This is a genomic window from Lysinibacillus sphaericus, assembly GCF_006864135.1.
Taxonomy (GTDB): Bacteria; Bacillota; Bacilli; order Bacillales_A; family Planococcaceae; genus Lysinibacillus.
Window position 1 is genome coordinate 1 of record NZ_SADV01000023.1, and the last position, 57,671, is coordinate 57,671.

The following is a 57,671-nucleotide window of genomic DNA, read 5'->3' on the forward strand; positions in this document are numbered from 1 at the left end:
CGAACACGGAAGTTAAGCTCTTTAGCGCCGATGGTAGTTGGGGGCTTCCCCCTGTGAGAGTAGGACGTCGCTAGGCATAATACCCAGGAGGATTAGCTCAGCTGGGAGAGCACCTGCCTTACAAGCAGGGGGTCGGCGGTTCGAGCCCGTCATCCTCCACCATTTTTAAAATAAATCACTTTATTATCGCGGGGTGGAGCAGTGGTAGCTCGTCGGGCTCATAACCCGAAGGTCGTTGGTTCAAATCCAGCCCCCGCAACCAAAATGGTCCCGTGGTGTAGCGGTTAACATGCCTGCCTGTCACGCAGGAGATCGCCGGTTCGATCCCGGTCGGGACCGCCATTATAAACGATAATATAGTTCTTATGATGCTTTTAAATCATAAGAACTTTTTTTATTGTTAATATAAGGAAATTAGTGGATATCGATAAAATTGGTTCAATAATATTTGTTGGGGTATCCATAGATTTTTAGAATAATTATGCCTAGGCATAATTGCGTTTAGAATTGGCTTTGTGCTTGCACAAAGAACCCCCTTTCCGATTCCGTGAAGCCCCCAACACTCATATCGAAAAACTCGTTAGCAAAGGTCGTTGTATGTGTCAACAAACTGACCGCTATTATAGGGTGACTATTTTTTATCGATTCCTCTCGTGATGGAATTTGGAGGTGTTTAGCATGCGAAATTATTTTTACATAAAACGTTTGAATATAAGCTTACTCATAGGTGCTATTGTAATACTAGCAGGCTGTGGAGATCCTATTTTAGACATAGAGGAGTCCAATGCGTACCACTGGCAGAAAAATATGAATGAAGCCGAATTTGAAAAATTAAAAGAAGGCATGTCATATATGGAAGTAGTAAAAATTGCAGGGGGAGCAGGGGACGTGATAAAAAATGATCAATACCGCTGGAATGATGAAATACTTATGACAAAAACGTATATAGTACGATTTAAAGATGATAAATTGGTTGATAAAAAGGTTAGTGAGGTAAAGGAGCATAAAAAATAAGCACGTTTTTTATAAGCGTGTTTTATTTTTATTTAGCACATAAATTAGTATCGTCAGCGATAATTAAGCCTAGGCATAATTGTTTCAGGCTAATGACGAATGCTAATTTGCATAAGTTTTAGGACTCACCTCATGATGAGCATCAGCTTGGAGTGAAAATCTCCTTTATTTATTTGATACAAAATTTATAATTTTTTGTCGACAAGCTGCAACAATTACACCAAGGTGTAATTGTTTTTTTTGAAATCCATTGGATGTTTTGAACATTTACGCTTGTTTCGGTAAACTAGAAGTAATGGAGCTAGGAGAGGAAAAAGAGATGATGTATGAAAAAATAATGAATTCACTTGATGATACTGAGAATTTTGCGTTGAAACTAGCAAGCTTACTAGAAGCCCAAGATACAATTACATTAGAGGGTGATTTGGGCGCTGGTAAGACGACATTTACGAAAGCATTAGCGAAGGGACTTGGTGTGACGAGAACGGTCAATAGCCCGACATTTACGATTGTTAAGCAATATGAGGGGCGTTTACCATTTAATCATTTAGATGTTTATCGTTTAGCAGAAAGCGATGAGGATCTTGGATGGGACGAACTATTTTATGGTGATGCGGTGTCAGTTATCGAGTGGGCTCATTTGATTGCACAGGATTTACCACAGGAGCGTCTTGGAATAGAAATTTACCGGATCGGAGAAAATCAACGACGATTTGTATTAACACCACTTGGAAAGCGATATGAGGCATTATGTGAGGAGCTAATGAAATGATTTGGTTAGGGATTGAAACAGCGAATGCACCACTTTCTATTGCTGTAATAAAAGATGGGAAAGTGATCGCGGAGATTGTACAAAATATTAAATTAACGCATTCAGCAGGTGCTATGCCAGCTATTGAAGAAGTGCTAGCAAAGGCTGGCATAAAGCCAAGCGAGTTGGATGCGATTGCTGTATCAGAAGGACCTGGTTCTTATACCGGTGTACGAATAGGTGTGACGCTTGCTAAAACATTAGCATGGACATTGAAAAAGCCTTTAGTTGGAATATCTAGCTTAAAGTCATTGGCCGCAAATGCAGCACTATATGATGGGTTTATTTGTCCTATTTTTGATGCGCGAAGAGGCAATGTCTATACGGCCGTTTATAAAGGTTGTGGGCTTGAAACAATTATAGAAGATTATCACGATCATATAGATGGCTTGTTAGAGCGTTTACAGGCTTTAGAGGCACCGGTTTTATTTGTTGGAGCCGATGTAGATGTTTTTTGGCATAAAATCGTAGAGGTAATGGGTGAGCGAGCTCAGCGTACGCAATTTAGCAATGATTTACCACGAGCAAGTGAAACGATTAGACTAGCTACTAAAATGGAGCTACCAAGTGTGGATGCAGTTCATCATTTTATTCCGCAATATAAACGCATTGCAGAGGCGGAGGCAAACTGGCTAAAGGAACAAAAGGAGAAGGCTCATGAGTAGTGATGTAACGTATCGTAAAATGGGATCTGATGATGTACCAGCAGTATATGAAATTGAGCTTGCTACATTTCCTACACCATGGACGTTAGATTCCTTTTACTATGAAGTGCACGAAAACCAGTATGCATATTACTTGCTAGCTGTGGATGAAGATGATCGTATTATCGGTTTTTGCGGAATGTGGATGGTTATAGACGCTGTTCAAATTACGAATGTAGCCGTTATAGAGGCTGCTCGAGGTCGCGGCATTGGTGAAGGATTAATGCGAGAGGCTATGCGTATTGCTAGAGAGCATACTATGGAAGTCATGAGTTTAGAGGTACGAGTAACAAATACAGTTGCTCAAAATCTTTATCGAAAGCTTGATTTCCAAGATGGCGGTATACGTAAAGGCTATTATACAGATAACGGGGAGGATGCCCTTGTCATGTGGGTGAATTTATGATGGAAGATCGAATGATATTAGCAATAGAATCGAGCTGTGATGAAACAGCAGCGGCGATTATTCGAAATGGTTCTGAAATTGTTTCAAATGTAGTTGCATCTCAAATAGAAAGTCATAAACGATTTGGTGGGGTTGTGCCTGAAATTGCATCTCGTCATCATGTTGAGCAAATTACAGTAGTTATAGAAGAAGCATTAGCACAGGCAAATATGAAGCCAGCTGATTTAGATGCTGTGGCAGTTACAGAGGGCCCTGGTCTTGTAGGTGCACTGTTAATTGGGATTAATGCCGCGAAGGCCTTTGCGTTTGCTAATAATTTACCGATTGTAGGTGTGCATCATATAGCTGGACATATATATGCTAATGCACTCGTGCAACCAATGGATTTCCCATTGTTAGCACTTGTTGTATCAGGAGGCCATACAGAGCTAGTTTATATGAAAGAACATGGCTCTTTTGAAGTCATCGGTGAGACGAGAGATGATGCAGCTGGTGAAGCTTATGATAAGGTTGCGCGTGTTTTAGACTTACCATATCCAGGTGGTCCGCGAATTGATAAATTAGCACATGAGGGAGATGAGGCTGTATCCTTCCCAAGAGTGTGGTTAGAGGAAGATTCTTATGATTTTAGTTTTAGTGGCTTGAAATCAGCGGTTATTAATTATAAGCATAATATGGACCAACGCGGTGAAGAAATTTGTCCGACTGCCGTTGCCAGAGGGTTTCAGGATAGCGTAGTTGAAGTATTAACGGCGAAAACATTACGGGCAGCTCGCGAATATAACGTGAAGCAGGTTATTGCAGCGGGTGGTGTAGCGGCAAATAAGGGTTTGCGTACATCACTTGAGATGGTATTTGCAGAAGAAAACATACCATTTTTCGTGCCACCATTAAAGCTGTGTACAGATAATGCCGCTATGATAGGGGCTGCAGCGACACCTATGTTTGAAGCCGGTATTCGAGGCAATTTATCAATGAACGGTCGCCCTGGAATGGAGTTAAAATCCTGGGTATAACTTTTTCTGGGTGTCACGAAATCGGAAAGGAGTTAATAAAGGATGTTTGCCTAAAATCATCGCATCCTTGCGATAACGGCTAACTACCTGCATTAACATCTGCAGGCCTAAGCACAAAGCCGATTTCGGACTGAGGCATAATTGATTATAGAAAAAGAGGCGTTTTAGATTTGATTCTAAAATACCTCTTTTTGCTTTTGTGAAAAAATTGTTGAGAAAATAGTATCTATAAGAAAATTTGAATCTGATCAGTTGACAAATTTTTCAGAAAATTATCCACAGGCAGGGTAGAAATAAAACAGCGAACATCCGTACTTATGCACAAAATGTTGATAACTTGTGTATAACTTGTGATTATTCAATATATAGTAGCCTATTTTGCACAAAATAATGTGAATAAAATATTTTTGAGTTGTGGACAATGTGGAAAAGTCTGTTGATATGTTGGTATTACTAGATTTATAGTGTGTATAAAGTTGTGGGCATTTTTTGTCGAAAAATAGCACTTGACCAATATATATGAAAAATCAACGCGAGTAAAGTAAAAAGCCATGTGACAAGGCACATGGCTTTATAAGTTTTATCCCACCTCAAGAGAGATGTTATAAAATAATATTTTCAAGTTCTTCACTTAGCTCGAGCCATTCCATTTCGAATAACTCATACTGTTCCTTAGCAGTTGATAATTCCTCTTGAAGTTGTGTAATTTTTTCGTGGTCTGTGAATATCTCAGGATCGCAAAGAGCTTCTTCTAAGCGAGCTATTTCAAGATTTACTTGCTGCATTTTCCCCTCTAGTTCCTCAAGCGTGCGTCTAATTTGGCGCTCCCGTTTTTTAGCCTCTTTATCAATTTTAGAGGTAGAGATCTTCTCAGATACAACAGCTTGTACTTGCGGTTGAGCGGCAGCCTTCATTTGTGCAATTTCCAATAGTTCTTGTTTCTTTTCAAGATAATAATCATAGTCACCTAAGTACTCAAAGGAACCGTCGCCGGATAGTTCGATTACTTTAGTAGTGATTCGATTGATGAAATATCGGTCATGCGATACAAATAAGAGCGTTCCAGGATAATCGATCAGTGCGTTTTCCAGTATCTCTTTACTATCTAAGTCTAAGTGATTGGTAGGCTCATCAAGAATTAAGAAATTTGCCTTTTGCATCATCAACTTAGCTAATGCAAGTCTAGCCTTTTCTCCACCAGATAAAGATGACACGATTTTATCTACATCATCGCCACTGAATAAGAAACGGCCTAGCACCGTGCGAATATCTTTTTCATTCATTAAAGGCCATTCATCCCATAGCTCTTTTAGCACACTTTTATTGCTCGATAGCTTGGCCTGCTCTTGATCGTAATAACCAATTTGAACATTTGTACCATAGCGAATCTCTCCAGAGAGTGGTAGTAAATCTTTGACGATGGTTTTTAATAAAGTTGATTTACCAACACCATTGGGTCCAACAAGTGCAATACGGTCTTCTCGGAAAGTGCGCAATGTGATGCCGCTTGATATTTTCTTATCACGATAACCTATAGCTAAGTCATCAATAGATAATACATCGTTTCCACTTTGACGCTCAATTGTAAAGCCGAAGCTTGCTGATTTTTCATCACCATCAGGGGATTCCATCCATTCTGTTCGTTCAAGCATTTTACGACGACTTTGTGCCATTTTAGTAGTAGAAGCACGAGCAATGTTTTTTTGAATAAATTCCTCAAGCTTGGCCTTTTCATCTTGCTGACGTTCATAAAGCTTCAAATCACGCTCATAATTTTCCGCTTTTTCATCTAAATAGGCACTATAATTGCCTGTATATTTTGTGACGCGATGACGAGAGACTTCGTAGACAATGGAAACAACCTGGTCTAAGAAGTAGCGGTCATGGGAAACAATTAGAATAGCCCCTTCATAGCCTTTTAAATATGATTCCAACCAAGAGAGGGTATCAATATCTAAATGGTTAGTAGGCTCATCGAGTATTAATAGATCAGGTTTACTTAACAGAAGCTTAGCAAGCGCTAACCGAGTCCGTTGTCCCCCTGAGAGTGAGCTAATTGGCTTTTCGTAATCATTAGGATAGAACTGCATGCCATGAAGCACAGAACGTGTATCAGATTCATATTGATAGCCACCTGCATCTTTAAAATTATGCTGCAAATGATCGTATTCAGACATTATTTTTGCATATAAAGTAGGGTTTTCATAAACAGCAGGGTCGGCCATTTGTTGCTCTAATGATCGGATTGCCTGTTCTTGGGTAATAAGCGGCTCAAAAATTGTCATCATTTCATCCCAAATCGACAATGTTGAGTTTAATCCAGCATGCTGCTCTAAATACCCAATTTGTATACCTTTAGGGATAATAATATCGCCAGAGTCATAGGACATTTGACCAGCAATTATTTTAAGTAAAGTGGACTTACCAGCACCGTTACGACCTACTAATGCAACGCGGTCACGATGTTGAACCTCTAATTTTACGCCACTTAAAATTTCATCTGCAATAAAGGATTTATATAGTTGATTGACCTGTAAAACAATCATTCTTGACACCTCAATTCTACCTTAGTGTAATGGATGTGCGATTGCCTTGCAATGTCGATGCTTTACTTATTCCAAGCTGTCATGTAAGATTGAAACGATTTCTCTTTAGTTAGTGGCGTAAAAGCGCCATTAACTAAAGGGAAATCCTCCAGTGAATAGTATAAACTTAGAAATATTAAGCATGTATCATAAATGGTTCATCACCAAAAGTTGTGGATGACTTTTGTTAAAACGTCTACTATGTAAATAGTTGATTGGAGTGGAGACTGGGCGACTCCTCGGGGATCAGCGTCACAGATGAGACCCCTGCAACGCAGTGAAGCGGCTCATCGGACGCCCCCAGGAAGCTTTGCTCTGTAGCGAAAGCGAAGCGACAGCAACAAATGTTTTCTGTAGCGAAAGCGAAGCGTCAGCTACAAAGCGCCCAGTCGGAACGGAAATCAACCACACGTTTTGGTGATGATCCTTATAAATAGAATTTGATACATTATAAGGAGGAAAAAGTTTGAAACAAGAATTAAAAATTCCACAAGCCACTACGAAAAGACTTCCTCTTTACTATCGATTTATCCAAAACTTTGCACAAGAAGGCATGGAACGTATTTCATCGAAGGAACTGAGTGAAGCGATGAAAATTGATTCTGCAACTATTCGCCGTGATTTTTCTTATTTTGGTGCTCTTGGCAAAAAGGGATATGGCTATGATGTGCAGCATCTCTTGAAATTCTTTAGTCAAACGCTCGATCAACATGAAGCCACAAAAGTAGCATTAATTGGTGTAGGGAACTTAGGTAGTGCTTTATTAAAATACAATTTCCAAAAAAATCATAATACCCATATCGTTGTGGCATTTGACTCAAAGGCCCCGAAGGAAGGGAAGATGATTAGCAATATTCCTGTTTTTCATCCTGATTTATTGGAAGAAAAGTATGCAGAATATGGAGCGGAGCTTGCAATTTTAACAGTTTCACCACGCTCTGCACAGAAAATGGCTGATAGATTAGCGGTGATGAACGCAAAAGGAATTTTAAACTTTACGCCAGAGCGTATTACTGTACCAGATAAAATGCAACTTTTAACAATCGATTTGTCGGTAGAATTGCAGGCACTCATTTATTTAATTCGTAATCAGGAAGAGTGATAATTGTACATAATTTTTTTGTACCGAATATGAGATAAAATGAGAGAATGACGAAAAACTTTCACATATTATTAGTTAGCAAAATGGCGAAATATGCGTTAAAATGATGGATATAAAGAGGAGGTGGCTGTAATGGGTCCAATAGGTCCAATGAGCCTCATTATTATCGGAATTGTCGCATTACTAATTTTTGGTCCTAAGAAGTTACCAGAGCTTGGTAAAGCATTTGGTTCAACATTACGTGAATTCAAAAATGCTACAAAAGGATTAGCCGACGAAGATGATGATGACAAGAAGAAGAAAGAACTAGATAAGTAAAGTTAGGATGTTTGAGGAATGAATCCAAAAGATCTAACTGTCATTGAACATATAGAAGAATTAAGAAAACGGCTTTTCATTGTTGCCGTTTTCTTTGTTCTCGCTATGATTGCTGGCTTTTTTGTTGCGAAGCCGCTTGTTAAATATCTTCAAATTACTGGAGAGTCTTACAATATAGAACTTCATGCGTTTGATGTAGTAACACCACTGGCAATTTATATCCAAGTTATTTTTTTAGTATCATTTATCCTATCTTCGCCGGTATTGATGTACCAATTATGGGCTTTTATTAGCCCGGGACTTAGGGACGTAGAACGAAAAGCAACCTTAAGCTATATACCGTATTCATTTTTATTATTTTTAGCAGGGTTATCCTTTTCATATTTTTTACTATTCCCTTATGTCATAAAGTTTATGATGAATTTATCTAACGAATTGGAGATTCAACAAACGATTGGCATACATGAATATTTTTCGTTTTTATTTAAGCTTACAATACCCTTTGGTTTCCTTTTCCAATTACCGATAGTAGTCTTGTTCTTTTCACGCATTGGGATTTTATCTCCTGAGTTACTAATCCGTATTCGTAAGTATTCATACTTTGGTTTATTTGTATGTGCTGCTTTAATCGCACCACCTGAATTAGCTTCACACTTAATGGTTTCAGTACCGTTATTCATTCTTTATGAAATTAGTATTATGATTTCCCGTGTTGGCTATAAGAAATACTTAAAATCAGAAGAAATGCGAATGAAGGAAGAGCAAGAAGCTGAGCAAAAACGCCAGGTCGAAGAGGCACTTGAACAGCAACGACGTCAAATCGAAGAATTAAATCAATAATAATAGAAGCTCGATGCCAATTAGCAGCATCGAGCTTTTTCGTCGTTATAAATAGCTAGGTTCAACTAGAAATCAGCGGTTTGCAAAAATTTCACTAATTTTTATTGCATTTTTTCTAGTTGTTCAAGAAACTTTTGCAGTGGTTCAGCATACAATTGTACAAGCGTCACAAAACCATTCAGCATGACGTGGGCGATAATGGACGTCCAAATGCGTTTTGTTTTGTGGTATAAGAAGGCAAAAATCAATCCGCAAATTGTATAAAGCAAGATGTGTGAGAAGTCCATATGAATAAGAGCAAAGAAAATGGCGCTTACTATACCGGCAATCCAGAAATTAGTTGTTTGGACAAGCGATCCGAAAATAACACGACGGAAGACAAACTCTTCTAATATTGGTCCAAAAACAACAATCGCTAATATTGCAATAGGGGCACCTTTTGCAATAGCTACAATATCAGCTGTATTTTGCGAGCCACCTTGGATACCGAATATAGCCATTTCGATAGCTGCGCCAATCATTTGGCCGAAGAAAACTAAGAAGAAACCGATAATTCCCCACATAATTGACAGTGGTATAGTCTCTTTCTTCCCTTTATAAATATCCCAAAACGCTTTATCGCGGGATGTAAGGATTAAGCTTAAAATTAACGCAATGGCAAAGCTAAGTGCAATATACCAGCCTTGAGTAAGGGGAGCAGCTTGCCCACTAGGTAAACCAGTTGTACTCATAACAAGCTTGTGAAACGGTTTTGCCAGTAAGATCCCCGATATTTGCATGAGGATATAGATCAGTAAAACATAAAGAGCTGTTTTTTTATGTTTATTTATTTTTTGAGAATTGTTCACAGTCAAAATCCTTTCCATTCATTATGCTACCTTTCTATTGTAGAGGAATATGGAAAGAAAACAAAATTTTTCGAAGTTCTGACTTGCAAAAAAAAGTGTGATTGATTATCATAATAATTGTATTAGCACTCGACTAGATAGAGTGCTAATAAACTTTCAAGTATATAATTAATTATAGGAGGTTGTTTCACTTGTTAAGACCACTAGGAGATCGTATTGTAATCGAACTAATCGAGGTAGAAGAAAAATCTGCATTCGGTATTGTACTGCCAGACTCTGCAAAAGAAAAACCGCAAGAAGGTAAAGTTGTAGCAGTTGGGACGGGTCGCATTTTAGAGAACGGGCAACGTGTAGAGCTTGACGTAAAAGTTGACGACCGCATTATTTTCTCTAAATACTCTGGTACAGAAGTTAAATATGAAGGTAATGAATACCTAATTTTACGCGAAAGTGATATTCTTGCAATTATTGAATAAATTAATACTTTTAAAGATTCATTACCAAAAGTTGTGGATGGCATTTTTTAAAACGTCTACTATGTAAATAAGTTGATTGGAGTGAAGGCTGGGCGACTCCTTAAAGCGCCCAGTAGGAACGGAAATCAACCACACACATTTTGGTGATAATTCCTTTTAAAGTAAATGCCTAGTAATTGTCACATATAGATGGCAATGACTGTATGGCGAAATTTCTATAAATATATTGATGAAGCTTAACGAATATTCCATTTCAGGAGGGTAAATTCAAATGGCAAAAGATATTAAATTCTCAGAAGACGCTCGTTCATTAATGCTACAAGGTGTAGATAAATTAGCAAACGCAGTAAAAATTACATTAGGGCCTAAAGGTCGTAACGTAGTTTTAGAAAAAAAATTCGGTTCACCACTTATTACAAATGATGGTGTAACAATTGCAAAAGAAATCGAGCTAGAAAACCCATTCGAAAACATGGGGGCAAAATTAGTAGCAGAAGTTGCTTCTAAAACAAACGAAATCGCTGGTGACGGTACAACAACTGCAACAGTATTAGCACAAGCAATTATTCGTGAAGGTTTGAAAAACGTTACAGCTGGTGCAAACCCTGTAGGCATTCGTAAAGGGATCGATAAAGCAGTTGCAGCAGCCCTTACAGAATTACACGCTATTTCTCGTCCAGTTAGCAACAAAGACGAAATCGCACAAGTTGCGGCTATCTCTGCTGCTGATGATGAAGTAGGGCAATTAATCGCAGAAGCAATGGAACGTGTGGGTAACGATGGTGTTATCACAATTGAAGAATCTAAAGGCTTCACAACTGAGCTTGATGTAGTTGAAGGTATGCAATTCGACCGTGGTTATGCATCACACTACATGGTAACAGATACAGATAAAATGGAAGCGGTATTAGATAACCCATACATTTTAATTACTGATAAAAAAATTACAAACATTCAAGAAGTATTACCATTATTAGAACAAGTGGTACAACAAGGTCGTCCACTATTAATCATCGCTGAAGATGTTGAAGGTGAAGCTCTTGCAACACTTGTAGTGAACAAACTTCGTGGTACATTCAATGCTGTAGCGGTTAAAGCGCCAGGGTTTGGTGACCGTCGTAAAGCAATGCTTGAAGATATCGCAATTTTAACAGGTGGTCAAGTAATTACAGAAGAATTAGGCTTAGACCTTAAATCAGCTGATATTACATCACTTGGTCGCGCTGCGAAAGTTGTTGTTACAAAAGACAATACAACAATTGTAGAAGGTGTTGGCGGTGCAGATGCAATCGAAGGCCGTATTGGTCAAATCCGTGCTCAGCTTGCTGAAACAACTTCAGAATTCGATAAAGAAAAATTACAAGAACGCCTTGCAAAATTAGCAGGTGGTGTAGCAGTAATCAAAGTTGGTGCTGCAACAGAAACAGAACTAAAAGAACGCAAACTACGCATTGAAGATGCTCTGAACTCAACTCGCGCAGCAGTTGAAGAAGGTATCGTTTCAGGTGGTGGTACGGCACTTCTTAACGTATATGCAGCAGTTGAAAAAGTTGCAGATGCAGAAGAAGGCGACGTAGCAACTGGTGTAAAAATTGTTCTACGTGCTTTAGAAGAGCCAGTCCGTCAAATCGCAAACAACGCTGGTCTTGAAGGCTCAATTATCGTGGATCGCCTAAAACGCGAAGAAATCGGTGTAGGCTTCAACGCTGCAACAGGTGAATGGGTAAACATGATTGAAGCGGGCGTAGTAGACCCAGCGAAAGTAACTCGCTCAGCACTACAAAACGCAGCATCTGTAGCAGCTCTATTCTTAACAACAGAAGCAGTTGTAGCAGACATCCCAGAAGCAGCTCCAGCAATGCCAGATATGTCTGGTATGGGCGGCATGCCAGGAATGATGTAATCTACGGCTCCAGCCAAATAAAAATCACTTCTCCATTTGAGAAGTGATTTTTTATGTTTAGCGAATATTTATTAGTGAATCGCTGATAAAATATGGGTAATCGCTGATAAAAACAACAAAAACGCTGATAAACCTCCGACAATTGCTGATAATAAGCTTGTTAGCAGCGAAACTTTATGGTTTAGCGGCGTTCTTTGCGTGGTTGGCGGCGAAACTCAAAGTTTTAGCGGCGAATTCCAACTTAAGCCGTAAAATTTAGGAAAACTAAAATCAGGGTTGAAAAACTTTGTATAGAATTTTACACAATATTAAGGGCTTGACTATAAAAACAGCACAATCGCTGATAAACCTTCAACAATCGCTGATAAAGATACAAACCTGCTAATAAAAAACTCCGAAAAGTAGCTTAGAGTTATTCTTTTTGCTTCAACCTAAAATCAGGGGAAATATAAGAGATTAGAGTATAATCCATTTCTTCTCCTGCTTGAGTTGATAATTGCACAAGTAAAGATTCTTCAGTATTTGAGGGATGTATAGCGCTTGTTTTTATAGTAATCACTTGAACACCGGTTCTTCTCGGTTTTCCAACAACGACCACCTGATTCCCCAATGTATAAACTGCTGTAATATCAGTTTGGAACACGACAATATATAAATCTAAATCCGTTTTATTGTGAAACATTGGAATTGTGAATCCCATATTTTGTTCAAAGTCGTACCATTCAGAGAGAGCAATATCGTAATTCGTAAATAGTCGATGCAGTGCATAATGAATTCTAGTTGGAACATAGCTCCACCGACCGATTGAGCTATGCCAATATTTTTCATAAGCCGGTCTCTTGTAGCCAGGATTATTGACGATCACTTCATACGGAATTGTATTGCCATTCTCTATCACCTGTGAAAGTGTAACAAATTTTGATGGGGGAGATAATTCTGGAAAAGGAGGATCAGCAATTGTTTGGGGTTTTATCGGCTCAAGGCTTTTTAAACGATTTTCTAGACCTTTTATTTGTGCTTTAAGTCCATTTAATCTACTCAATTCTTTTGCATCAAAAGAAGATACAATGCTCAAATTAATTAATATTAAGCTAATCATACATAAAGTTATTTTTTTTACGTTACACATAGATGCACCTCTCCTATACTGTGCTCATTAAATGAGCGAATATGTAGGATGGCTAAAAAACTTTCTAGACATGTTTTCACTTCCTGTCCTACTAAACAATAAAAAGGCAATCCATTAGTTCGTATTTGAACTTCTGGATAGCCTTTTTTGCTATAGTCATTTTTCTTGGACTTCCAATATGTTAGGTGACCAATCTACATGCCTGGTAGGTTAAAGCCTGGTAAACCTGGTAAGCCAGGATATTGTCCGCCTGGGAATGGCATCGGACGTGGTGGATATGGTTGTGGCGGATATGGTTGCGGAGGACGTGGTGGATATGGTTGTGGCGGATATGGTTGCGGAGGACGTGGTGGATATGGTTGTGGCGGATATGGCTGCGGAGGACGTGGTGGATATGGTTGTGGCGGATATGGTTGCGGAGGACGTGGTGGATATGGTTGTGGCGGACGTGGTTGCGGAGGACGTGGTGGATATGGTTGTGGCGGACGTGGTTGCGGAGGTCGTGTCGGATACGGTGATGGGTTTAAAGATGGATATGGGCTACCAGAAGGCATAGTAGGGTGAAACGGAATGTTAACATCAAGATCTTCGGGATTAAATCCAGGATTGACCAATGAAACACACCTTTCTTCGGTTTTTCTTTTCTAACATATGCCTACTATTAGGATTGTCATAGGCATTAAACTAGAAGAATGATCGATAAGCGTATATTTAATTAAAGTAAAAAATGTTATAAAATATATCAAATTTAATTATAATAGAAGAAAATATCATTAAAGGATGATTTAAATAAATGACTATTATAAAAATCAAGAAAATAAAAGTTCAAAATTTACGAAATGTACGTCATGGTGAAATTGTGTTAGCGGTAAATTTCGAGACATTCCTTAAGCCAAATGTTGTAGGTTTATACGGACAGAACGGTTCTGGAAAAACAACTATTGTTGATGCATTCGGCTTGTTAAAGGCACTTATCTCCGGTTGGGTAGCTGAAATTAAATTACCATCTGAGGAAAAGAAATTAATTATGGCAGGGGAGGATACGGCAAGTATTGAGTTCGAGTTTCTAGTAGAAAATCAATTTGGCACATTTTTTCTCAATTATTATGTAGAGTTACAAGAAGATGATAACAGACTGTACACTACGGTTGAACGTGTAGCTTACAGAGAAAACGAGAAAGGGAAGCGTTCAAAGATTTTAATTGATGTTACAGAGGAAGACATACAACTACGTAAAGCAAATCTTTCTGATATGAATGAAAAAATGCGTATCCAATTACTAGTCATTCACCAATTGTCTAAAAAACAATATATGTCCTTTGTCTTTCACAAAGATTTAAAGCCGTTATTACAGGATAGGTTGTCAGAGTTAGAAATGCAATTGCTTCATAATTTAGCAATAGATTTTAATCGTGATTTACATGTTGTTAACAATCAAAATATCGCACCATTATTTGAAGAGCGCAGTATGCCTTTTAGCATCCATCTCGAAAAAACTCGTGGTTCTATCCCTTACAATTTGAAGGGGCCAGCATTATTGCCAGAGGACGCATTTTACGTGTTATGTGAAGTAATAGAGCAAAGTAATCAAGTATTATCAGCGATTATTCCAGGTCTCTCTATAAAGATTAATGTACTTACAAAACAAACTATGGATAATGGGGAAAAAGGAATTCGTTTTGAATTTTTATCGCAACGAGGGGAGCGCGAATTACCGTTAAGGACAGAGTCAGAAGGGATTTTGAAAATTATATCGGTACTCAGTGTGCTCATTGCGGTTTATAATAACCCAAATGCTTGTGTAGTAATAGATGAGTTAGATTCTGGTGTTTTTGAATATTTGTTAGGCGAGTTGTTAACAGTGATTGATGAGGGCGGAAAAGGTCAACTTATTTTTACGTCTCATAATTTACGTGTGTTAGAGGTGCTAGCTATTAAAAACTTATGGTTTTCGACAACGAATGAGGATCGTCGTTATATACAGCTAAAGGGTATTAAAGAGGTAAATAATGCTCGAGATGTTTATTTACGTGCAATTCAGTTGGGCGGACAGGATGAAGATGTTTATAAAGAAACGAAGACATTTAAAATTAAGCGTGCCTTTAGAAAAGCGGGTGTTCAGCGTGACTAAAAAAGTTCTTTTAATTATTGTAGAAGGGCATACGGAGCAAATTGTTTTAGAGGATTTTCTAGATGAACATTTTGCAAATTCAACGATTCGCTTCGATGTACAACGGGAAGATATTTTAACGAAATGGGATGCTAATAAACGGATACCTAATATTAAAAATAGTGTTACACGAGTGATTCAGAACTATTTGGAGAAGTATAAGTTTTTAGCGAAGGATTTAACCGCTGTCGTTCATATTACTGATGCAGACGGTTGTTTCATAGCCCCTGAATTTGTCAAGGTGAAGGGAGATATTGAGCAAAGTTTATTCTATACAGAAGATGCAATATTAGTGAAATCAGAGAAGCGTAAGGAACAAATCGAACAACGAAATGACATGAAGGCGAATAATGCTAAAATCCTTATGGCAAATGATCATTTTAGCATTCATCGATTAAGAATACCGTATCAGCTATTCTATTTTTCTACAAACTTAGAGCATGTACTATGGAATGAGCGTAATGAAGTAGCGACGGAAAAGGTGCAAAAGGCTGATGAATTTATGGAAAGTTTATCGAGCTCCATAGAAGAATTTTTAAAAGAATATCTCCCAGTTAACCCAGAGCTTCCGTATAAAGAAAAAATGAAAATGAGTTGGTCATTTTTAATGAAGGGCTGTAATTCGTTACAACGCGGAACAAATGTACCGTTATTATTTGAAATGATTAAGTCGGATATACAATAAAGTGAGAGTTAATCAGTAGTGAAAAATGAAGCGTCAGCAACGACAAATATAGAGGAAGCGGTTAGACGCTTGCTCACTAAAAAAGGTCCTTTCGTTAGAATAAGCGATGGCTCTTTTTTCGTTTTAGGGAAGCTATTCTTACTGAGTAATGACATCTTTTCATTTCCTAATTCATAAGCTTTACAGGTGTGATTTTATCAAGCAAGAAGGAGGCATTGACATTCAAATACATGTTGTACGGGCAGGGGAGTCCTTATGGGGTATTGCGAAGGCATATGGGACAACAGTTCAAAATATTGTAGATGCCAATCAAGTTCCTGAACCAAATCGATTAGTTATAGGGCAAGCTCTTGTGGTACCGATTGTCGGAAATTTCTATTATGTGCAGGCAGGAGATAGTCTATATTCAATCGGCCAACGTTTTGGCATTAATTATTTAACACTTGCTCAGGTGAACAATATTAGTCCGAGTCAACCTTTATCGATTGGTATGCGACTTTATATTCCACCTCAACCAAAAACAAGAGCTGAAACATTGGCATATTTAGAGCCGAGAGGGACATTCGTTAGTGAGGCATTACTAAGTCAAGCAAGAGAAGCGGGTCCATTTTTAACTTATCTAGCTTTATTTAGCTATGAGGCAAGACGAGATGGAACGTTTAAGGTGCCACCGAGTCAAGGTGTGGCGCAAATTGCAAATGATACAGGTGCTTCTCTAGCAATGGTTGTCTCGAATTTGGAGAATTTTAGTTTTAGTGGTGATTTAGCGAGAGATATTTTTCAAAGTACAGCTGTACAGGATTTGCTCTTTAATAATATTCTTGAAGAGGCAAAGCGTTTAGGAACCGTTAAAGATATTCATTTTGATTTTGAGAATTTGCCGGGCGATCAACGACAGGCGTATAACAATTTTTTAAGGAGAGCGGTGAGTCGATTCCATCCTCAGGGATATACCGTATCGACAGCGTTAGCTCCGAAAACAAGTGCTAGTGAGCGGGGTCCGTGGACGGAGGGGCATGATTATAAAGCACATGGAGAAATAGTGGATTTTGTTATGTTAATGACCTATGAATGGGGCTATTCTGCAGGGCCCCCTATGGCAGTATCGCCACTTCCAGAGGTAGAAGCGGTTGTTAAATATGCAGTAAGTGAGATACCTCGGAACAAAATTATACTTGGACAGAATTTATATGGGTATAACTGGACATTGCCTTTTGTGCAGGGGGGGCCTAATGCAGAAGCAGTTAGTCCACAAAGAGCAATCGAGATTGCTAAGAAATATAATGCTGCTATTCAATTTGATTTGAGATCTCAAGCACCGTTCTTTGAATACTACGATGAGCAAGGTAAAGCACATGTGGTATGGTTCGAAGATGCCAGATCCATTCAAGCGAAGTTCGATTTAATCAAACGGTACAGACTCCGAGGAGTAGGCTATTGGAAGTTGGGTCTACCATTCCCTCAAAATTGGCTATTAATTGGGTCCAATTTTGATGTAGTCAAGAAATGAGAATTTTTAGGGAGCAACCAAGCAATTTCGCCTTGGCTTAATTGTAGCTGTCGCTTTGCGCTTTCGCTACAGAAAACATTTGCGGCTGACGCATCGCTTTCGCGCAGACAAACATTGCGGCTGGCGCTTCGCTTTCGTGCAGAAAAGATATGTTGCTGGCGTTTCGCTTTCGTACAGAAAAGATATGCTGAATGAAGATAAAATAGCTCTATGTCTATTCTATTTTCCAATAAAAATGAATAATCTGAAAATGTCATATCTATTTATGGTGATCTATACTATAATTATGGTAAATGATAATCTAGGAGGGATATTTTGGGTAAATTTAAAAAGTTAGGTATTATACTAACGTCTACTGCATTTTCTGTTAGTGTACTTTCGCCAATGGCACAAGCTTCGGCAAATGTAAAAGAACCACAAGAGAGAGTTGCAATTCAAGTTTCTTCAACAGAAACAAAAGTAACAAAAAGTATGCTTATTAAGCAATTGAATACAATATTCCCAGACAAATTCAATTTTGTAACAGAGAAAGATTTCTCAATGGGGGAAGCGCATTACTTTAATGATGACAAAACGATACGCTATGAATTGAACTTTAATAAAACAATCAATGGCAAAGACGTTTATGGTGATTTTACTTTTAAAGGCGAAGATTTGGAATTAGAAAATTTCTCCTATCAGCCTGTCAATATAGCGGAAGCATTGTACCCAGTGAAATATTCAGAGGGTGAAGCAAAGAAAGTTGCTCAAGACTTCCTAAAGAAATTGCCGAGCACTGCGAATTACAAGCTTCGTGAGGACAATAGATTTGGTGACTTTGGTTTTATTTTTAGTAGACCTTTATCCGAACCAATTTCGTATTCATTTATGTACTCACCTACACACAATGGTGTGTCACTTAGTAATGAGTTTATCCATATTACAGTTCTAGCAAATGGTGAAGTTACAAATATGTATCGTAATGCTGGGCCAACTAGCAAGGCAACTTTTGATAGCTTAGATCAGAAAAAGAATGAGTCAGAAATCCTTGCACAGGTTCGTGAAAAACTGTCAGTTGACTTACGTTATATAGTTGACTATAACTACCAAACAGGCGAAGCGATTGCTAAGCTTGTGTATATGCCACCAACAAGCTTTAATGGTGTACATGCAATAAATGGGCAATGGCAAACAATGAATGGTTTCACTTCTCAAGTACCGAAGACAAAAGGTGTAGAAAAACTTGCAGCGCAACCACTTGCTCCTAAGAAAAATGGTATTACATTAGCAGAAGTTGAAGAGTTAGCTAAGTCTATTTTAAAAGTTGATACAGACAAAGCAAAGCTACAAATTCATTCGGTTAATGAAAGAGAAAATGAAAATGGCGAAACAATCTATTATGTGAATTATATGTATGATCTCGGTAATTACGGCACAGGTAGTTCACTTGAAATCAACAAAGCAACAGGTGAAATTATAAACTACTGGAATACAAGTAGAGAATTCATGCAGACAGATGATAAAGTAGAACCAATTTCAAAAGATGCTGCGTTAGCAAAAGCGATAGACTACTTAAAAGAGTGGTCTCCGTCATATATTCATAATTATTCAAAACCACTAGAAGATGCAATATATGATAAAGACAACAAACAGTATTACTTCTCTTTCCCACGTATTGTCAATGGCATTGCCGTAGCAGGGGATGAAATTTCCGTAGGTATCAGTGCTGATGGGAAATTAAGTTCTTTAAATGTTAATTATCGCAAGATTGATAATTGGCCGTCTGTAAACAAAGCTATTCCTGCTGATAAAGCAAAAGCAACATTCAATGAGGGGCTGAAATTGGAGCTACAGTATGCAAAACAGGATGGCGAGGATAATCACCACTATGATTTAGTATACACTCCGGTTTATAATGGAATTTTGTACAATAGTATTGATGCAACAACGGGTGAATGGCTTCAAAAAGTTGGTGATACGAAAGAAAAACCTGCCATTTCGCATCCAACAGCTGGAGGAGAATTAACTTATTTATTACACCAAAATGTGTTAGAGGTTAAAGACCCAGCAAACTTTAATGCTGATACAGCCGTAACAAGAGGAGAAGCTTTGAAAATTTTAGTTAAATCATTATCATACGGATATGATTTCAATCCGTATGGAGGAGACAACGTTAAGCAATCCTTCAAAAATATTGACAAAAAGCATCCATTATACGGAATCGTTGAACAAGCTGTAAGAATGGGCATTTTACAACCGGCGGATCAATTTGCAGTAGATACAGCATTGACTCGTCAAGAGCTTGCCGAATGGTTAGTTCGTGTACTAAATTTAGAGAGTGCTGCTAAGCATAGTGACATTTACAAATTAAACTTTACTGATGCAAGCTCAATTGATCCAGCGTATGCAGGTTATGTTGCTTTAGCGAGTGCAATGGGACTAATTGATGGACAGCAAAATAAATTCAATGCTACTGAGAAAGTGACGTATGCAGATTTGGCTGTATCTACAGTTCGTCTAGCAAAGGCTGCCTTTGAACAGAACGGCAACGGTCGTCATTACTATTAATAGTCGATAATTTATACATGAAAGGGCATCCCCTGATTTTAGGGGGATGCTTTTTTTGTGATTACAGTAAAAAGGATTGCTGATTAGCATCTTATATGTTATTATTATCTCGAATTAAAGATAATTGAATTCGAAGTAAATAGAAAGAGGGAGTCGTATGAAGGAAGACAATCGTAATTTAAAAGCTTTTACGGTCTTGTTCCGAGCATATCAAACGATTCAAGATGCAACTAAGAGAGATTTACTTCAATACGATTTAAATCAAACTGAATTTTCGGTACTTGAGTTTTTATATCATCATGGTGAGCAACCAATCCAAGTAATTGGCAAGAAAATTTTAATTGCAAGTAGTAGTATTACGTATGTTATTGATAAGCTCGAACAAAAAGATTTTGTGTATCGACGTGCTTGTCCAAGGGATCGTCGTGTCACATATGTTTTATTAACATGCGAAGGACAAGCGTTGATGGAAAATATATTTCCGAAGCATGAACAAAAAATTAACGAGATTTTTGAAGTATTAGATCAACAGGAGATGGACACAATGACCCTGTTTTTGAAAAAGGTTGGTTTGAACGCAGTTAATAAATAAAAAATTTTAGGTAATATCTCGAAATCGAGATAAATAGGAGGGACATAAAATGAATCATTTAAAAGGAATTCACCACGTTACCGCTATTACAAGTAGTGCGGAAGAGAATTATAAATTTTTTACTTATGTATTAGGGATGCGATTAGTGAAAAAAACGGTTAATCAGGATGATATCCAAACATATCATTTATTTTTTGCAGATGATAAAGGTAGCGCAGGCACGGATATGACATTTTTTGATTTTCCAAACATTCCAAAAGGTGTGCATGGAACAAATGAAATTTCTAAAACTTCATTCCGCGTGCCAACAGATGCGGCATTGAACTATTGGGTAAAACGTTTCGATCGATTAAATGTTAAACATGCAGGTATTAAAGAGCAATTTGGCAAGAAAACTTTATCATTCGTCGATTTTGACGATCAGCAATATCAACTTATTTCTGATGAAAACAATACAGGTGTTTCATCAGGCACTCCATGGCAAGATGGACCGATTCCTCTTGAATATGCAATTACAGGCTTAGGTCCGGTATTTGTAAGAGTTGCTAATTTTAAATATTTCAAAGAGATGCTAGAAAAAGTGATGCTCTTTACAGAAATCGATGAAGAAGGGGATTTCCATCTGTTTGAGGTTGGTGAAGGTGGAAACGGTGCACAACTTGTGGTAGAACTTAACACAGTTCTACCAGTAGCTCGTCAAGGCTTTGGTACAGTACATCATGCTGCCTTCCGCGTAGAGGATCGAACTGTACTAAATGAATGGACTGAACGATTTGAAAGCTTTGGCTTCCATACTTCAGGTTACGTAAACCGTCACTTTTTTGAATCACTTTATGCACGGGTAGCACCTCAAATTTTATTTGAGCTAGCTACTGATGGCCCAGGATTTATGAGTGATGAGCCTTATGAAACTTTAGGTGAAAAATTGTCGTTGCCACCATTTTTAGAGCCAAAACGCGCACAAATTGAAGAACTTGTCCGTCCAATTGATACTGTAAGAAGTACGATTACGTTCGATAAAGAATATGAGTAAAACTTTTTATCCCATTCAGCAGAGAGACTCAAGCCTCTGCTGAATGAAAATTACATATGAGTGGAGGTCAGTTAGATGGAATTTTCAAAGCTAATAGATAAGCGTCGCTCTGCGAATAACTTTATAGAGGACATCAAGATGAGCGAAGAAGATATACGTCCCATTCTGGAAGATGTTAAGCTTGCTCCTTCCGCCTTTAATTTACAACATGCTAATTATATCGTTGTATTAGATGAAGAAAAAAAAGAAAAAGTACGAGAAGCTGCATACGGGCAATATAAAGTACATTCAGCCTCAGCGGTTATCCTTGTATTAGGAGATAAAGAAGCCTATAAAAATACGGCTAACCTTAATCAAGGGATGGTAGACTTAGGCATTATTAATGCTTGTGAATTAGACAATATCGTCAATGAAAACGCTAAATTTTATGAAGAACGTGGCCAGGAATTTATGAAGGAGGAAGCAATTCGTAACGCTTCACTTTCAGCTATGTTATTTATGCTGGCAGCCAAAAATCGTGGATGGGATACATGTCCAATGATCGGCTTTGATCAGCAACAAATGAGAGCTCTTTTTAATATTCCAGAAACACATGAGATTGCACTAATGATTACTATAGGTAAAGAAAAAGAAAGTAGTCGCCGCTTGCGTGGTTACCGTAAACCAGTTGAGGAATTTGCAACCTATTATTAGGACGGTATAAAATAAAACTGTCTACAAATAATAAAATTAATGCACATTTAGGAGGAATATTGTGAAAGTAGTAGCAATCGTAGGTAGTATCCGTAAAGAATCTTATAATATGCAATTAGCAAAATTTATTCAAAAGCGTTATACAGAGAAATTTGATCTTGAAATATTAAGTTTGAACGATTTACCAATGTATAATCAAGATATCGAAAATGAAGCACCACAGCCTGTACTTGATTTTAAAGCACAAGTAAAAGCGGCAGATGCAGTTCTTTGGTTGACACCAGAATATAATGGTACAGTGCCAGGTGTTATGGTTAATGCCATCGATTGGTTATCTCGTGTTGATAAAGTAATGATTGGCAAGCCATCATTCATGATGGGGGCATCAATGGGTAACTTAGGTACTGTTAAAGCACAATTACATTTACGAGATATTTTATTCTCACCTGGAGTAAATTCACCATTACTTAGTGGTAATGACGTTTATATTGGAGCAGTACACACTAAATTTGATACAGAAGGCAATTTAACAGATGAAGGTACTATTAAATTCCTTGATGTAGTTATTGATAACTTTTTAAACTGGATGAAAAAATACGTTTAAAAATAAAAAAGAATGTCCCATAAGTATGCAATAAATTTATGGGGCATTTTTTTGTTTGTTGGATCTAAAATAGATCGACAGATAGAAGAGCCAAGCGACTTATCGGACGCCCCGAGGAAGCTTTGCTCTGTGCGAAAGCGAAGCGGCAGCAACAAATGTTTTCTGTAGCGTCAGCTACAAAGTGCCCAGCCGGAACGGAAATCAATCCCTCGTTATGGTGATAAGCCTTTATCTAATCGGAATTATTTTTAACACCTTTTGAAGGCGGTATGCAAAAATGCCTGCAAATATAGCTAAAATAATATCCTTTGGCAAAGGAGGCATCATCCAAAGCCATGCCACTTTATAAGTGAAAGCATCAGGAGCACTAGCCCATAGCTTGTAGGCAAAGTACATCCAATTTGTTCCTAGTAAGTAATTAATAGCTGTTGCAACTAATGCAGCAACTACATAGCTTTTTTTCGTTCCACTACGTTCTACAATAAGCCCCGCGACAAATGCAGCTAATATGAAAGAAACAATGAAACCAAAAGTAGGGCTAATCATTTGACCAAAGCCTCCGTTGAAACGAGCAAATACAGGTGCACCTGCTAACCCTATGCACATATAAACAGTACAAGCGAGTGCCCCTTTTCTACTACCAAGAATAAGTCCTGCTAAAATAGCAAAAAATGTTTGCAATGTGATAGGTACTCCACCAATCATCATGAAAGGTACAATAGACGTGATATTAGCTCCTATCATCATCAATGTTGAAAATAGTCCAATGTATGCAAGATCGACAGTTCTTAATTTGTGATGTGTATGTTCCGCAACTGTTGTCATTATTTCACCCCTAAAAAGTAATGCTACTAATAGTAGTGTAAAAAAATAAGCATTTTGTGTCAACTTAATAAAAATAAATAGTTAACACAAAATGTTTATTTTGCTTAATTGTAAGTTACTAGACTAACGTTTAAAGTATATGATGGAAATCATATTTAAAAAACGGACTGCTGTCTAGTCGGAAGGAGATCAACCTTTCACTTTGCCAAAAGCCCTACTAGGCTTTAGCACTCACTCAAATACTTTGAATTAAAATAGCATAAATTAAGATACTGCTTTTAATCCTGCCACACCAATGATAATGGCGATGATACTAATAATTCGAGTCAGGTTTTTAGATTCTCCGAAGAATATAATATTCACGAGAACAGCACCAACTGTACCAATGCCAACCCAAACTACATAGGCAATGCTTAACTGTAAATAGTTAAAGGATGCATATAATAGCATAAAGGACATCCCAAAGCCGCCTAGATAGATTAATAAATTTCGTATATTTTTTTCCTGACTATAAAAGCGTAAACCTACAACACCGACAATTTCCGAAATTGCAGCTAATAAAACAAGTATCCAACCCATTATGCATTAGCTCCTTTCTCTTTAACATGATCTTTTGAAGGGTTATCAGCTAAATTAAGACCAATAACACCCAGTACTAAAATAAACATGAAAATGCCTTTAATAGCATTAAACTCACCTTCAAAAATAAAAATGTCCATTAATGTAGTACCGATTGTACCGACCCCAGCAAAAGTCGCGTAAACCGTTCCTGTAGGTAGGTTTTCACAAGCCTTCGATAAGAAGTGAAAATCCAATGCAATTAGGGACACAATAATAGCCCAATGCCACCAAGAATCGGCAACATTAAAACCAAATATCCAAAACAATTCAAACAAACTAGTTAATCCAACATAAATCCAATCTTTTTGCATAGTTAAATTCCTTTCTATCATTATGACTGACATTCAGTCATTTTTAGCGTAAAAGAGAACGTCACTTATGCGTGACGTAAATCGAGTGCATGATGTAAAAAGTCGAGGAGCTCAAGCTTTTGAAGTCTAATTGTTTCTTCTTCACTATCATCATACAAATAAATTTGTTCAGCGGCAGACTCTACTAGACCGATTATAAGTTTAGAAGAACGAGTAGTATTTAGGGAAGCGCGTATCGTTCCTTGCTGTTGAGCTTCAACCAAGAAATGATTCATCCATTCGTAATAGGGAGCATATATATTTTCCCATTCTTTCATATGCTCAGTTTGTGTAATACCGGCATAGATAAGTGCAAATACATCTCGATATTCCTCTGTTAGAGAAAAAACAATATCTACTACTTTTTCTAGCTGCTTTGCGAAAGGCTCCTGTTTTAAAATCCCATCGTTAATAGCAGCAATAATTTTTTCAACCATAACCTTTGCAATGGCTGGCATAACTGAAAGACGTGATGGGAAATAAAGATAAAATGTCCCTTGCGCGATACCTGCAGCTTTTACGATATCTGAAACCTTTGTTTTTTCAATTCCTTTTTCACGGAAAACTTCAATTGCGGCTTGAATAATTTTCTCTTCTTTTGACATGAAATCCCTCGCTTTTGTCCTGCTTATTTACTATGTTACAAAATAGCTGAAATAAAGTCAAAGAATAATGACTGACAATCAGTCATTATTTTTTTTAGTATATATGTTTTTTATTTGGGGAACTTTATTCATGAAAGGATTTGATGAAAATGGAAGAGATAAAGATTGCGCAATTAGATCAACAACAGCTTGAAAAACTTAATGAGCTTGAAAAGAACATTGGAGTGACATTAGTGGCCTATGATTCTTCGACAATACCATCGCAGGGCTCGGGTGCTTTCGAGACAAACAATAGTACTAACAGCAATCATCCATCATAATTAAAAATAAAATGCCTTGCAGCAATGTGAGGCTTTTTTATGTCATCTAAAAGTAGGAGGAGGGAGACAATAATGCAAGATTTTTATGCAGATTTACATATTCATATTGGACGTACTTCAAGTGGTCGTGCTGTTAAAATTACTGGCAGTAAAACGTTAACGTTAGCAAGGGTTTTAGAGTCTTCAAGTGCAAGAAAGGGACTAGATATTATCGGGATTATTGATTGCCATTCACCAGAAGTAATGGATGAAATGTCAGAGATGATCGAACAAGGAGAACTGAAGGAGCTAGAACAAGGAGGGCTTCGTTTTCAAGAAACAACACTTATTCCAGGTACTGAAATAGAGATTTATGATCATCATTGTCTTGGACCAATCCATGTACTTGCCTATTTTCCAACACTTCTGCTTATGAGGGAATTTTCAAAATGGATGTCTAATCATATGAAAAATATTCATTTAAGCTCTCAGCGCATTTATTGTGATGGTCGAACATTACAACAAAAGGTTCATGAATTAGGCGGGCTTTTTATTCCTGCTCATGTTTTTACACCATTTAAAAGTTTGTTCGGTAAAGGCGTACATCGTAGTTTAACAGAAGTACTTGACCCTCAACTTATAGATGCGCTAGAGCTTGGTTTGAGCTCCGATACCGAAATGGTGAGTAACATTAAAGAACTGCAAGCATATACATTTGTCAGCAACTCTGATGCTCATTCACTTGGAAAAATTGCACGTGAGTATCAAAAATTAAGACTATCTAATGCAAATTTTACAGAATTAAAGATGGCGCTTCATGAACAGCAAGGTCGAGCAGTAACAGCCAATTATGGCTTAAATCCTTTGCTTGGTAAATACCATGAGACTGTCTGCGCGAAATGTGGTGAGCAGCTTAGCAATTCTGCAACAATCTGTACAAACTGTGAAAGCACGCAAATTATAAAAGGTGTTGCAACACGGATTAAGGAGCTTTCAGAGCAAGGTACAGCTAAACGTGCACGGCCGCCATATATTCACCAAGTACCACTAGATTTTATTCCAGGATTAGGGCCAAAAATGATAGAACGATTAGTACAAGCATTTGGTACAGAGATGAACATCTTGCATCGAGTTACGCTAGAACAACTCGAACAAATCGTGCCGTACAAAATTGCCAAGATGATCGATTTAGCAAGAACAGGCCAATTGGCAATTGAAGTTGGTGGTGGCGGTATTTATGGGAAGGTTCAACTGGAGTAAAAAATGATTTTTAGCTCATCATCAAAAGTTGTGGATGACATTTGTTAAAACGTATGTAGTTTATATAAGTTGAAGACTGGACGCTACGAGGAAAGCGCCCAGTCGGAACAGAAATCAACCACACGTTATCGTGAAATATCCCCTCTTGTTTAACCCATTTTTACCCTATTTATATTAAAATAGTAATTAGTGAAAATTGGAGGAGTGGGTGTATGCAATTATCAAAGAAATTTCGTTTTTTAGCGGCTAGCGTTTTGGCATGTCAATTAGTAGTACCACCAATAGGTGTGAATGCTAAGGAACAAAGAGACTACATAGCGCCAAGCTGGGTAGTTCAAGCTGATTATGTAGCACTGGGCGATTCCTTAGCACACGGTATGAATGACGTTGGCATCATCGGGTTAGGTTACACAGATTTTGTTGCACAAGCTTTACAGCAAGATGGTTTCATTACTTCTTATAATAAAGGGTTTGCATATTCGGGCTATACAACGAAAAATATATTAGAAGATATACAAAATAATGTGGAAAAGCCAGTGGTAGGATTTGGTTATCAAAGTGAGGAGGTAAAGCTTCGTACATCTATTAAAGAAGCTGAGATTATTACGCTAACCGCTGGCGCCAATGATATAATACCTATTTTAAAAGAGTCGCAGATAACTGGCATTAATGCAGCAATGATGTTAAAAGCTTCCCAAGAGGCAATAAAAAATATTGCGGCTATTTTAGAAGAAGTAAAGAAGCTTAATCCGAATGCTCAAGTTTATGTCATGGGCTATTATAATTCTTTTCCGTACTATAGCGAGGATTTACAGACACAATTTAAAATGCTATTAAAGGTTATGAATGCGACGATAAAAACAACTGCTGAAAAATCGGGTGCCGTTTTTGTACCGACATACGACATTGTAGCAAAAGATATTCCGAGCTATTTGCCAAATCCTGAAAATATTCATTTAAGTGAAGCAGGCTATTTCGCAGTAGCGAACGAGGCATTTCTACCAGCGATTAAAGCAAGTTCTTTATGGGATGTATCAAAATTTATTCAAGTAAATATGAAAGATAGTACAACTGTAAAAATAAGCTGGCAGGAAGCGAGAGATAATGTAGGTGTCACTAGTTACAACGTATATGTAAATAGTAAGCTAACATTTACACAAAATGCTGAGACAACGACGATAACCTTGGATAATTTAACAGAGAATACAGCATACACGATAGCTGTTAAAGCGGTTGATGCAGCTGGTAATGAAAGTGTTCAAAGTCCATCAGTTACTTTTACTACAGGGAGAATTTTAACCTTTACCGATATAGAAAATCATTGGGCAAAGGAGTATATTCTGAAGGCCACTAAAGAAGGTATTATGAAAGGTTACGCAGATGGTACGTTTAGACCTGAGCAAAATGTTACTCGTGCACAGGCTGCTACGATGCTTGTTAGAAGCCTAGGTTTAACGACGAAGGAACAAGCACCATTTAAAGACATCGCAAACTATGACGTTGGAACTCAGTCAGAAATTGCAGCAGCCTATGCGTATGGGTTAATTAAGGGAACGAATGGGAAGTTTAATCCGGGACAGCCGGTTACTCGCGCGCAATTAGCATTAATGATAAATAGAGCCTATGAATCTAAACAAAAGCAACATTATGCTATAAAAGGAAAAGCACCATTCACTGATATTGCTTCCTACAATGAAGAAACAAAACATGCAATAACGATGTTGTATGAGCTTGATATGGTTAGAGGGAACGAAGGGGAATTTTCACCAGAAGCTCCTACAAAACGTAGCCATGCTGCGAAAATATTTGTGAATTTTAACAGTCTATTAAAAAAGTAAAATAATTTAAGGTAGAGGTTGTGAATAGAAACCTCTACCTTTAGACGTTTACATTTGTTATTTTTATTGCGATGAATATCTAGCACAATTTAGGAGCTCATTCAAAAGTCGGGGATGACAATTGGTGAAATATATACCATGTGGATAAGTTGATTGGAGTGGAGGCTTGGCGACTCCTAGGGCTAAAATTATCAAATCCTGTGATAATGCCTTCGTGACCAACATCGTGTTGGTCCGAGACCTTGGAGCAGCAACGCGAGTGAAGCAGCAATCGGACATACCAAGGAAGCTTTGCTCTGCGCGAAAGCGAAACTGGTTTAAGTTACTTTTCAATGGGTGTACAAACATCTGTACCTGTCGCTACGCTTTCGGTACAAAAAACATCCGCTGAAATCAGTTAAAAGCCTCCGGTGGATGTCACGGAAATCGGAAAGGAGTTCTTAGAGGATGTTAGCCTAAAATCATCGCATTCATGCGATAACGGCTAACTGACCTGCATCGTGCAGGCCTAAGCACAAAGCACCGATTCCGGACGCAATTATGCCTCGGCATAATTGATTTAGTGGAACAGGCGTCATATTTATTACGCTAATAATGCTCGGCCGATCAATAGTCGATTTTTCAATTGAGGAAGAAAAGAAAGAACAAGCAAAAAAACATCTTGAAAAATAACAAAGCAGTTCGATAAATCTTTAAGATTTATTGAACTGCTATTTTTTACTTATTTACGATAGTTTAGCAATAATACCTTCTTCATCGTCCAGAACGAGTTCGATGCCTGTTGAAAAAGGGTCACCATGTAGGACATCTTTAATCCAAACACGTAGTGCGCCGATCATTGCGGCTGTATTGAACATTTCGATTTGACCATTAACTTCAATTTCTGCACCAAAGCCTGTGTCATCGTCGTATGTTAGTTCTACAAGTACATCTTCAGGGCGAACGTTTTTATAGTAGGACTGTGATAAACAAATTGCATTTATAATATCTTGCTCATTAATTATTTGTGCCATTGTGCTTCCTCTTTACGTTTTTTATCTTTAAACATATTAACAATCTTTATAACTAGCGTTACGATAATCATGATGGCTGCAACGTTAATTAATAAGCCTAAAATATTACCAAGCATACCCATACCACTGAAAAGACTTCCGAATAATAAACCAGCTAAGCCACCAAGCATTATGCCTTTCATAAGGCCGCCAGAGAAGAACCCACCTTTCTTAGCTGTTGAATCCGTTTTGTTTGTAGAAGTTGTATTATTTTTATTTGTTGTTGCATTATTTTGGTCTTTAGTTTTATCCTGAGATTTTTGGAAATTTGAGTTGTTGTTATTATTGTTGTTTGAGAAACCTCTTTTACCTGACTTATAGGATTTAGCTTCTGCAGTTGGTGTATCTGAGATGAATAATGTTGCTCCAACAGACGCAAACATAAGTGTCGCTGCAAAAATAGCAGCAAGGATTTTTTTCATTACTTGTATTCCTCCAATATAATTTTTAGTTTTGTCTAAACTAGTTCTTAGTAGTAATTTTACATGAATCTTCTCGGAAAATAAAATAAACGCTTCGATCAATTTAGAGATAGCATCAAATTTGAACAAGAAGTGTCTGTGTTATCACCAATTTTAGGCATGCACTACTTATAATGTATGCTGTATATTATTGATTGCAGTGGAGGTTGGACGCCGCGCTCAGTCGGAACAGAAAACAATCCAGCGTTATAAGGAGAACCTTAAAAATTGTAGATAAAAAGAAAGGAGTGAGACGATGATTTCAACATTATTACTATTAATTTTAATTTTTTTACTGTTATATATATCGGAAAAAAGACGTCTTCTCAATGCAGTAGTTCTTGGCCTTTTAGGGTTGTTTATTTTAAGCACAATAATAATTAGTCATCCTGTAATTCTCCCAAATGAGCAGGGGATTGTGTCGAAGATGGGTATAGTCATTATACTAGGAAGTTTCCCGAGTATGATGTTTATTTTATCGATAGCTACGTTTTTTAATAGTAAAGTTTTACTTGAAAAAGAGGGCCGTAAAGTCCGTAACCTATTGTTAGCTGTTTTTGGCTTGTGCTTTTTTATTATGATGATTTGGTATGTATTTGTAATTTTTATGAAAATCGAACATGAAATTTGGCACATTCTTTTCTTCTATGCGTTTTTGGTTTTTGGCTATACAATGTTTTTATACACAAGCATAATGTCCTATGCGACTCTCTATCATTTTACGCCTGTCCTGTATGAGCCAAACTATATTATTGCATTAGGATCAGGACTAATTGGAGATAAGGTGCCACCACTTTTAGCTAGCCGTTTAGACGAGGCAGTAAAGCAATTTCAAAAATATGGTGAACGACCTTACATTATCGTCTCAGGTGGACAGGGGCATGATGAAAAAGTATCAGAAGCATATGCCATGAAAAAATATATAGTTGACGAACATCAAATACCAGCTCAAAAAGTATTAATGGAAGATCAATCAACAAATACGGAACAAAATATGGCATTCTCTAAAAAAATTATGGATAAGCATGCTCAAGGAAAGAAATATCGATCCATATTCGTAACGAATAATTTTCATGTTTTTCGTGCAAGTATTTATGCAAAAAAGGCGAAGCTTGATGCACAAGGTGTTGGTTCGAAGACTGCCTTTTACTATGTACCTAATGCATTTACTCGTGAATTTATCGGATTATTAGAAATGTATAAATGGATGAATGTCACTGTCTTTTTGTTCATTACATTGTTTATTGGATTAATCTTGAGAGCATATGTGTAACCAATTTAGAGCTGTTTTCCATATAATAGTGGCAAGATAGAGTGCAAGGGGGGAAATGAATGTATGGGCAATTTTTAGCAAAAAAAAATAAAGAGCGAATTGTATCTCTGCAAAAGCTCACGCAAACAGAAGATACATGGTTTGCGCAAAACATTAATTTAATAACAGTTGAACAAGTACAATTAGCAACCTTGCACAAAATACTATATCAAGTTGTGCAAGGACTGTTGAAAAAGAATCAACAACGACATTTACAAATTATACATCCAGAACAGACGAAGTCAATACAGGAGAATGTGCTAACGCTTTTAGCTGAATATGATGATTTACTGCGTGATGCAATTCCACTCCCTATCTATATTTTTATTTGGCAAATTTCTTCTCTGGAGAGGTTATCCAATTGCAATGAAGTTGTTGATGATGTACTTGATATATTGGAATGGTATTTTATTCACCAAAATGAACAGGTTGAGGCGTTTGATGAAGAAGATCTAGATCATGAGGAAATTATTGACTTATACAAAGATGCCATTGAGGAACAGGATACAGATGCACAATTTCAGCTTGGCGAATATTATAGCGTAATTGACGGCGAATATTTCCGACCAGAAAAATCAATAAAGTGGTTTGAGTTAGCAGCGTCACAAGGAAATGCCGATGCACAATATGCACTTGGTAATTTTTATTTTGAAGGTCTAGGTGTTCAAGAAAACTATAATAGAGCTTTTATATTGTATGAGGCTGCAGCAAAGCAAGGGCATCCAGATGCTGCGAATAATTTAGCAGATATGTATTTTAACGGTGAAGGAGTACTAGAAAATTTGGTACTTGCGAAGAAGTGGTTCGACTTTGCTGCACAACAAGGTGTGGCAGAGGCAATGTTTACCCTCGGAATTATTTACGAGCAGGGATTAGGAATCGACAAAAATGAGGAGCAAGCATGTAGCTACTATAGAAGATCCGCTGAAGCAGGCTATGTCGAAGCGCAATACAGGCTTGGAGGAATCTATTTAGAGGGACGGTTAGCGCAACCTAAAGATGTGAACCGTGGATTATTTTGGTATGAAAAAGCTGCAGAGCAATATCACGTCGATACCTTTTATGATTTGGGCTTTATTTGGAGCCAAGGGTTAACAGGTATACGTAATATTGAAAAGGGTATTCATTGGTTTAAACAAGCTGCTCTGCAAGGGGATTCGGAAGCTAAATTACAATTAGGGCACATTTACAATAAAGGAGAAGGAATAGCTAGAAATATTAAAGAGGCTATAAAGTGGTATGGACTTGCAGCAGAAGCAGGAAGTGAGGAGGCTGCAATTTTACTGCAAGAGTTGAAAGGAATGTAAGTATTCTTTATTAAAAAATAATAGGTATTTAGATTTGATTATTAACGTTTTGTATACAGGTCTTAAGTGCTTATTCAGGGTATTATGTAGGTTTATATCACTACGAATGAATGATTGTAAAAATATTAATATAACAAAGAGGTAATTACTTCAAACTAAAACGAGGAAAAAAATAAGGATAAAAAATAGAGATGATGTAAATTGGCTACCCAAAAGTATTGTGGTAGCTTTTTTATTGCTTTAGATAATAGGTTAGATAACAGGGACTTTTTATATAATTTAAGGAAAAAAATGTATATCCGAAAATTGACAGCTATTTATAAAATGTATAATGTATATGAGTGATTTTGAAAGAGTAGTTAGTAGTAATAGCTAGTAATAAGATTGCTATTTTAGCTGATGGTAGCCCGTAGCAGAAATCAGCGTCATAAGTAATGTGATGGCTTATCACCAAAAGTTGGAGATGAATCTTCCTGATCTTTTATATTTTTGGTAGACGAAATCAGATTTTTCTCAGCTTTTCAAAAGTACACGGCATGAAAGAGGGTAAATGTGTGATTTTTCAAAAACAGAGAAAGACAACGGCGTTAGATTTAAAGCAATACACTGTGAAAATGGATATAGTGAATTGCCATTCAATAAAAAAGCAAATTGATTTGCTCAAATTGACAAAGAAGGATTTACAATATTTAAAAGCCTTTCAACCTTTTGTAGAAGGCAATATTGATAATATTGTTAATCGATTTTATGAAATGATTGGAACTGAACATAGTTTAGTAGATATTATTAATAGACATAGTTCTGTGGAGAAGCTGAAAATTACATTACGACGTCATATTATTGAAATGTTTAATGGTAAGATTGATAATGAATTTTATCAAAGACGAATAAAAATTGCTAAAGTACATGTCCATATTGGGCTTAAAACACAATGGTATATTTGTGCGTTTCAAGATTTAACAGCGTCATTTATTGACTTGGTTGAAGAACATGTTATTCATCCAATAGATCAGCTTAATACAATTCGAGCCATCTCGAAAATTTCCAATTTTGAGCAACAATTGGTTTTAGAGGCGTTTGAGCACACAATTGAGCAACTTCATGAAAAAATGGAACATAGAAAAGAAGCGATAGAGCAAGAAATCGTAAAGTCTTCGGAAGGTCTTGCCACAGTATCTCAGGAAACGAACAATTCATTTCACCGCTTAAGTGGACAATCAGAGGAAATTAAACAACTAGCGAAAAAATCACTTCAAGTGTCGACTATGGCTGAGAGTCAGGCATTAGAAGGTCGTGAACGCTTAAAGAGTCAATCGCAAAATATGAATACTATTATTTGCTCACTTGATGATATAGCGGAAAATATTGCACAGTTGACAGATATGTCAAAGGAAATGGAATCGATTATGAATGTTGTGACAAATATTGCTAATCAAACGAACTTGTTGGCTTTAAATGCGGCAATAGAAGCGGCTCGTGCTGGAGAAGCGGGTAAAGGCTTTAGTGTTGTTGCAGATGAAGTGAGAAAACTATCGATTCAAACAAAGGAATCTGTCACATCGGTAGCAACGTTACTACATAAAACGAATGAGCGGACAGATAAACTTGTCCATTCGCTTAGTAATATTCAAGAAGAGGTAGCCTCTGGTGAGGAAAATATGGTTCAAACGGAAGGGCAATTTACTAACATATTAGAAGCTATGACCGAGGCGAAAGACCAAAATGGTCGGATGGAAAAAGAAGTACAAGCAATAGCAGAAGTACTAAGTGAATTAGGTATTGCCTTTAACGAAGTGAAAAATTCAGCTGGAAAATTAGCTAGCTTTGCACAAAATTTAAATGAATGAAGAGAAAAGGAAAGAAAATTGTTATTTTCTATTAAGGCGATACATACTTTAGGGCACAAATAACACTATATCAACTGTTAATAGATAATTTCCGAAATGGAGGTAGAAGCCTCTAGCGAATATATGTTATTTGAATATAAAAAAATGGAGCTGTCCAATGTGTTGGATAGCTCCATTTTTGCTAAATTTGTAAAGGGTTTAACGTAATTTTCGATAAAAAAAGTTTATACTAAATAAAGAACTAAAAATAGGGGCGGTTAATATGAAAACAGTTGTTGTATTAGGTGGCGGAATTACGGGATTGTGTACGATGCATTATTTACAACGCCAAGTTCAGGAGAAAAACTTAAATGTAAAACTTGTGCTTGTTGAAAAAAATACATACCTTGGTGGCAAGCTTCACTCTGCATATGAACAAGGATTCATCATGGAGACTGGAGCAGATTCTATTGTAGCGCGTCATAAAGGTGTCATGGAGTTAGTAGAGGAACTAAATTTTGAACAAAATCTTGTATATAACGAAACAGGTATTTCGTATATTTACACAAACAATGAGCTACATGCCATCCCAGCAGACTCAACGTTCGGTATTCCTATGAGCTTACAATCTCTTGAGGAAAGTACGCTTGTATCAGAGGAAGGTAAAAAAGAAGCGTTAAAGGATTTAACAATGCCGAATGAAAGGTTTACAAAGGAAAGCTCGATTGGTGAATTTTTAACGTATTATTTAGGTGAAGAGCTTGTTCAAAACCAAATAGCACCGGTACTTGCAGGTGTATATTCTGGAGATTTAAATCAACTTTCAATTGCTTCTACTTTACCGTATTTAATCGATTACAAAAACGATTACGGTAGTATTATTAAAGGTTTCGATGCAAACAGGGAACAATTTGTGAAAGCCGCCAATAAAAAATTTATTTCATTTAAAAATGGTTTATCGTCACTAATTGATCGACTTGAAGAAACATTAACGGATGTAGAAATTATAAAAGGGATTGCTACTACTAGTGTTAAAAAGCAGAAGAATCTATACGCTGTTACGTTAGCAAACGGTAAAATGATTGAAGCGAATCATGTTGTATTGGCACTGCCAAATGAAGCGGTACAAAGCTTATTACAGGATGAATCTTTAAACGGCTATTTTGAACAATTTAATACTGCATCCGCCATTACGATTTATTTAGGATTTGATGTTCCCGATAATAGATTACCTGCAGATGGAACAGGCTATATTGTGTCACATAATTCGGATGTTATCTGTAATGCAGCAACGTGGACAAGCCGCAAGTGGAAACACACTTCAGCAGAAGGAAAATTACTTGTACGGCTTTTTTATAAGAGCATTAACCCTGAGTATGAGAAATTGCGTTTGATGTCAGATGAAGAGTTAGCAGCTGTTGCTCTAGAGGATGTAAGAAAAAGTTTGGGGATTGAGGAAACACCAACTATTGTTGACGTGACAAAATGGATCGACCAGATGCCGAAGTACGACTTGGCACATCGTGAAGCGTTGCAAGGTCTCTTACAAGAGCTCGAGAAAAACTATCCAAATTTATCAATAGCTGGATGCTCTTATTTTGGAGTAGGTATAGGTGCGTGTATTCAAAATGGTAAAAAAATTGGTGAGGAACTTGTAGAAAAACTATCGTAATTGTTTAATATAAATCAAAATTTTATAAATTTCGTAAAAATTATCCTTTGTTCAGTGAAATAGTCTTGACTCAATCGTTCGTAAACGATATGATTCTTTTAATTATTTAAAAAATTCATACTAAATTCTTATCAAGAGAAGCAGAGGGACTGGCCCTATGAAGCTTCAGCAACCAACTTATTGTCAGGTGCTAAATCCAGAAGACCGTGTGTCGAAGATGAGAAGGAAAACAATTACGAAACGTAAAAGCCTTCTTTTTTTGTTAAAGAAGGCTTTTTTATTTTAACTATTTTTGGCGGTGTCCAAACATCCGCCGAAATAGAGGAACTCAGTCTAAGAACGCCACGTCCTGTGGCAACGACTGAGTGACCAACTTCATGTTGACCTAAAGCCTTCGGCGGATGTCACGGAATCGACAAGGAGTTCTTAGAGGATAGTAGGCTAATATTATCGCATCCATGCGATAACGGCTAACTGATCTGCAGCGTGCAGGCCAAAGCACAAAGCCGATTCAGGACGAATTATGCCGAGCCATAATTGATAGAAAAAGAAAGAGAGGTTAGTTTTATGGGATTGCTTGAAAGGTTAAAAACACATGTTCTTACAGCAGATGGTGCAATTGGTACAGTTTTATACGGCTATGGCTTGGAGTACTGTCATGAGGAAATGAATGTACAGAAACCTGAATTAATTGAAAAGATTCATAGAGAATATATAGCTGCTGGTGCCGATATTATTCAGACGAATACTTACGGAGCTAATGCCATAAAATTAGCCCGCTATGGATTAGAGACTCGTGTACAGCAGTATAATGAAGCCGCTATAACGATTGCAAAACGTGCAGCAGATGGTGGGCAATTTGTTTTGGGTACTATTGGGGGAATCCGTGGTATTCGAAAAAGTGATGCGACGTTAGAGGAAATTTTAGCAACCATTGATGAGCAGGCAACGGTTTTACTTGCAGGAAATCCAGATGGCCTTTTACTTGAAACCTATTATGATTTTGAAGAGCTAACAGCGACTTTATCAATGCTACGAGCTAAAACGAAATTACCGATTATTGCTCAAGTTTCTATGCATGAACCTGGAATATTACAAAATGGAATGAGCTTAAATAACGCCTTACATGAACTTGAAGCGTTAGGTGCTGATATCGTAGGTGTTAACTGTCGCTTAGGTCCTCACCATACTATCCAAGCATTTGAAGGGGCAGAGCTTCCTAAGCAGGCATTTATGTCAGCGTATCCGAACGCCTCTCTTCTTGATTTAGAGGATGGGCGTGTCGTTTATGAGTCGGAGGCTGATTATTTTGGTCGAGCAGCTGTAGAGCTTCGTGATCAAGGGGTTCGTTTAATTGGTGGCTGTTGTGGTACGACACCAAAGCATATTGCTGCAGCGAAAAAGTACTTAGAGGAGCTATCCCCGGTTGAGGAAAAGTATACAAAGCCAGAAAAAATAGAGATTGTTCGTGAGGCAGAGCCAGCAAATTATGAGCCATTACATGAAAAAGTAAAACGTGAACGCTCGGTTATTGTGGAGTTAGATACACCAAGACATTTAGAAATAGAAGGCTTTATTAAAGGTGCAAAAAAAATATATGAGGCGGGCGCGGATGTAGTCATGATGGCAGATAATTCACTCGCTTCTCCAAGGATTAGCAATGTCGCAATGGGTGCCTTACTGAAAGAAACGCACGGGATACGCCCGTTAACCCATATAACATGCCGAGATCGTAATTTAATTGGACTTCAATCACATTTAATGGGATTAAATGCACTAGGGATTCATGATGTTTTAGCGGTTACTGGAGATCCGACAAAGGTAGGCGATTTCCCAGGAGCAACTAGCGTTTATGACGTATCTTCAATGGAGCTAATCCAATTAATAAAACAGTTAAATGAAGGTGTTTCGTTCTCAGGGAAACCGCTTCGTAAAAAGGCAAATTTCTCTGTAGCGGCTGCATTTAATCCTAATGTACGTGTACTGGATCGCGCTGTCTCTCGATTAGAAAAGAAAATTGAACATGGGGCAGATTATTTTATTTCACAGCCTGTTTATACAAAGGAAAAAATCGTGGAAATTCACGAGGCGACAAAGCATTTAGAAACTCCAATTTATATAGGTATTATGCCAGTAACGAGCTATAAAAGTGCGGAGTTCTTACATCATGAAGTACCAGGCATCAAACTATCTGATGATGCGTTAGCACGTATGAAGGCTTGTGGTGATGATAAGGAACGCGCAACATTAGAAGGAATTGCAATTGCTAAAGAATTAGTAGAAGTAGCAGCGGAATATTTCAATGGTATTTACCTCATCACACCATTTTTACGCTATGATATGACGCTAGAATTAATGAAAGTTATTGAGCAATTGGATGAACAGAAAAAAGGGGTAAGTATAAATGGCTAAGCACATGATTGAAGAGCAACTAGAGAAACGAATATTAATTCTTGATGGCGCAATGGGAACAATGCTACAAAATGAAAATTTATCGGCAGAGGATTTTGGCGGAGAGGAATATGATGGCTGTAATGAAAATCTTGTGCTAACTAGACCAGATGTGCTTGAAAAGGTACATAGAAAATATTTAGAGGCTGGAGCAGATATTATTTGTACAAATACATTTGGGGGTACACCACTTGTATTAAATGAATATGATCTAGGTGCGAAGGCAGAAGAAATCAACAAACGTGCTGTAGAAATTGCACGCAAAGTAGTAGATGAGTTGTCAACATCCGATTGGCCACGTTTTGTAGCGGGAGCGATGGGACCAACTACAAAAACCCTGTCGGTTACAGGTGGAATTACATTTGATGAGCTAGAGGAAAACTTTTATGTTCAAGCAAAGTCATTAATCGAAGCCGGGGCGGACGTTCTGTTGTTAGAAACTAGTCAGGATATGTTGAATGTTAAGGCGGGAACATTGGGGATATCTCGTGCTTTTAAGGCAACTGAAAAAGAGCTACCTGTGATGATATCCGGAACAATTGAACCGATGGGAACGACACTTGCCGGCCAAACAATTGATGCTTTTTACATTTCCATCGAGCATATTAAGCCATTGTCAGTTGGCTTAAACTGTGCGACTGGACCAGAGTTTATGACTGATCATATTCGTTCACTAGCAGAGCTTTCAACAGGCTATATTAGCTGTTACCCGAATGCAGGTTTACCGGATGAGGAAGGCTGCTATCATGAGTCACCTGAATCATTGTCACAAAAGCTAAAAGGCTTTGCAGAAAAGGGCTGGCTAAATATTGTCGGAGGTTGCTGCGGTACAACGCCAGCACATATTGCTGCTATCAGAAAGGTGCTAAAGGACGAAAAGCCGCGCCAATTACCAGATGTTACGCATGGTCATGTAGTATCAGGGATCGAGCCATTGGTTTATGACGACTCTATGCGTCCATTATTTATTGGAGAACGGACAAATGTCATCGGTTCTCGTAAGTTTAAAAATTTAATTATTGATGAGAAGTTTGAGGAAGCGGCAGAAATCGCGCGTGCTCAGGTGAAAAATGGAGCACATGTGATCGATATTTGTTTAGCAAATCCTGACCGCGATGAACTGGCGGATATGCGTGGCTTTATGCAGGAGATTGTAAAAAAAGTAAAAGTACCTCTTGTGATTGACTCGACAGATGAAAAAGTAATTGAGGAAGCACTTAAGTTTTCTCAAGGGAAAGCTATCATTAATTCTATTAACCTAGAGGATGGCGAGGAGCGTTTTGACGCTGTTTTACCGCTAGTAAAAAAATATGGAGCTTCTTTAGTTGTAGGTACAATTGATGAGCAAGGCATGGCAGTTGATCGACATCGCAAGCTAGAAATTGCTGAACGTTCATATAAATTGTTAACAGAAAAATGGGGTATTGCTCCTGAAGATATTATTTTTGACCCATTAATGTTCCCAGTAGGTACAGGAGATGAGCAATATATTGGCTCGGCACTTGAAACGGTGGAAGGTATTCGCCTTATTAAGGAGAAAATGCCACGTACATTAACGGTGCTTGGTGTAAGTAATATTTCGTTCGGATTGCCACCAGTAGGTCGTGAAGTACTGAATGCCGTATATTTATATCACTGTACACAGGCTGGTTTAGATTATGCAATTGTTAATACGGAGAAGCTAGAACGTTATGCATCCATTCCAGAGGAGGAAATTAAGCTAGCAAATGATTTACTCTTTAATACAAATGATGAAACTTTAGCTGTCTTCACAGATTTCTATCGTGATAAAAAGAAAGAAAAAACAGAGGCGGATATTCCGAAAACAGTAGAAGGTCGCTTAGCCTACTATATTTTAGAGGGTACAAAGGAAGGGCTTATTGACGATTTAGATGCGGCTCGTGAAATTTTCGAAACATCGCTTGAGATTATTAATGGTCCTTTAATGGATGGAATGGCAGAAGTTGGCCGTCTATTTAACGATAATCAACTAATCGTAGCAGAGGTATTACAATCAGCAGGGGTTATGAAGGCAGCAGTAGCGCATTTAGAGCAATTTATGGAAAAAAATGAAGAGAGTGCTGGTAAGGGGAAAATGGTACTTGCTACTGTAAAGGGCGATGTGCATGATATTGGGAAAAACCTTGTCGATATTATTTTAAGTAATAATGGCTATAAGGTCATTGATCTGGGTATTAAAGTAACACCTTCTCAGTTAATAGAAGCGATTCGCAAGGAGAAGCCGGATTTCATCGGGCTTTCAGGCTTGCTTGTAAAATCAGCACAGCAAATGGTTATTACCGCTCAGGATTTTAAAGAAGCGGGTATTGACGTACCTATTTTAGTAGGGGGTGCGGCATTATCTCGTCGCTTTACTGAAACAAAAATTGCCGGCGAATATAATGGACCTGTCATTTATTCAAAGGATGCGATGCAAGGATTAGAGCAGGCAAATCGGTTAATGGGGACAGATACACGTGCCGATTTCTTAGCTGAAATTAAGGAATCTCGTGAAAAACGCTTAGAGGCAGACGAAAAAAGAGCTGCTCGCCCTGCAAAAGAAATAATTATAAAGCCTGTGCGTACAGTAAAGGAAGCATCTGTCTTTCTTCCAGCTGATTTACGACGCCATGTAAAGAGAGAATATGCTGTTTCGCATTTATATCCATATGTTAATATGCGGACATTACTTGGACATCATCTAGGTTTAAAGGGTCAAGTACAGCAGTTGCTTGATGTGGGTGATGAAAGAGCAACAGCGTTAAAAGATTTAGTCGACGACTATTTACAAAGTGACCTATTGAGGCCGTCGGGTGTGTATCAGTTTTTCCCTGCTCAAGCCGATGGGGATGATGTAGTCGTTTATGATCCAACAGATAGCAAAACAGAAATTGAACGATTTACCTTTCCTCGTCAGCAAGTTGAACCGTTTTTATGTCTTGCAGACTTCCTTAAAACAGTAGAAAGCGGCGAAATGGATTATATTGCCTTAATGGTGGTAACAGCAGGACAAGGAGTTATGGCGCAGGCTCGTCAACTAAAAGAGGAAGGGAAATTCCTCGAAAGTCATGCATTACAATCTACTGCCCTTGAGCTTGCGGAAGGTTTCGCGGAACGTATGCACCAAGAAATTCGCGATCAGTGGGGCTTCCCAGATGCGACAGATTTTACAATGCGTGATCGTTTCGCGGCAAAATATCAAGGACAGCGCTTCTCATTCGGTTATCCAGCATGTCCGAACCTAGAGGATCAAGAGAAATTGTTTGGCTTATTAAAACCGGAGGACATTGGTGTACATTTAACGGAAGGCTTTATGATGGAGCCAGAAGCGTCTGTTTCAGCAATGGTCTTTGCACATCCAGATGCTCGATATTTTAATGTGTGATGCTAGAAAAAGTAGTAAAATCTTATGTAATAGTAGCAATTATGCCGAGGCGTAATTGATGGTTAGGACGTGAGCATGATGATTCGATTCATGGAAGAGAAAGATTTACCCGAGATTTTAGATATTTACAATGACATTATTTTAACGAGCAAAGCTGTTTATCGATATGAAACACAATCGTTAGAAGAAAAAAAACAATGGTTCAAGGAGCAACAAACGCTCGATAATCCATTGCTAGTCTTTGACGAGAATGGCACAGTAGCCGGCTTTGCAACATATAGTCAGTTCCGTCCATATCCAGGTTACAAGCACACAATGGAGCACTCTGTATATGTGCATAAGGATCATTACCAAAAAGGGATAGCGTCACAATTAATGCAAGAGCTAATTCGAACTGCCAAAGAGCAAGGTGTGAAGACACTCGTAGCGGGCATTGATGGTGAAAACATCGGAAGTATTAAAGTACATGAAAAACTAGGTTTTGAATATGCAGGTACAATTAAAAATGCAGGCTATAAATTTGGACAGTGGCTAGATCTTGTATTTTATCAGCTACAGTTAACTGGACCAAAAGGATAGAAAGGGTATGACATTCATATTCTTTCTTTATAATATGTGAATCCTAGCTATACTTTTTTTGTTCAGCTTGCCTACTCATAATAATGCTACATTTAAAAGTTTATCACCAAAAGTTGGAGATGAAATATGCATTTGTATATTAGGTTGATTGGAGTGGAGGCTGGGCGACTCCTTGGGGATCAGCGATAGAGGAACGAAGGCTAAAACCATCACATCCTGTGATAACGCCTTCGTGACCAACCTCGTGCTGCTGTCGCTACGTTGCACTCACGCTTTCGCGCAAAAAACATCTGTTGGCCCGAGACCCTGCAGCGAAGCGAAGCCGCTCATCGGATGCCCCCAGGAAGCTCTGCTCTGCGCGAAAGCGAAGCGTCAGCGGCAAAGCGCCCAGCTGGAACGGAAATCAACTCCACTTTATGGTGAAGAGCCATTTAATTTATTTTTATTCCTTTGTACACATGATAAAAGGGTATGACAAATGTCATATCCTTTTTATGATGTTTGCTTCTGTTGTATGATTATACTCTTGTTTTATGATGAGGTCATAAGGAAAAAAGGAAATGAGGGAGTAAAAACAATGGCAACAGATCGAGAAAAAACAAAAAAACTGCGCCAGGATGTAGCACCATTTGCGAAGTCTGATACAGCTAAAAGTATTTTTCAAATGGTAAATACAATTGTGCCTTTAATCGCTCTATGGGTAGCGGGCTATATGTTAATGGATATTTCACCATGGCTAACTGTTGGATTAAGTGTAATTTCTGCTGGCTTTGTCGTACGAACATTTATTATTTTCCATGATTGTACACACGGTTCATTTTTCAAAAGTAAAAAAGCAAACGACTGGGTTGGTTTTGTATCTGGGGTGTTAACATCATTCCCATATGAAAAATGGAAGCGTGAACATACAATTCACCACGCAACTAGCTCGAACTTAGACAAGCGTGGTATCGGTGATATAGATATGATGACAGTGGAAGAGTTTTTACAAGCATCTAAAGGACAACGTTTATGGTATCGTTTTTACCGCAATCCATTCGTTATGTTCGGCTTAGGTCCACTATTTATGGTGTTAATATTAAATCGCTTTAATCGTAAAGACGCTAAACAGAAGGAACGCTTTAACACACATTTAACAAATGTCGTTATTGTTGGAATTTGTATAACACTAATTTACTTTATGGGCTGGCAAGCATTTTTATTAGTACAGGGTATAACACTATTTGTAGCTGGTTCTCTTGGTATTTGGTTATTCTATATCCAGCATACGTACGAGGATTCTTATTTTGAGCATGATAAAGAATGGGATTATGTAAAGGCTGCTGTCGAAGGTAGCTCGTATTATAAATTACCAAAGCTATTACAATGGGTTACAGGAAATATTGGCTTCCACCATGTACATCATTTAGCCCCTCGTGTTCCAAACTATAACCTTGAAAAAGCGCATAATGAAACACCGCCATTACACACGGCGACAACAATAACATTGCGTACAAGTTTAGAATCATTACGCTATAAACTATACGATGAAGACCAAGGTAAGTTTATAAGCTTTAAAGAAGTTAATGAAATAATTAAACGAAAAGCAAGGGGCAGTATTGCTGCTTAGTAGAATTTTTTCAGCCATCTCTTCTAAGGGATGGCTGTTTTACGTAAATGAGTTGTCTATTGCAGATGAAGCAATTACTGTGCTCATCACCAATACATTTTTAAGACATAGCTTGTATATAAGTTGATTGGGGTGGAGGCTGGACGACTCCTTTGGTATCTGCGATTACACTACGTTATGCAAATGAGCCCATTACTACGGAGAATGTTATTATGTGGATAATGCATTAATAACCATGTACAGGCATAAAATTAATTTTCTTGTTATAATAAGGGAAAAGTAGGAAAGAGCGTGAGATTATAATGAGGAAATGGCCCAGTATTATTCCGAATAGTCCAATGCTCAGTGTATATTTATGGATTATTTTCTGTTTCCTACCGTTTTTCTTCATTTTTAGGAAATCATCTTATATAGAAATATCAGTAGGTATTACATTTTTAATGCTATATTTTATTTTCTATCGGTTTTCCATGAATTCGAAAAACGGTCTTGTTTATATGTGGATTAGCTTTGAAATGGTCATTAATATCGTTATGACCATATTATATGGCTATGTGTATTTATCGATTTTCACAGCATTCTTCATTGGAAATATTCGTAAACCTGTTGGCTTCTATATTATGTATGGACTACATATTGGCTTTACGGTTATCTCTACAGGTGTTGGCTTTTTCGTTGAGCTACACTTATTTTTATCACAACTACCATTTGTTGTTTTAACGATTCTAGCGGTTGTGCTACTTCCACTAACGATTTATGCAAAAAATAAACGCGAAAATTTAGAGGGACAGCTTGAGACTGCTAATGAACGAATAGCTGAGTTAATTGTTTTTGAGGAACGCCAACGTATTGCACGGGATTTACATGATACGCTCGGCCAAAAGTTATCGATGATAGGCTTAAAAAGTGACTTAGCTTCAAGGTTAATTGAACGTGATCCACAGCAAGCTTTAGTAGAGATTAAGGATATTCGTCAAACGGCAAGTATCGCATTAAAAGAGGTACGTGAATTAGTATCGGATATGCGAACAGCTAGGTTTGAGGATGAGCTTATGCGTATTTCTCAAATATTAAAAGCTGCTGAAATGGAGTTTGTATTTGAAGGTGATAAGGATAATTTACAAGTTCAACCACTTGTGGAAAATGTATTATCCATGTGCTTAAAAGAGGCAGTGACTAATGTCGTTAAGCATAGTGGTGCTACAAAATGTGAAATTGCCTTCCATCAAAATTTTAAGGAAGTATATTTAGTTGTTCGTGATAACGGGCAAGGAATCACTAAAAAGCAAGCTTGGAAAACGGGTAACGGTTTAAAGGGAATGCGAGAACGGTTAGAGTTTATAAACGGTTCTTTTAAAATCGAAAGTGAAGAAGGCACTACATTAACAGTGTCGATTCCAGTGGCGATTACGCATCAGAAGGTCAAAGAAAATCTGAAGAACATATAGAAAAGAGGATTGCGACATGATACGAATTGTAATTGCTGAAGATCAGGGTATGCTATTAGGCGCACTACGTTCATTACTTAGTATGGAGGATGATATGGAGGTCGTTGGATTAGCAAAAAATGGTGAAGAAGCACTGGCGCTTGTTAAAGAGCATCAGCCTGATATTTGTATTATGGATATTGAAATGCCAGTGAAAACGGGATTGGATGCTGCAGAGGAACTGCATAGCACAGGTTCTGATTGTAAAGTGATTATATTAACGACATTTGCAAGGCCAGGTTATTTTGAACGTGCAAGGAAATCCAGCGTTCGTGGCTATTTACTAAAGGATAGTCCGATAGAAGAATTGGTCAGTGCCATTCGTACAATTATGGACGGCAAAAGAATATATGCGCCAGAACTCGTTGATTTTGTCTATGAGGATGATAGTGAAAATCCTTTAACTGACCGAGAGAGCCAAGTACTGACACTTGTTGCAGAGGGAAAGACGACAAAAGAAATTGCTGCAGAATTATTTTTATCGGCAGGGACTGTCCGTAACTACATTTCCACTATTTTAGAAAAATTAAATGTTGGGAATCGTATAGAAGCTATTGCCCGTTTTAAGGAAAAAGGGTGGAATAAGTAAGAATACACTTAGACCTAAGATAAAATTAAAAAAATAGACAAAAGGCATTGAATAAATTTAAATTCAGTGCCTTTTGTCATTATAAAAGAATAATCAGTATTGTATATTTTGACTACTAATGATAATATTTAGTAAATGTAAAACGTTTTAATGGGAAGGATGGAAATGATTATGGGAAAAATTACGAAATTTACTTCAATAGCTTTTTTAGCAACAACATTTGTCGTGACAAGCGCAAATCCTTCAGCCGTTTTTGCTGCAAGCAACGATATAGTAGAGACAGAGTCATCTATTCCATTAGAAAATAGTATGGATACAGCGGTTCAGGCAGCATTAGTTGGACCTGAAATCAAAAAACTAGATGTACTAGGTCATGAATTTAATATAAAACCTGTTTCTACTACGCAAAAGGATCATCTAACAGTTGTAAATGGGCAAATCTCCCATCACTTAAGCTGGCGTCCAGATGATCAGTTATACTACCGCATTGAAAAAGAAAATGGAGAAGTAAAACAAGTGGAGATCAAAATTGATCGAGGCGGATGGACAAGTTTATCTGCTCCATTTATCGCTACATTAGCGCAAAAAAATGATATTCCGATTACGCTAGAAATGATCCAAGAGCTTGGGCAAAAATTAGGTAGTCTTATTGATGGTAAATGGGAGTACGCAGCAGAAGCCATTGTTTCAACCATTGCTTTACATGTTGAATAAATAAAACTTTAATCAGTGGGGCTTTTCATTACCCTCACTGATTATTTTTATTACACGTTTTTAATCTAATAAATGGAATTACTCTTACGGGAACAACAGATAAACTGACAATCTGAAATAAGCAGTGAGTGAGGGAAGCGGTTAAGTGTTGGCCTGTGGAAAGTACGTTCTTGAAAGACTAAAGCCAGAAGCTTATTCAATTAAGCTTCTGGCTTCTTTATGTGGGATCTTATTTTTTACGTTTTGTTAAACGTCCAAGAACGAATGCACCTGCTGCTACAGCAAGGACTGTATTCGTTTTTTTCGTAAATACTTGTTTAGTAACAAGATTAAGATTTTGAGGACGCTCCGCTAAACGGCGCATAAAGTAGCCGTACCAATCTTCGCCGAATGGTACATATACACAGAAGTTATAGCCTTCTTTAGCAAGCTCTTTTTGCATATCTGTACGGAAGCCGTAAAGCATTTGGAATTCGAATTTATCAAGTGGAATATTATTGTCAGCTACAAAACGTTTTACGTGTGCAATAACATTATGGTCATGTGTTGCGATAGACGTAAATTTACCGTGTAGTAAATGATATTCGATTAACTCGATGAAATTTAAATCAATATCTAATTTATCTTGGAAAGCAACTTCTGCAGGCTCTTTATAAGCACCTTTTACGATACGAAGGCGATAGTCATTGAATTTTTCGATATCGTCCTTAGCGCGGTAAAAGTAAGATTGGATAACAGTACCTACATTATTAAACGTTTTGGATAGCTCTTCGACCATATCAAAGGATGTTTGTAAACGACCGTAGTCTTCCATGTCAAAGTTAACGAATATATCATATGCTGCTGCTTTTTCTACAATTTCATATAAATTATCGTAGCAAAAATCAACATCAATATCTAAACCTAATTGAGACGGCTTTAACGAAATATGTGCATCAACGCTGTTTTCATTAATAGCCTCAATAACAGCAAGGATTTGTTCTTTAGCTTTTGTTGCTTCTTCTTCAGTTGAAACAAATTCCCCTAAATTATCTACTGTGCAAGAGATTTTATGTGCGTTAAGCTCTTTGATGCTCGCAATCGTTTCTTCAATATTTGTACCAGCTACTACACTTTGTGCTCCTAATTTTAGTCCGTATTTTTTTGCAGCACTATTTAATAGTTGGTTTTCAGATAAATGGATGAAAAAATCGCGTAATAACATGGTCATTCTCCTCACTGCATTTCTTTTTTTTCTATATTATAGCACAATTTAGAAAATAAATATTGTTTTTACTATAACAATTATTTCACTTCAAGTAGTTGCATGCGCTCATTAAAAAGTGCAGGATAGCTTAAAAAACCTATCATTATGCTCGATAATGTCGCTGCTGTTAGTAGGGCGAAAATGATTAATAGTTGGAATTGCACCGCTTGAATAGGGTCTGCTCCGCCAATTATTTGGCCACTCATCATACCTGGTAATTGAACTAGACCAATTGTTTTTTGGCTTTCAATTGTAGGAATCATACTGGCTTTTATCGCATTCATTAGCTGTTGATGAATTGCCTGTTTTGGTGTGCCGCCTAACGACAAAATTAACTCGATTTCGTTCTGATGACTTGCAATTTCCGATGTAAAACGATTTAAAAATAGAACCGATAATACCATTGAATTACCAATCATCATGCCGCTAATTGGAATAATATACTGCGCTGTTGCAGGTACAATATCAAAACCTAGCAATACTCCTTGCGTAACAAATTCTACTACAATAAGAGTTAGTGCTATTTTCCATGTAATACCTGTAATACCTTTCCCTTTTTTACGAGCATTTAATGTTGCTACTATAACCATTAAAGTAACCATAAGGAAAATATAAATATAGCTTTGAGCATCAAAGACAAATTTTAAAATGTAACCTACGGCAAGTAGTTGAACAATAGAACGAATAGTAGCTATGAGTGTATCCTTTTCAAGTCCTAGCTTTAAGGTTTTTGACAGTAGAAGAGGAATTAAAACAAAAATTAACGTTAAGGAAAGCGAAGTATACGTCATACATTCACCCCCTGTACAAATTCAGCGACACGTGGATTTTTAGGTGCGTTAAGTAAGGAACTTTTTCCTGTTTCAATTAGTTCTCCGTCCATCATGACCCAAGTATAGTGTCCGATTGTCAGCGCTTGCTGTAAATTATGCGTGATCCAAATGATTGTGACATTAAACTTTTTATGGATTGTAGCAATAAGTGTCTCAATTTCTTGCACGGATTGACGGTCTAGTGCAGATGTGATTTCATCTAGCAATAAAATGGAGGACTGATTAATAAGTGTTCTTGCAATAGAGACTTTTTGTCGTTGTCCACCTGATAATTTATTTGTAGGGCGTTGTAAAAAGCTTTGATCGAGTCCAACGTCGCGTAAATATTGGATAGCTTCTTGCTCTGTAAGCTGTTCTCCTTGTAACGAACGAGGGAGTGCAAGATTGTCAAATACGGTTCCTTCTATCATTGGGGCTGTTTGAAGAGCCATACTCACATACCTTCTTAAAGCAGTTGGCTCGTAAGTAGAAATGTTTTGATTATCAATTAATATTTGACCATCTGTAGGAGATGATAGTCCATTGCACAATTTAAGTAGGGTTGTTTTGCCAGCACCTGAAGGGCCGACTAATGTAGTGATTTTTCCTTTTGGGAATGAACCAGTAATCGATTTTATTATCATCTTGTCATTCGATGAAAAGGTGACCTGTTGAAAGTGAATGGCAGGCTCATATGAAGTATTCATAAAGTTAAAACTCCTTTATACTAATAGGTAAAATAACTGTAGCATGAAACAAAGGGATTCTAAAGTTATTTACAGGCAGTGGATAATAATTAAGTTAAGGGGGTTAGAGAATGGATGTATTATATGTAGATACATTAACATATGCACAAGGTAATATGTATATCGTTGCTTCAGATGAAGGTCTTGTATATATAGGAACTCCGAATGCACCATTTGAAGAGGTAGAAGTTTGGGCAAAAAAACCATTTAAAGGCTATCGCTTTGAGGAGAAAAAAGAAAAGTTACAGCCATACGCTAAGCAATTAACGGCTTATTTTAATAAAGAGCTCATTGAATTTGATGTACCAGTACATGTCAAGGGGACACCATTTCAACTAGCAGTTTGGGATGCTTTGAAGGAGCTACCATATGGTACAACGACAACGTACTCAGATATTGCATACCGTATCGGAAATCCGAAAGCAGTAAGAGCTGTAGGCAGTGCAATTGGTGCCAACCCGATATTAGCAATTATTCCTTGTCATCGTGTAATTGGAAAAGATGGCAAGCTAACAGGTTTTCGTAGTGGACTAGCTTTGAAAGAATTTTTATTGGAGCTAGAGAGAGCATAAAACAAGAATCTGCATAATCTTTTGGGAAACAGTTTGCCGAAGAGATTGCAGATTCTTGTTTTTTTGTATTTAAGAAGATGAAGTTCATTAAATACTATACATGTTCTTCTTTGACATTGTTATTTGCTTTACCGAAATGAGTTAAACGATGAGCAAATGTTTCTCCCCGCACTGCAGAGCCTTTGAAAATATCCTGAAACTCATAAGCAGGAGCACCGTGTTCAATGACATCTAGGCCAGTGACTTCTTCTTCGGCAGAAACTCGTAATGGCACAAATGCTTTTATAATAAGTAAACCAGCTGCTATTGAAACGCTAACCCAAGCGAGGGTAGCAAAAATCCCAATGGCTTGCACTCCTAATTGGCTGAAACCTCCTCCATAAAATAATCCTTGACCACCAATATCAAACAAGCCAACTGCTAGAGTACCCCAAATACCACAAATACCATGGACAGCGATTGCACCAACAGGATCATCGACTTTTAACTTCCATTCAATGAAGCGAACGCTCTCGACTAATAATGGAGCAGCAATTAATCCGATAATGAGTGAACCAAAAATACTAACATTAGCTGCACCAGCGGTAATACTCACAAGTCCTGCTAAAGCACCGTTTAATGTGAGTGAGCCATCGATATGACCATATCGAAATTTCGTATAAAGGGCAGTAACCACAACTCCAGCAGCAGCAGCGAAAAATGTATTTGCTATTACGCTCGGAACAAGTTTAGGATCAGCAGCTAATGTGGAGGCACCATTGAAGCCAAACCAGCCAAACCAAAGTAAAAATACGCCTAAAGCTCCTAATGGAATACTATGTCCTGTAATAATGTTAACACGACCATTTTCATATTTACCGAGACGTGGACCGACCATTACCGCAGCTACAAATGCCGCCACTGCACCTGTTAAATGTACAACGGTAGATCCAGCGAAGTCGATAAAACCGAGATTTGTTAACCATCCATGACCACTCCAAACCCAGTGACCAACAACAGGATAAACAACTGACGACATGAGAATAATGACACCAATATAAGCAAAAATATTAGTACGCTCTGCTACTGCTCCAGATAAAATCGTTGCTCCCGTTGCTGCAAACATCGTTTGGAAAATAAAGAAGGAAAGATCATCTACACCATTTAAGGCAAAGCCACTTGTACCGAAGATACCACCAACTGAATCACCAAACATAATAGCGTAACCACAGAGAAAATAGACAATGCCACCAAGTGATATCGTTAGGAAGTTTTTCATAATAATATTGACTGCGTTTTTTGAGCGTGTAAAGCCCGCTTCAACCATCGCAAATCCTGCATGCATAAAGAATACTAAAATTGTACCAAGCATCATCCAAACTAAATTTATAGATAATGTTATTTCTTCCATATATATCGCCCCCTTATTCTACTGCAATTGATCCGACTTCTTTTGTACGGATACGAATTGCTTGTTCTATTGGATAAATGAAGATTTTACCATCCCCGACCTTACCGGTTGCTGCCTTACGTAATAAAACTTCAACAATGGGATCTACTTTTTCATCATCAACAATCATTTCTAATTTCAACTTTGGCAAAAATTCAATTTCGTAAGTATTTCCACGAAATAATCCTGTGCGCCCTAATTGACGACCGCAGCCAGCAATTTCTGAAACACTGAGCCCTGCAATTCCTTCCTGTGCAAGTTCGTCCCTGACCGCTCCGAAAACTTCAGGACGGATGATTGCTTCTATTTTTTTCATCAATATCAGCTCCTTGAATAAATTTAATTTACATGTTAAGACGCTATGAAAAATGGCGCAATAATTATTTGAATATTCATGTTATATTTTGTTACATGTATTATTTCTACTTTCGTAATAGTTTGCTGAAAATGTTTTTAAAAGGGGAATGAAAGCGGTATTAAAAAGTGTGTCTAAAATGTGAACATTTCTAAATTTTCTGATTATTAATGTAAGGAAACCTAACATTATAGTTGGAGGATGTAATACGCAAGAATTTGGGTATATAGTGTATACTAGGACTAATTATCAAAGCGGAAGAAGGGGTTTCTTGTGAGATCAAATTATGCAGATGATAGCTTAGCGCTACACACTGATTTGTACCAAATCAATATGGCAGAATCTTATTGGGCTGATGGTATACATAATAAAAAAGCGGTTTTCGAACTATATTTTAGAAAATTACCTTTTGGCAATGGTTATGCAATTTTTGCGGGATTAGAGAGAATTCTTGAATATTTACGTGATTTTCGTTTTACTGATTCGGACATAACATATTTGCGTGAAGAGGTTGGTTATAAAGAGGATTTTATCGAGTATTTAAAAAATATTCGCTTTACAGGGGATATGTATTCTATGGTGGAAGGAGAAACTGTTTTCGCTAATGAACCAATTATCCGCATTGAAGCACCTTTAGTGGAAGCGCAACTAATTGAAACTGCATTACTTAACATTGTGAATTACCAAACCTTAATTGCAACAAAGGCTAGTCGTATTAAACAAATTATAAAAAATGAAGTAGCGATGGAGTTCGGTACACGACGCGCTCAGGAGATGGACGCAGCAATTTGGGGAACACGTGCGGCGTTTATTGGTGGTTTTGCTTCAACTAGTAATGTGCGAGCAGGTAAACTCTTTAATATTCCAGTATCGGGTACACATGCACATGCACTTGTACAAGCCTATAAAAATGATTATGATGCATTTCACTCCTATGCAAAACGTCATCGTGATTGCGTATTCCTTGTAGATACTTACAATACGTTAAAATCGGGTGTGCCAACAGCGATCCAAGTGGCTAAAGAACTTGGAGACAAAATTAATTTTATTGGCATTCGATTAGACAGTGGGGATATAGCTTTCTTGTCAAAAGAAGCACGTCGTATGTTAGATGAGGCAGGATTCCAAAACGCTAAAATTATCGTATCAAATGACTTAGATGAATACACGATCTTAAACTTAAAGGCTCAAGGTGCAAAAGTTGATGTGTGGGGAATTGGTACAAAGCTCATTACTGCATATGACCAACCAGCTTTAGGGGCTGTGTATAAAATGGTCGCTATTGAAAATAACGATGGGCAATTAGAAGATACGATTAAAATTTCTGCGAATGCTGAAAAGGTAACGACGCCAGGTCTTAAACATGTTTATCGCATTATTGATCGAAAGAATGGCAAGGCAGAGGGAGATTACATCACTATGCAAGATGAAAGTCCTCAATCAGAGGAAAGAATTAAAATGTTCCACCCTGTTCATACATTCGTATCAAAATTTGTAACGAACTTTGAAGCTAAAAATTTACATCAACATGTGATTAAAAATGGTGCAATACATTATCAAAATCCTACTTTGGAAGAAATGCGCGATTATGCAGCTAATAATTTAGAGTTGTTATGGGATGAATATAAACGTGCCATGAATCCTGAGGAATACCCAGTCGATTTAAGCCAAAAATGCTGGAATAATAAAATGCGTAATATTGAAGAAGTAAGTGAAATGGTCAATCGATTGTAAAGTGTAAGGAGTGAAGGACAAAATGACATTACAGCAAGAAATCATTAAGGAATTACGTGTGTTACCTACTATTGATGCGCAGGAAGAGATTCGCAAATCCATTAATTTTTTAAAGGACTATGCGCGTCGCTATAGCTTTGTAAAGGGATTTGTTCTTGGGGTATCAGGTGGTCAAGACTCCACGTTAACTGGAAAATTAACGCAGCTTGCAGTCGATGAATTAAATGCCGAGGTGGGAGAAGCGAAGTACTCATTTTGGGCTGTTCGTTTACCATATGGTGTGCAAGCGGATGAAAAGGATTGTCAGGATGCGCTTGACTATATAAAACCTACGAAGACTTATACGGTCAACATTAAAGATGCAGTCGATGCAAGTGTTAGAACATTAACGAATGCGGGTATTGAACTAAGCGATTTCGCTAAAGGGAACGAAAAGGCACGTGAGCGAATGAAGGTGCAGTATTCTATTGCTGCTATGAATAATGCTGTTGTGTTAGGTACCGATCATGCTGCGGAGGCAATTACAGGTTTTTACACAAAATTTGGGGATGGTGGTGCGGATTTAATGCCAATTTTCCGTCTCAACAAGCGTCAGGGTAAGCAGTTACTAGCTACGCTTGATTGCCCGGAGCACTTATATTTAAAGGTACCAACTGCAGATTTAGAGGAAGATCGTCCTTCATTACCAGATGAAGTAGCTCTTGGTTTAACGTATGACCAAATTGATGATTATTTGGAGGGGAAGGAAATCCCTGAAGTTGCTCGTAAAACATTGGAAGGGCATTATTTACGTTCACAACACAAACGCCATATGCCTATTACTATATTTGATGATTTTTGGAAGTGATATATAGCTTTCAATCATCATAACGTGGGGTTAATTTTTCATTTCCGACTGGGCGTTTTCCTGGCAGAGTGTCCGATGAGCCGATAAATATTTGGGAGAAGAGTTATAAGAAAAAGTGTTAACACTTTTTCTTATAGCTCTTTTCGCTCTTTTTTAAGCAATTTGGTTCTGTATTATTAAGTTCGAGCATATAATGTCGATATATATACCTACAAAGTTGATAAAAAGTAAAGGAGGGTAATTATATATGAGGACTTCTAGAGTAAGTTCGACGACTAGTAGTATATTTCGCAACGAACAACAGTATTTACATGCTGGGGATTTAAGTCATAATTTCGGACAAAATCCGAAACAGCAGTTTAAAAATAGTCTGCAAAAGAATAAAGATAAAAAGCATATTAGTAAGACTAGACAAATTCAGCAGCAACGTCCTAATAAAATAGCGGCTAGTTATGTGGACAGTGCGTACAATTTACAAATACGCAGTGAATTAAATGAAACTGCCGTTAAACTAAGTCTTGTCAGCAAGCAAAAGAAGCTTCTCAATAGTTACCGCTCGTCTATATAACATACTCAAACTCTCTACTTCATTCAGGATGTAGGGAGTTTTTTGTGTTGAAAACCCAAATGGTGTCAATAAAATCTTAAGAACTGTGAAGGACCTTGAATTGTTCCAGGCTACTCACTTTTCTGTAGACCAAGAAATCATTTGTTTCTGTCGTTATGCTTTTGCACAGATACATTGCGAGGTTCGGTTTAAATTAGAATGGCATGCTAGAAGATACATGCTTGGTGAAGCGGTTGATTGGAGTGGAGGCTGGGCGACTCCTTGGGGATTAGCAATAGAGGAACGAAGGCTAAAAGCATCACATCCTGTGATAACGCCTTCGTGACCAACATCGTGTTGGTCCGAGACCCTGGAGCGAGCCTTGCGAGTGAAGCGGCTCATCGGACGCCCCCAGGAAAGCGCCCAGCCGGAACGGAAATCAACCCCTTGTTTTGCCGAATAGCGTTATAAAAAATAGAAAGTATATATTTTTTATTCAAAATATTTGAAGTCAAGATGTTCAATGAATATTCAAGGTAATTTTTCCAATACTTCACAGCAATTTTTAACTTATTTCACAACTTACCTGTAAAGTATGTAATAGAAACAGAAAAAACGAAATATTGGGGGAAGCAATTGTGAAAAAAATATGGTTACCTGCACTTGCAACATTACTTTTACTCGCGGCGTGTGGTACAGAAAAAGATCAAGTTAAGAAAGAAGAGTCTAAGCAAGAAGATGTTACAACAAGTGAAACAGAAGCAAAGGATAAAACTACACAAGTCGCTTCTTTAGTGGATCCACGTTTACAAGAACCAAAAGAAGGTACAATGTGTGAAATGTGTAATATGAAAGTGTATTTGAAGGACGAAGATATGGGGGAATTCTCTACTCAAGCAATAAAAGAGGATGGAACAATTGCCTTTTATGATGACATAGGCTGTTTAGTAAATGCTGAGGTTGCAAATAATGAAAAGAACGAAAAATTTGTACGTGATTATATCACGAAAGATTGGGTAAAGGTTGATGATGCAACGATCGTCAAAACGGACCTAAAATCTCCGATGAATTGGGGATATATTTATTTCAAAGATAAAGCGGATGCAGACAAATATATTGCTGATAATCCAACAGCACATGTAGAGGAATTACAAAAAATTAAAGATGATGCGTTAGAGCGTCGTAACAAGAAAATGAAAGAAAAAGCTGAAAAAGAAGCAAAAGGTGAATCTGATTCTATGCATATGGAAGAAAAGAATCATGATGGTCATAGTCATTAATCGAATGGACTAGGGGAAATCCTCTAGTCTTTTCGTGCTGAACTGGGAGGTACGGATTGGTGAAAAAAATAGGGTTTGCCTTATTATTTTTTCTATTTATGAGTCAGACAGTGCACGCCGACTTTAATGTACAGGAGGCCATTAATATAGCAAAGCCTGGGGAAGTCGTTCATATTCCTGCTGGTCGTTACCAAGGTAATTTTATTGTGACAAAACCGATAACGCTACAAGGTGAAGAGGGAACGGAACTTATCGGTGAAAGAGACAACCCCTCACTCCGAATTGAAAACACTACTAATGTCACTGTGGAAAATATAAAGTTATCAGGGAACAATAAAGCGATCGTAGCTAGTACTGTAGATGGACTGGAGCTACGAAAGTTACAAATTAAAGATGTTCATACAGGTGTCCATATACAGCGCTCCAAAAATATACGTATACAAAATATCAATGTGACTGGTATTGAAGGCCATTATTCCAAAAAAGGTAATGGGGTGGCTGTTTTTAAGAGTGAGGACATCACTATCGATGGCAATACTGTTGAGCAAGTGCAGGATGGAATATATGTAGAAGAGGTCGAGCATATTGTTGTTCAACATAATAAAGTAACGAGTAGTCGTTACGGTACACACTTTATGTACACAACTGATGCTGAAGCACTTTTCAATACATATGCTCAGAATGTGACTGGCCTTATGATTATGATGACGACAGACATATTCCTGGAGAATAATATAATAGCTAATCATTTTGATTTTAATGGCTACGGTATGTTGCTGTATGATGTGCAACAGGCCGAAATTAAACATAACACGATTAAAAATAACCGAACTGGTGTGGCAATGCAGAAAAGTTCAAATATCCAAATTGAAACA

The 57,671-nt window shown here is 37.6% G+C and carries 53 protein-coding genes, 3 tRNA genes, 1 rRNA gene and 1 riboswitch (1 of these 58 running past the window's edge); of the genes, 43 read left to right on the forward strand and 14 right to left on the reverse strand.

Annotated elements, in window-relative coordinates; translation table 11 throughout:
* From rrf to tsaD, 9 genes are all read left to right on the forward strand, one after another.
* Positions 1–76 (forward strand): 5S ribosomal RNA (gene rrf, locus C7Y47_RS26315); the annotation flags it as partial.
* A 10-nt stretch (positions 77–86) separates the two neighbouring features.
* Positions 87–162: transfer RNA gene (locus C7Y47_RS19630), tRNA-Val, on the forward strand.
* A gap of 25 nt (positions 163–187) precedes the next feature.
* A tRNA-Met gene (locus C7Y47_RS19635) sits at positions 188–262 on the forward strand.
* A gap of 4 nt (positions 263–266) precedes the next feature.
* Positions 267–342 (forward strand) — tRNA-Asp (locus C7Y47_RS19640).
* A 336-nt stretch (positions 343–678) separates the two neighbouring features.
* Positions 679–1,014, forward strand: coding sequence for a hypothetical protein (locus tag C7Y47_RS19645; RefSeq protein ID WP_142510294.1), 336 nt, complete (start codon positions 679–681; stop codon positions 1,012–1,014).
* 322 nt (positions 1,015–1,336) lie between these two features.
* Positions 1,337–1,786 (forward strand): tRNA (adenosine(37)-N6)-threonylcarbamoyltransferase complex ATPase subunit type 1 TsaE, encoded by a 450-nt coding sequence (gene tsaE / locus C7Y47_RS19650; RefSeq protein WP_142510347.1) that lies wholly within the window; start codon positions 1,337–1,339, stop codon positions 1,784–1,786.
* Entirely contained in the window at positions 1,783–2,490 is a 708-nt protein-coding gene (gene tsaB, locus C7Y47_RS19655; protein ID WP_142510295.1) for a tRNA (adenosine(37)-N6)-threonylcarbamoyltransferase complex dimerization subunit type 1 TsaB, read from the forward strand. Before tsaE ends, tsaB begins: the two co-directional genes overlap by 4 nt.
* Positions 2,483–2,935: a ribosomal protein S18-alanine N-acetyltransferase gene (gene rimI / locus C7Y47_RS19660; protein WP_142510296.1), complete on the forward strand. Its 453-nt coding sequence runs from the start codon at positions 2,483–2,485 to the stop codon at positions 2,933–2,935. The genes tsaB and rimI overlap by 8 nt, the downstream gene beginning before the upstream one ends.
* Positions 2,935–3,951: a tRNA (adenosine(37)-N6)-threonylcarbamoyltransferase complex transferase subunit TsaD gene (gene tsaD / locus C7Y47_RS19665; RefSeq protein WP_436970125.1), complete on the forward strand. Its 1,017-nt coding sequence runs from the start codon at positions 2,935–2,937 to the stop codon at positions 3,949–3,951. Before rimI ends, tsaD begins: the two co-directional genes overlap by 1 nt.
* 602 nt (positions 3,952–4,553) lie before the next feature.
* On the opposite strand, the gene C7Y47_RS19670 is transcribed toward tsaD, so the two are convergent.
* Positions 4,554–6,497, reverse strand: a complete 1,944-nt coding sequence (locus C7Y47_RS19670) for an ABC transporter ATP-binding protein (protein WP_142510298.1) — start codon at positions 6,495–6,497, stop codon at positions 4,554–4,556.
* Positions 6,498–7,002: 505 nt separating this feature from the next.
* Between C7Y47_RS19670 and C7Y47_RS19675 the strand changes: the two genes are divergently transcribed.
* The 3 genes from C7Y47_RS19675 to tatC all read left to right on the forward strand — a co-directional run bounded on the left by C7Y47_RS19675 (position 7,003) and on the right by tatC (position 8,796).
* A complete protein-coding gene (locus tag C7Y47_RS19675; protein ID WP_132364235.1) occupies positions 7,003–7,638 on the forward strand; it encodes a redox-sensing transcriptional repressor Rex in 636 nt (211 codons plus the stop codon).
* A gap of 132 nt (positions 7,639–7,770) precedes the next feature.
* Positions 7,771–7,956: a twin-arginine translocase TatA/TatE family subunit gene (locus C7Y47_RS19680; protein WP_132364233.1), complete on the forward strand. Its 186-nt coding sequence runs from the start codon at positions 7,771–7,773 to the stop codon at positions 7,954–7,956.
* Between the two features lie 18 nt (positions 7,957–7,974).
* On the forward strand, positions 7,975–8,796 hold the full coding sequence (gene tatC, locus C7Y47_RS19685; RefSeq protein WP_142510299.1) for a twin-arginine translocase subunit TatC: 822 nt from the start codon (positions 7,975–7,977) through the stop codon (positions 8,794–8,796).
* Positions 8,797–8,897: 101 nt separating this feature from the next.
* Here the strand turns inward: tatC and C7Y47_RS19690 are convergent, their stop codons facing one another.
* Positions 8,898–9,662 (reverse strand): CPBP family intramembrane glutamic endopeptidase, encoded by a 765-nt coding sequence (locus tag C7Y47_RS19690; protein WP_142510300.1) that lies wholly within the window; start codon positions 9,660–9,662, stop codon positions 8,898–8,900.
* 173 nt (positions 9,663–9,835) lie between these two features.
* Here C7Y47_RS19690 and groES point away from each other — a divergent pair, with 173 nt between their 5' ends.
* Complete coding sequence (gene groES, locus C7Y47_RS19695) at positions 9,836–10,120, forward strand: co-chaperone GroES (RefSeq protein WP_049667833.1); 285 nt, start codon at positions 9,836–9,838, stop codon at positions 10,118–10,120.
* A 271-nt stretch (positions 10,121–10,391) separates the two neighbouring features.
* Positions 10,392–12,023: a chaperonin GroEL gene (gene groL / locus C7Y47_RS19700; RefSeq protein WP_142510301.1), complete on the forward strand. Its 1,632-nt coding sequence runs from the start codon at positions 10,392–10,394 to the stop codon at positions 12,021–12,023.
* A 412-nt stretch (positions 12,024–12,435) separates the two neighbouring features.
* Here the strand turns inward: groL and C7Y47_RS19705 are convergent, their stop codons facing one another.
* Entirely contained in the window at positions 12,436–13,152 is a 717-nt protein-coding gene (locus tag C7Y47_RS19705; protein ID WP_142510302.1) for a hypothetical protein, read from the reverse strand.
* A gap of 198 nt (positions 13,153–13,350) precedes the next feature.
* On the opposite strand from C7Y47_RS19705, the gene C7Y47_RS25055 reads away from it, so the two are divergent.
* The 9 genes from C7Y47_RS25055 (at position 13,351) to C7Y47_RS19750 (ending at position 22,986) form a co-directional block, all read left to right on the forward strand.
* Positions 13,351–13,716 (forward strand): hypothetical protein, encoded by a 366-nt coding sequence (locus tag C7Y47_RS25055; protein ID WP_185903541.1) that lies wholly within the window; start codon positions 13,351–13,353, stop codon positions 13,714–13,716.
* 229 nt (positions 13,717–13,945) lie between these two features.
* Positions 13,946–15,283, forward strand: coding sequence for an AAA family ATPase (locus tag C7Y47_RS19715; RefSeq protein ID WP_142510303.1), 1,338 nt, complete (start codon positions 13,946–13,948; stop codon positions 15,281–15,283).
* Positions 15,276–16,007, forward strand: a complete 732-nt coding sequence (locus C7Y47_RS19720; RefSeq protein WP_142510304.1) for a hypothetical protein — start codon at positions 15,276–15,278, stop codon at positions 16,005–16,007. The genes C7Y47_RS19715 and C7Y47_RS19720 overlap by 8 nt, the downstream gene beginning before the upstream one ends.
* A gap of 337 nt (positions 16,008–16,344) precedes the next feature.
* Entirely contained in the window at positions 16,345–17,517 is a 1,173-nt protein-coding gene (locus tag C7Y47_RS19725; protein WP_436970127.1) for a glycosyl hydrolase family 18 protein, read from the forward strand.
* Positions 17,518–17,832: 315 nt separating this feature from the next.
* On the forward strand, positions 17,833–20,064 hold the full coding sequence (locus C7Y47_RS19730; RefSeq protein ID WP_142510305.1) for an S-layer homology domain-containing protein: 2,232 nt from the start codon (positions 17,833–17,835) through the stop codon (positions 20,062–20,064).
* A gap of 157 nt (positions 20,065–20,221) precedes the next feature.
* A complete protein-coding gene (locus C7Y47_RS19735; protein WP_142510306.1) occupies positions 20,222–20,656 on the forward strand; it encodes a MarR family winged helix-turn-helix transcriptional regulator in 435 nt (144 codons plus the stop codon).
* Positions 20,657–20,705: 49 nt separating this feature from the next.
* The gene (locus tag C7Y47_RS19740; protein ID WP_142510307.1) at positions 20,706–21,689 is read left to right on the forward strand and encodes a ring-cleaving dioxygenase; all 984 of its coding nucleotides are present in this window, start codon (positions 20,706–20,708) and stop codon (positions 21,687–21,689) included.
* A gap of 75 nt (positions 21,690–21,764) precedes the next feature.
* Positions 21,765–22,382, forward strand: coding sequence for a nitroreductase family protein (locus C7Y47_RS19745; RefSeq protein ID WP_142510308.1), 618 nt, complete (start codon positions 21,765–21,767; stop codon positions 22,380–22,382).
* A gap of 61 nt (positions 22,383–22,443) precedes the next feature.
* Positions 22,444–22,986: an NADPH-dependent FMN reductase gene (locus tag C7Y47_RS19750; protein ID WP_142510309.1), complete on the forward strand. Its 543-nt coding sequence runs from the start codon at positions 22,444–22,446 to the stop codon at positions 22,984–22,986.
* 228 nt (positions 22,987–23,214) lie between these two features.
* Here C7Y47_RS19750 and C7Y47_RS19755 read toward each other — a convergent pair whose 3' ends face one another.
* From C7Y47_RS19755 to C7Y47_RS19770, 4 genes are all read right to left on the reverse strand, one after another.
* A complete protein-coding gene (locus C7Y47_RS19755) occupies positions 23,215–23,811 on the reverse strand; it encodes a biotin transporter BioY (protein ID WP_142510310.1) in 597 nt (198 codons plus the stop codon).
* Positions 23,812–24,075: 264 nt separating this feature from the next.
* Positions 24,076–24,390 carry a DMT family transporter gene (locus C7Y47_RS19760; RefSeq protein ID WP_142510311.1) on the reverse strand — a complete coding sequence of 105 codons (315 nt, stop codon included), beginning with the start codon at positions 24,388–24,390 and terminating at the stop codon, positions 24,076–24,078.
* Positions 24,390–24,743, reverse strand: coding sequence for a DMT family transporter (locus tag C7Y47_RS19765; protein WP_142510312.1), 354 nt, complete (start codon positions 24,741–24,743; stop codon positions 24,390–24,392). The genes C7Y47_RS19760 and C7Y47_RS19765 overlap by 1 nt, the downstream gene beginning before the upstream one ends.
* Positions 24,744–24,808: 65 nt before the next feature.
* Positions 24,809–25,387 (reverse strand): TetR family transcriptional regulator, encoded by a 579-nt coding sequence (locus tag C7Y47_RS19770; protein WP_142510313.1) that lies wholly within the window; start codon positions 25,385–25,387, stop codon positions 24,809–24,811.
* A gap of 149 nt (positions 25,388–25,536) precedes the next feature.
* On the opposite strand from C7Y47_RS19770, the gene C7Y47_RS25060 reads away from it, so the two are divergent.
* The 3 genes from C7Y47_RS25060 (at position 25,537) to C7Y47_RS19780 (ending at position 28,784) form a co-directional block, all read left to right on the forward strand.
* Positions 25,537–25,707, forward strand: a complete 171-nt coding sequence (locus C7Y47_RS25060; protein WP_185903542.1) for a hypothetical protein — start codon at positions 25,537–25,539, stop codon at positions 25,705–25,707.
* 72 nt (positions 25,708–25,779) lie between these two features.
* Positions 25,780–26,946: an endonuclease Q family protein gene (locus C7Y47_RS19775; RefSeq protein WP_142510314.1), complete on the forward strand. Its 1,167-nt coding sequence runs from the start codon at positions 25,780–25,782 to the stop codon at positions 26,944–26,946.
* 212 nt (positions 26,947–27,158) lie between these two features.
* A complete protein-coding gene (locus C7Y47_RS19780; protein ID WP_142510315.1) occupies positions 27,159–28,784 on the forward strand; it encodes an S-layer homology domain-containing protein in 1,626 nt (541 codons plus the stop codon).
* Between the two features lie 725 nt (positions 28,785–29,509).
* Here C7Y47_RS19780 and C7Y47_RS19785 read toward each other — a convergent pair.
* Both C7Y47_RS19785 and C7Y47_RS19790 read right to left on the reverse strand, forming a co-directional pair.
* On the reverse strand, positions 29,510–29,797 hold the full coding sequence (locus tag C7Y47_RS19785) for a DUF2653 family protein (protein WP_142510316.1): 288 nt from the start codon (positions 29,795–29,797) through the stop codon (positions 29,510–29,512).
* Positions 29,785–30,258, reverse strand: a complete 474-nt coding sequence (locus tag C7Y47_RS19790; protein ID WP_142510317.1) for a hypothetical protein — start codon at positions 30,256–30,258, stop codon at positions 29,785–29,787. The genes C7Y47_RS19785 and C7Y47_RS19790 overlap by 13 nt, the downstream gene beginning before the upstream one ends.
* Before the next feature lie 295 nt (positions 30,259–30,553).
* Here C7Y47_RS19790 and C7Y47_RS19795 point away from each other — a divergent pair, with 295 nt between their 5' ends.
* The 11 genes from C7Y47_RS19795 (at position 30,554) to C7Y47_RS19845 (ending at position 47,228) form a co-directional block, all read left to right on the forward strand.
* Positions 30,554–31,570, forward strand: coding sequence for a YdcF family protein (locus C7Y47_RS19795; protein ID WP_142510318.1), 1,017 nt, complete (start codon positions 30,554–30,556; stop codon positions 31,568–31,570).
* Between the two features lie 59 nt (positions 31,571–31,629).
* A complete protein-coding gene (locus tag C7Y47_RS19800; RefSeq protein WP_142510319.1) occupies positions 31,630–32,916 on the forward strand; it encodes an SEL1-like repeat protein in 1,287 nt (428 codons plus the stop codon).
* A 554-nt stretch (positions 32,917–33,470) separates the two neighbouring features.
* Entirely contained in the window at positions 33,471–34,763 is a 1,293-nt protein-coding gene (locus C7Y47_RS19805) for a methyl-accepting chemotaxis protein (RefSeq protein ID WP_142510320.1), read from the forward strand.
* Positions 34,764–35,025: 262 nt separating this feature from the next.
* The gene (locus C7Y47_RS19810) at positions 35,026–36,414 is read left to right on the forward strand and encodes a protoporphyrinogen oxidase (protein ID WP_142510321.1); all 1,389 of its coding nucleotides are present in this window, start codon (positions 35,026–35,028) and stop codon (positions 36,412–36,414) included.
* Between the two features lie 125 nt (positions 36,415–36,539).
* Positions 36,540–36,638: riboswitch (SAM riboswitch) on the forward strand.
* 343 nt (positions 36,639–36,981) lie between these two features.
* The gene (locus tag C7Y47_RS19815) at positions 36,982–38,826 is read left to right on the forward strand and encodes a bifunctional homocysteine S-methyltransferase/methylenetetrahydrofolate reductase (RefSeq protein ID WP_142510322.1); all 1,845 of its coding nucleotides are present in this window, start codon (positions 36,982–36,984) and stop codon (positions 38,824–38,826) included.
* Positions 38,819–42,250 carry a methionine synthase gene (gene metH, locus C7Y47_RS19820; RefSeq protein ID WP_142510323.1) on the forward strand — a complete coding sequence of 1,144 codons (3,432 nt, stop codon included), beginning with the start codon at positions 38,819–38,821 and terminating at the stop codon, positions 42,248–42,250. Before C7Y47_RS19815 ends, metH begins: the two co-directional genes overlap by 8 nt.
* Positions 42,251–42,328: 78 nt before the next feature.
* Positions 42,329–42,829: a GNAT family N-acetyltransferase gene (locus C7Y47_RS19825; RefSeq protein WP_132364257.1), complete on the forward strand. Its 501-nt coding sequence runs from the start codon at positions 42,329–42,331 to the stop codon at positions 42,827–42,829.
* A gap of 577 nt (positions 42,830–43,406) precedes the next feature.
* Positions 43,407–44,438, forward strand: coding sequence for a fatty acid desaturase (locus C7Y47_RS19830; protein ID WP_142510324.1), 1,032 nt, complete (start codon positions 43,407–43,409; stop codon positions 44,436–44,438).
* 302 nt (positions 44,439–44,740) lie between these two features.
* Positions 44,741–45,886: a sensor histidine kinase gene (locus tag C7Y47_RS19835; RefSeq protein WP_436970124.1), complete on the forward strand. Its 1,146-nt coding sequence runs from the start codon at positions 44,741–44,743 to the stop codon at positions 45,884–45,886.
* Between the two features lie 16 nt (positions 45,887–45,902).
* Complete coding sequence (locus C7Y47_RS19840; protein ID WP_142510325.1) at positions 45,903–46,514, forward strand: response regulator transcription factor; 612 nt, start codon at positions 45,903–45,905, stop codon at positions 46,512–46,514.
* Between the two features lie 171 nt (positions 46,515–46,685).
* On the forward strand, positions 46,686–47,228 hold the full coding sequence (locus C7Y47_RS19845; protein ID WP_142510326.1) for a methyltransferase: 543 nt from the start codon (positions 46,686–46,688) through the stop codon (positions 47,226–47,228).
* Between the two features lie 229 nt (positions 47,229–47,457).
* Here the strand turns inward: C7Y47_RS19845 and C7Y47_RS19850 are convergent, their stop codons facing one another.
* The 3 genes from C7Y47_RS19850 to C7Y47_RS19860 all read right to left on the reverse strand — a co-directional run bounded on the left by C7Y47_RS19850 (position 47,458) and on the right by C7Y47_RS19860 (position 49,993).
* On the reverse strand, positions 47,458–48,432 hold the full coding sequence (locus C7Y47_RS19850; RefSeq protein ID WP_142510327.1) for a proline dehydrogenase family protein: 975 nt from the start codon (positions 48,430–48,432) through the stop codon (positions 47,458–47,460).
* Positions 48,433–48,512: 80 nt separating this feature from the next.
* Positions 48,513–49,265 (reverse strand): ABC transporter permease, encoded by a 753-nt coding sequence (locus C7Y47_RS19855; RefSeq protein WP_142510328.1) that lies wholly within the window; start codon positions 49,263–49,265, stop codon positions 48,513–48,515.
* Positions 49,262–49,993 carry an ABC transporter ATP-binding protein gene (locus C7Y47_RS19860; RefSeq protein ID WP_142510329.1) on the reverse strand — a complete coding sequence of 244 codons (732 nt, stop codon included), beginning with the start codon at positions 49,991–49,993 and terminating at the stop codon, positions 49,262–49,264. Before C7Y47_RS19860 ends, C7Y47_RS19855 begins: the two co-directional genes overlap by 4 nt.
* Positions 49,994–50,103: 110 nt before the next feature.
* On the opposite strand from C7Y47_RS19860, the gene C7Y47_RS19865 reads away from it, so the two are divergent.
* Positions 50,104–50,604 carry a methylated-DNA--[protein]-cysteine S-methyltransferase gene (locus C7Y47_RS19865; protein ID WP_142510330.1) on the forward strand — a complete coding sequence of 167 codons (501 nt, stop codon included), beginning with the start codon at positions 50,104–50,106 and terminating at the stop codon, positions 50,602–50,604.
* A 94-nt stretch (positions 50,605–50,698) separates the two neighbouring features.
* Here the strand turns inward: C7Y47_RS19865 and C7Y47_RS19870 are convergent, their stop codons facing one another.
* Both C7Y47_RS19870 and C7Y47_RS19875 read right to left on the reverse strand, forming a co-directional pair.
* Positions 50,699–51,994 carry an ammonium transporter gene (locus C7Y47_RS19870; protein WP_142510331.1) on the reverse strand — a complete coding sequence of 432 codons (1,296 nt, stop codon included), beginning with the start codon at positions 51,992–51,994 and terminating at the stop codon, positions 50,699–50,701.
* Between the two features lie 13 nt (positions 51,995–52,007).
* Positions 52,008–52,349, reverse strand: a complete 342-nt coding sequence (locus C7Y47_RS19875) for a P-II family nitrogen regulator (RefSeq protein WP_142510350.1) — start codon at positions 52,347–52,349, stop codon at positions 52,008–52,010.
* 312 nt (positions 52,350–52,661) lie between these two features.
* Between C7Y47_RS19875 and C7Y47_RS19880 the strand changes: the two genes are divergently transcribed.
* The 5 genes from C7Y47_RS19880 to C7Y47_RS19900 all read left to right on the forward strand — a co-directional run.
* Positions 52,662–54,122: a nicotinate phosphoribosyltransferase gene (locus C7Y47_RS19880; RefSeq protein WP_142510332.1), complete on the forward strand. Its 1,461-nt coding sequence runs from the start codon at positions 52,662–52,664 to the stop codon at positions 54,120–54,122.
* A 22-nt stretch (positions 54,123–54,144) separates the two neighbouring features.
* The gene (gene nadE / locus C7Y47_RS19885) at positions 54,145–54,969 is read left to right on the forward strand and encodes an ammonia-dependent NAD(+) synthetase (RefSeq protein ID WP_142510333.1); all 825 of its coding nucleotides are present in this window, start codon (positions 54,145–54,147) and stop codon (positions 54,967–54,969) included.
* 247 nt (positions 54,970–55,216) lie between these two features.
* Entirely contained in the window at positions 55,217–55,537 is a 321-nt protein-coding gene (locus C7Y47_RS19890; RefSeq protein ID WP_142510334.1) for an NAD synthetase, read from the forward strand.
* A 617-nt stretch (positions 55,538–56,154) separates the two neighbouring features.
* Entirely contained in the window at positions 56,155–56,796 is a 642-nt protein-coding gene (locus tag C7Y47_RS19895; protein ID WP_142510335.1) for a nitrous oxide reductase accessory protein NosL, read from the forward strand.
* 59 nt (positions 56,797–56,855) lie between these two features.
* Positions 56,856–57,671, forward strand: the 5' portion of a protein-coding gene (locus C7Y47_RS19900) for a right-handed parallel beta-helix repeat-containing protein (protein ID WP_255505274.1). 456 nt of this gene lie beyond the right edge of the window; only the first 816 of its 1,272 coding nucleotides appear in the window; its start codon is at positions 56,856–56,858; its stop codon lies off the right edge, out of view.

Coding starts and splice junctions, on each gene's coding strand:
- C7Y47_RS19645 (WP_142510294.1), top strand. CDS start 679: ATGCGAAATTATTTTTACATAAAACGTTTGAATATAAGCTTACTCATA.
- tsaE (WP_142510347.1), top strand. CDS start 1,337: ATGTATGAAAAAATAATGAATTCACTTGATGATACTGAGAATTTTGCG.
- tsaB (WP_142510295.1), top strand. CDS start 1,783: ATGATTTGGTTAGGGATTGAAACAGCGAATGCACCACTTTCTATTGCT.
- rimI (WP_142510296.1), top strand. CDS start 2,483: ATGAGTAGTGATGTAACGTATCGTAAAATGGGATCTGATGATGTACCA.
- tsaD (WP_436970125.1), top strand. CDS start 2,935: ATGGAAGATCGAATGATATTAGCAATAGAATCGAGCTGTGATGAAACA.
- C7Y47_RS19670 (WP_142510298.1), bottom strand. CDS start 6,497: ATGATTGTTTTACAGGTCAATCAACTATATAAATCCTTTATTGCAGAT.
- C7Y47_RS19680 (WP_132364233.1), top strand. CDS start 7,771: ATGGGTCCAATAGGTCCAATGAGCCTCATTATTATCGGAATTGTCGCA.
- tatC (WP_142510299.1), top strand. CDS start 7,975: ATGAATCCAAAAGATCTAACTGTCATTGAACATATAGAAGAATTAAGA.
- C7Y47_RS19690 (WP_142510300.1), bottom strand. CDS start 9,662: ATGGAAAGGATTTTGACTGTGAACAATTCTCAAAAAATAAATAAACAT.
- groL (WP_142510301.1), top strand. CDS start 10,392: ATGGCAAAAGATATTAAATTCTCAGAAGACGCTCGTTCATTAATGCTA.
- C7Y47_RS19705 (WP_142510302.1), bottom strand. CDS start 13,152: ATGTGTAACGTAAAAAAAATAACTTTATGTATGATTAGCTTAATATTA.
- C7Y47_RS25055 (WP_185903541.1), top strand. CDS start 13,351: ATGCCTGGTAGGTTAAAGCCTGGTAAACCTGGTAAGCCAGGATATTGT.
- C7Y47_RS19715 (WP_142510303.1), top strand. CDS start 13,946: ATGACTATTATAAAAATCAAGAAAATAAAAGTTCAAAATTTACGAAAT.
- C7Y47_RS19735 (WP_142510306.1), top strand. CDS start 20,222: ATGAAGGAAGACAATCGTAATTTAAAAGCTTTTACGGTCTTGTTCCGA.
- C7Y47_RS19740 (WP_142510307.1), top strand. CDS start 20,706: ATGAATCATTTAAAAGGAATTCACCACGTTACCGCTATTACAAGTAGT.
- C7Y47_RS19745 (WP_142510308.1), top strand. CDS start 21,765: ATGGAATTTTCAAAGCTAATAGATAAGCGTCGCTCTGCGAATAACTTT.
- C7Y47_RS19755 (WP_142510310.1), bottom strand. CDS start 23,811: ATGACAACAGTTGCGGAACATACACATCACAAATTAAGAACTGTCGAT.
- C7Y47_RS19760 (WP_142510311.1), bottom strand. CDS start 24,390: ATGGGTTGGATACTTGTTTTATTAGCTGCAATTTCGGAAATTGTCGGT.
- C7Y47_RS19765 (WP_142510312.1), bottom strand. CDS start 24,743: ATGCAAAAAGATTGGATTTATGTTGGATTAACTAGTTTGTTTGAATTG.
- C7Y47_RS19770 (WP_142510313.1), bottom strand. CDS start 25,387: ATGTCAAAAGAAGAGAAAATTATTCAAGCCGCAATTGAAGTTTTCCGT.
- C7Y47_RS25060 (WP_185903542.1), top strand. CDS start 25,537: ATGGAAGAGATAAAGATTGCGCAATTAGATCAACAACAGCTTGAAAAA.
- C7Y47_RS19775 (WP_142510314.1), top strand. CDS start 25,780: ATGCAAGATTTTTATGCAGATTTACATATTCATATTGGACGTACTTCA.
- C7Y47_RS19780 (WP_142510315.1), top strand. CDS start 27,159: ATGCAATTATCAAAGAAATTTCGTTTTTTAGCGGCTAGCGTTTTGGCA.
- C7Y47_RS19785 (WP_142510316.1), bottom strand. CDS start 29,797: ATGGCACAAATAATTAATGAGCAAGATATTATAAATGCAATTTGTTTA.
- C7Y47_RS19790 (WP_142510317.1), bottom strand. CDS start 30,258: ATGAAAAAAATCCTTGCTGCTATTTTTGCAGCGACACTTATGTTTGCG.
- C7Y47_RS19795 (WP_142510318.1), top strand. CDS start 30,554: ATGATTTCAACATTATTACTATTAATTTTAATTTTTTTACTGTTATAT.
- C7Y47_RS19800 (WP_142510319.1), top strand. CDS start 31,630: ATGTATGGGCAATTTTTAGCAAAAAAAAATAAAGAGCGAATTGTATCT.
- C7Y47_RS19810 (WP_142510321.1), top strand. CDS start 35,026: ATGAAAACAGTTGTTGTATTAGGTGGCGGAATTACGGGATTGTGTACG.
- C7Y47_RS19815 (WP_142510322.1), top strand. CDS start 36,982: ATGGGATTGCTTGAAAGGTTAAAAACACATGTTCTTACAGCAGATGGT.
- metH (WP_142510323.1), top strand. CDS start 38,819: ATGGCTAAGCACATGATTGAAGAGCAACTAGAGAAACGAATATTAATT.
- C7Y47_RS19825 (WP_132364257.1), top strand. CDS start 42,329: ATGATTCGATTCATGGAAGAGAAAGATTTACCCGAGATTTTAGATATT.
- C7Y47_RS19830 (WP_142510324.1), top strand. CDS start 43,407: ATGGCAACAGATCGAGAAAAAACAAAAAAACTGCGCCAGGATGTAGCA.
- C7Y47_RS19835 (WP_436970124.1), top strand. CDS start 44,741: ATGAGGAAATGGCCCAGTATTATTCCGAATAGTCCAATGCTCAGTGTA.
- C7Y47_RS19840 (WP_142510325.1), top strand. CDS start 45,903: ATGATACGAATTGTAATTGCTGAAGATCAGGGTATGCTATTAGGCGCA.
- C7Y47_RS19845 (WP_142510326.1), top strand. CDS start 46,686: ATGGGAAAAATTACGAAATTTACTTCAATAGCTTTTTTAGCAACAACA.
- C7Y47_RS19850 (WP_142510327.1), bottom strand. CDS start 48,432: ATGTTATTACGCGATTTTTTCATCCATTTATCTGAAAACCAACTATTA.
- C7Y47_RS19855 (WP_142510328.1), bottom strand. CDS start 49,265: ATGACGTATACTTCGCTTTCCTTAACGTTAATTTTTGTTTTAATTCCT.
- C7Y47_RS19860 (WP_142510329.1), bottom strand. CDS start 49,993: ATGAATACTTCATATGAGCCTGCCATTCACTTTCAACAGGTCACCTTT.
- C7Y47_RS19865 (WP_142510330.1), top strand. CDS start 50,104: ATGGATGTATTATATGTAGATACATTAACATATGCACAAGGTAATATG.
- C7Y47_RS19870 (WP_142510331.1), bottom strand. CDS start 51,994: ATGGAAGAAATAACATTATCTATAAATTTAGTTTGGATGATGCTTGGT.
- C7Y47_RS19875 (WP_142510350.1), bottom strand. CDS start 52,349: ATGAAAAAAATAGAAGCAATCATCCGTCCTGAAGTTTTCGGAGCGGTC.
- nadE (WP_142510333.1), top strand. CDS start 54,145: ATGACATTACAGCAAGAAATCATTAAGGAATTACGTGTGTTACCTACT.
- C7Y47_RS19890 (WP_142510334.1), top strand. CDS start 55,217: ATGAGGACTTCTAGAGTAAGTTCGACGACTAGTAGTATATTTCGCAAC.